The sequence below is a fragment of the Caldimonas thermodepolymerans genome (genome assembly GCF_015476235.1).
In the GTDB taxonomy this organism is placed as follows: domain Bacteria; phylum Pseudomonadota; class Gammaproteobacteria; order Burkholderiales; family Burkholderiaceae_C; genus Caldimonas; species Caldimonas thermodepolymerans.
Window position 1 is genome coordinate 2,415,427 of sequence record NZ_CP064338.1, and the last position, 55,341, is coordinate 2,470,767.

At 69.9% G+C, this 55,341-nt stretch carries 52 protein-coding genes and 1 tRNA gene (2 of these 53 cut by a window edge); 22 read left to right on the forward strand and 31 right to left on the reverse strand.

Annotation, left to right across the window (positions count from 1 at the left end):
- The 15 genes from nuoG to tsaD all read right to left on the reverse strand — a co-directional run.
- A protein-coding gene (nuoG, locus tag IS481_RS11300; protein WP_104358626.1) for an NADH-quinone oxidoreductase subunit NuoG crosses the window boundary here: on the reverse strand, positions 1-807 show its 5' portion. It extends 1,506 nt beyond the left edge of the window; 807 of the gene's 2,313 nt are visible here — the first part of the coding sequence; the start codon lies at positions 805-807; its stop codon lies beyond the left edge, outside the window.
- A gap of 20 nt (positions 808-827) precedes the next feature.
- Complete coding sequence (nuoF, locus tag IS481_RS11305; RefSeq protein ID WP_104358627.1) at positions 828-2,171, reverse strand: NADH-quinone oxidoreductase subunit NuoF; 1,344 nt, start codon at positions 2,169-2,171, stop codon at positions 828-830.
- On the reverse strand, positions 2,171-2,668 hold the full coding sequence (gene nuoE / locus IS481_RS11310; RefSeq protein WP_104358628.1) for an NADH-quinone oxidoreductase subunit NuoE: 498 nt from the start codon (positions 2,666-2,668) through the stop codon (positions 2,171-2,173). Before nuoE ends, nuoF begins: the two co-directional genes overlap by 1 nt.
- On the reverse strand, positions 2,665-3,918 hold the full coding sequence (locus IS481_RS11315; RefSeq protein WP_104358629.1) for an NADH-quinone oxidoreductase subunit D: 1,254 nt from the start codon (positions 3,916-3,918) through the stop codon (positions 2,665-2,667). The genes nuoE and IS481_RS11315 overlap by 4 nt, the downstream gene beginning before the upstream one ends.
- Positions 3,919-4,050: 132 nt before the next feature.
- Positions 4,051-4,647, reverse strand: a complete 597-nt coding sequence (locus IS481_RS11320) for an NADH-quinone oxidoreductase subunit C (protein WP_104358659.1) — start codon at positions 4,645-4,647, stop codon at positions 4,051-4,053.
- 15 nt (positions 4,648-4,662) lie between these two features.
- Positions 4,663-5,139 carry a NuoB/complex I 20 kDa subunit family protein gene (locus tag IS481_RS11325; protein WP_104358630.1) on the reverse strand — a complete coding sequence of 159 codons (477 nt, stop codon included), beginning with the start codon at positions 5,137-5,139 and terminating at the stop codon, positions 4,663-4,665.
- A gap of 16 nt (positions 5,140-5,155) precedes the next feature.
- The gene (locus tag IS481_RS11330) at positions 5,156-5,515 is read right to left on the reverse strand and encodes an NADH-quinone oxidoreductase subunit A (RefSeq protein WP_104358631.1); all 360 of its coding nucleotides are present in this window, start codon (positions 5,513-5,515) and stop codon (positions 5,156-5,158) included.
- A 196-nt stretch (positions 5,516-5,711) separates the two neighbouring features.
- Positions 5,712-5,796: transfer RNA gene (locus IS481_RS11335), tRNA-Leu, on the reverse strand.
- A 181-nt stretch (positions 5,797-5,977) separates the two neighbouring features.
- A complete protein-coding gene (gene secG / locus IS481_RS11340; RefSeq protein ID WP_104358632.1) occupies positions 5,978-6,379 on the reverse strand; it encodes a preprotein translocase subunit SecG in 402 nt (133 codons plus the stop codon).
- 32 nt (positions 6,380-6,411) lie between these two features.
- Entirely contained in the window at positions 6,412-7,152 is a 741-nt protein-coding gene (gene tpiA, locus IS481_RS11345; protein WP_104358633.1) for a triose-phosphate isomerase, read from the reverse strand.
- 57 nt (positions 7,153-7,209) lie between these two features.
- Complete coding sequence (locus tag IS481_RS11350) at positions 7,210-8,196, reverse strand: NAD(P)H-quinone oxidoreductase (RefSeq protein WP_104358634.1); 987 nt, start codon at positions 8,194-8,196, stop codon at positions 7,210-7,212.
- Between the two features lie 70 nt (positions 8,197-8,266).
- Positions 8,267-10,423 (reverse strand): polyribonucleotide nucleotidyltransferase, encoded by a 2,157-nt coding sequence (gene pnp / locus IS481_RS11355; protein WP_104358635.1) that lies wholly within the window; start codon positions 10,421-10,423, stop codon positions 8,267-8,269.
- Positions 10,424-10,750: 327 nt separating this feature from the next.
- The gene (gene rpsO / locus IS481_RS11360) at positions 10,751-11,020 is read right to left on the reverse strand and encodes a 30S ribosomal protein S15 (protein ID WP_104358636.1); all 270 of its coding nucleotides are present in this window, start codon (positions 11,018-11,020) and stop codon (positions 10,751-10,753) included.
- A gap of 192 nt (positions 11,021-11,212) precedes the next feature.
- Positions 11,213-12,478: a branched-chain amino acid ABC transporter substrate-binding protein gene (locus IS481_RS11365; protein WP_104358637.1), complete on the reverse strand. Its 1,266-nt coding sequence runs from the start codon at positions 12,476-12,478 to the stop codon at positions 11,213-11,215.
- A gap of 112 nt (positions 12,479-12,590) precedes the next feature.
- Positions 12,591-13,640: a tRNA (adenosine(37)-N6)-threonylcarbamoyltransferase complex transferase subunit TsaD gene (gene tsaD / locus IS481_RS11370; RefSeq protein ID WP_104358638.1), complete on the reverse strand. Its 1,050-nt coding sequence runs from the start codon at positions 13,638-13,640 to the stop codon at positions 12,591-12,593.
- Between the two features lie 276 nt (positions 13,641-13,916).
- Between tsaD and IS481_RS11375 the strand changes: the two genes are divergently transcribed.
- The 5 genes from IS481_RS11375 (at position 13,917) to IS481_RS11395 (ending at position 18,182) form a co-directional block, all read left to right on the forward strand.
- Positions 13,917-14,198, forward strand: a complete 282-nt coding sequence (locus IS481_RS11375) for a hypothetical protein (RefSeq protein ID WP_104358639.1) — start codon at positions 13,917-13,919, stop codon at positions 14,196-14,198.
- An 88-nt stretch (positions 14,199-14,286) separates the two neighbouring features.
- Positions 14,287-14,925: an ANTAR domain-containing response regulator gene (locus tag IS481_RS11380; protein ID WP_104358640.1), complete on the forward strand. Its 639-nt coding sequence runs from the start codon at positions 14,287-14,289 to the stop codon at positions 14,923-14,925.
- 247 nt (positions 14,926-15,172) lie between these two features.
- On the forward strand, positions 15,173-16,435 hold the full coding sequence (locus IS481_RS11385; RefSeq protein ID WP_104358641.1) for a CmpA/NrtA family ABC transporter substrate-binding protein: 1,263 nt from the start codon (positions 15,173-15,175) through the stop codon (positions 16,433-16,435).
- Between the two features lie 28 nt (positions 16,436-16,463).
- Positions 16,464-17,363, forward strand: coding sequence for a nitrate ABC transporter permease (ntrB, locus tag IS481_RS11390; RefSeq protein ID WP_104358642.1), 900 nt, complete (start codon positions 16,464-16,466; stop codon positions 17,361-17,363).
- 12 nt (positions 17,364-17,375) lie between these two features.
- On the forward strand, positions 17,376-18,182 hold the full coding sequence (locus IS481_RS11395; protein ID WP_104358643.1) for an ABC transporter ATP-binding protein: 807 nt from the start codon (positions 17,376-17,378) through the stop codon (positions 18,180-18,182).
- 134 nt (positions 18,183-18,316) lie between these two features.
- Here the strand turns inward: IS481_RS11395 and lgt are convergent, their stop codons facing one another.
- Complete coding sequence (lgt, locus tag IS481_RS11400; protein WP_104358644.1) at positions 18,317-19,129, reverse strand: prolipoprotein diacylglyceryl transferase; 813 nt, start codon at positions 19,127-19,129, stop codon at positions 18,317-18,319.
- A gap of 40 nt (positions 19,130-19,169) precedes the next feature.
- Entirely contained in the window at positions 19,170-20,102 is a 933-nt protein-coding gene (locus tag IS481_RS11405; RefSeq protein WP_104358645.1) for a LysR family transcriptional regulator, read from the reverse strand.
- Between the two features lie 112 nt (positions 20,103-20,214).
- On the opposite strand from IS481_RS11405, the gene ilvD reads away from it, so the two are divergent.
- The gene (gene ilvD, locus IS481_RS11410; protein ID WP_104358646.1) at positions 20,215-21,912 is read left to right on the forward strand and encodes a dihydroxy-acid dehydratase; all 1,698 of its coding nucleotides are present in this window, start codon (positions 20,215-20,217) and stop codon (positions 21,910-21,912) included.
- An 81-nt stretch (positions 21,913-21,993) separates the two neighbouring features.
- On the opposite strand, the gene IS481_RS11415 is transcribed toward ilvD, so the two are convergent.
- Positions 21,994-22,236, reverse strand: coding sequence for a TIGR04438 family Trp-rich protein (locus tag IS481_RS11415; RefSeq protein ID WP_104358647.1), 243 nt, complete (start codon positions 22,234-22,236; stop codon positions 21,994-21,996).
- A 114-nt stretch (positions 22,237-22,350) separates the two neighbouring features.
- Between IS481_RS11415 and IS481_RS11420 the strand changes: the two genes are divergently transcribed.
- On the forward strand, positions 22,351-22,659 hold the full coding sequence (locus tag IS481_RS11420) for a c-type cytochrome (protein ID WP_104358660.1): 309 nt from the start codon (positions 22,351-22,353) through the stop codon (positions 22,657-22,659).
- Positions 22,660-22,724: 65 nt separating this feature from the next.
- Here IS481_RS11420 and pabB read toward each other — a convergent pair whose 3' ends face one another.
- The 3 genes from pabB to acs form a co-directional block, all read right to left on the reverse strand.
- Positions 22,725-24,467 carry an aminodeoxychorismate synthase component I gene (gene pabB / locus IS481_RS11425; RefSeq protein WP_104358648.1) on the reverse strand — a complete coding sequence of 581 codons (1,743 nt, stop codon included), beginning with the start codon at positions 24,465-24,467 and terminating at the stop codon, positions 22,725-22,727.
- A 53-nt stretch (positions 24,468-24,520) separates the two neighbouring features.
- Positions 24,521-25,945, reverse strand: a complete 1,425-nt coding sequence (locus IS481_RS11430) for an MATE family efflux transporter (RefSeq protein WP_104358649.1) — start codon at positions 25,943-25,945, stop codon at positions 24,521-24,523.
- A 608-nt stretch (positions 25,946-26,553) separates the two neighbouring features.
- Complete coding sequence (gene acs, locus IS481_RS11435; RefSeq protein WP_104358650.1) at positions 26,554-28,527, reverse strand: acetate--CoA ligase; 1,974 nt, start codon at positions 28,525-28,527, stop codon at positions 26,554-26,556.
- Positions 28,528-28,714: 187 nt separating this feature from the next.
- Here acs and IS481_RS11440 point away from each other — a divergent pair, with 187 nt between their 5' ends.
- A complete protein-coding gene (locus IS481_RS11440) occupies positions 28,715-29,311 on the forward strand; it encodes a YqhA family protein (RefSeq protein ID WP_104358651.1) in 597 nt (198 codons plus the stop codon).
- Between the two features lie 95 nt (positions 29,312-29,406).
- A complete protein-coding gene (locus tag IS481_RS11445) occupies positions 29,407-30,933 on the forward strand; it encodes a fumarate hydratase (RefSeq protein ID WP_104358652.1) in 1,527 nt (508 codons plus the stop codon).
- Positions 30,934-31,003: 70 nt separating this feature from the next.
- Here IS481_RS11445 and IS481_RS11450 read toward each other — a convergent pair whose 3' ends face one another.
- Entirely contained in the window at positions 31,004-31,939 is a 936-nt protein-coding gene (locus tag IS481_RS11450) for a histone deacetylase family protein (protein ID WP_104358653.1), read from the reverse strand.
- Positions 31,940-32,010: 71 nt separating this feature from the next.
- On the opposite strand from IS481_RS11450, the gene IS481_RS11455 reads away from it, so the two are divergent.
- Genes IS481_RS11455 through mltB form a run of 4 tightly spaced genes read left to right on the forward strand, consistent with a single transcriptional unit; the run spans position 32,011 to position 37,085 of the window.
- Complete coding sequence (locus IS481_RS11455; protein WP_104358654.1) at positions 32,011-32,928, forward strand: AAA family ATPase; 918 nt, start codon at positions 32,011-32,013, stop codon at positions 32,926-32,928.
- Entirely contained in the window at positions 32,925-33,941 is a 1,017-nt protein-coding gene (locus IS481_RS11460; protein WP_104358655.1) for a DUF58 domain-containing protein, read from the forward strand. The genes IS481_RS11455 and IS481_RS11460 overlap by 4 nt, the downstream gene beginning before the upstream one ends.
- Positions 33,938-36,016 (forward strand): transglutaminase TgpA family protein, encoded by a 2,079-nt coding sequence (locus IS481_RS11465; protein ID WP_104358656.1) that lies wholly within the window; start codon positions 33,938-33,940, stop codon positions 36,014-36,016. The genes IS481_RS11460 and IS481_RS11465 overlap by 4 nt, the downstream gene beginning before the upstream one ends.
- A complete protein-coding gene (gene mltB / locus IS481_RS11470; protein ID WP_419186868.1) occupies positions 36,000-37,085 on the forward strand; it encodes a lytic murein transglycosylase B in 1,086 nt (361 codons plus the stop codon). The genes IS481_RS11465 and mltB overlap by 17 nt, the downstream gene beginning before the upstream one ends.
- Positions 37,086-37,088: 3 nt before the next feature.
- Here mltB and IS481_RS11475 read toward each other — a convergent pair whose 3' ends face one another.
- From IS481_RS11475 to IS481_RS11485, 3 genes are read right to left on the reverse strand one after another with little or no spacing between them, the layout of a single operon-like run.
- On the reverse strand, positions 37,089-38,054 hold the full coding sequence (locus IS481_RS11475) for an alpha-E domain-containing protein (RefSeq protein WP_194963296.1): 966 nt from the start codon (positions 38,052-38,054) through the stop codon (positions 37,089-37,091).
- 15 nt (positions 38,055-38,069) lie between these two features.
- On the reverse strand, positions 38,070-39,506 hold the full coding sequence (locus tag IS481_RS11480) for a circularly permuted type 2 ATP-grasp protein (protein ID WP_194963297.1): 1,437 nt from the start codon (positions 39,504-39,506) through the stop codon (positions 38,070-38,072).
- Positions 39,503-41,974 carry a DNA internalization-related competence protein ComEC/Rec2 gene (locus tag IS481_RS11485; RefSeq protein ID WP_104358523.1) on the reverse strand — a complete coding sequence of 824 codons (2,472 nt, stop codon included), beginning with the start codon at positions 41,972-41,974 and terminating at the stop codon, positions 39,503-39,505. The genes IS481_RS11480 and IS481_RS11485 overlap by 4 nt, the downstream gene beginning before the upstream one ends.
- A gap of 77 nt (positions 41,975-42,051) precedes the next feature.
- Here IS481_RS11485 and IS481_RS11490 point away from each other — a divergent pair, with 77 nt between their 5' ends.
- The 3 genes from IS481_RS11490 (at position 42,052) to IS481_RS11500 (ending at position 43,441) form a co-directional block, all read left to right on the forward strand.
- Entirely contained in the window at positions 42,052-42,507 is a 456-nt protein-coding gene (locus IS481_RS11490; RefSeq protein ID WP_104358522.1) for a RidA family protein, read from the forward strand.
- A gap of 31 nt (positions 42,508-42,538) precedes the next feature.
- A complete protein-coding gene (locus IS481_RS11495; protein ID WP_232529258.1) occupies positions 42,539-43,012 on the forward strand; it encodes a disulfide bond formation protein B in 474 nt (157 codons plus the stop codon).
- A 96-nt stretch (positions 43,013-43,108) separates the two neighbouring features.
- A complete protein-coding gene (locus IS481_RS11500; protein WP_104358521.1) occupies positions 43,109-43,441 on the forward strand; it encodes a hypothetical protein in 333 nt (110 codons plus the stop codon).
- A gap of 16 nt (positions 43,442-43,457) precedes the next feature.
- Here the strand turns inward: IS481_RS11500 and parC are convergent, their stop codons facing one another.
- From parC to IS481_RS11515, 3 genes are read right to left on the reverse strand one after another with little or no spacing between them, the layout of a single operon-like run.
- Positions 43,458-45,779 carry a DNA topoisomerase IV subunit A gene (gene parC / locus IS481_RS11505; protein WP_104358520.1) on the reverse strand — a complete coding sequence of 774 codons (2,322 nt, stop codon included), beginning with the start codon at positions 45,777-45,779 and terminating at the stop codon, positions 43,458-43,460.
- 24 nt (positions 45,780-45,803) lie between these two features.
- Positions 45,804-46,328, reverse strand: a complete 525-nt coding sequence (locus IS481_RS11510) for a GNAT family N-acetyltransferase (protein ID WP_104358519.1) — start codon at positions 46,326-46,328, stop codon at positions 45,804-45,806.
- A gap of 10 nt (positions 46,329-46,338) precedes the next feature.
- Positions 46,339-48,324 (reverse strand): DNA topoisomerase IV subunit B, encoded by a 1,986-nt coding sequence (locus tag IS481_RS11515; protein WP_104358518.1) that lies wholly within the window; start codon positions 48,322-48,324, stop codon positions 46,339-46,341.
- A gap of 85 nt (positions 48,325-48,409) precedes the next feature.
- Here IS481_RS11515 and IS481_RS11520 point away from each other — a divergent pair, with 85 nt between their 5' ends.
- From IS481_RS11520 to IS481_RS11545, 6 genes are all read left to right on the forward strand, one after another.
- The gene (locus IS481_RS11520) at positions 48,410-49,627 is read left to right on the forward strand and encodes an MFS transporter (protein ID WP_104358517.1); all 1,218 of its coding nucleotides are present in this window, start codon (positions 48,410-48,412) and stop codon (positions 49,625-49,627) included.
- 9 nt (positions 49,628-49,636) lie between these two features.
- On the forward strand, positions 49,637-49,780 hold the full coding sequence (locus tag IS481_RS11525) for a hypothetical protein (RefSeq protein ID WP_165908620.1): 144 nt from the start codon (positions 49,637-49,639) through the stop codon (positions 49,778-49,780).
- An 82-nt stretch (positions 49,781-49,862) separates the two neighbouring features.
- Positions 49,863-50,423 carry a class I SAM-dependent methyltransferase gene (locus IS481_RS11530; protein WP_104358516.1) on the forward strand — a complete coding sequence of 187 codons (561 nt, stop codon included), beginning with the start codon at positions 49,863-49,865 and terminating at the stop codon, positions 50,421-50,423.
- Positions 50,420-51,352 carry a 4-hydroxy-tetrahydrodipicolinate synthase gene (gene dapA, locus IS481_RS11535; protein ID WP_419186830.1) on the forward strand — a complete coding sequence of 311 codons (933 nt, stop codon included), beginning with the start codon at positions 50,420-50,422 and terminating at the stop codon, positions 51,350-51,352. The genes IS481_RS11530 and dapA overlap by 4 nt, the downstream gene beginning before the upstream one ends.
- Positions 51,353-51,414: 62 nt before the next feature.
- The gene (bamC, locus tag IS481_RS11540) at positions 51,415-52,584 is read left to right on the forward strand and encodes an outer membrane protein assembly factor BamC (protein ID WP_104358514.1); all 1,170 of its coding nucleotides are present in this window, start codon (positions 51,415-51,417) and stop codon (positions 52,582-52,584) included.
- Between the two features lie 22 nt (positions 52,585-52,606).
- A complete protein-coding gene (locus tag IS481_RS11545) occupies positions 52,607-53,386 on the forward strand; it encodes an MBL fold metallo-hydrolase (RefSeq protein ID WP_194963365.1) in 780 nt (259 codons plus the stop codon).
- Between the two features lie 79 nt (positions 53,387-53,465).
- Here IS481_RS11545 and IS481_RS11550 read toward each other — a convergent pair whose 3' ends face one another.
- The 3 genes from IS481_RS11550 to IS481_RS11560 form a co-directional block, all read right to left on the reverse strand.
- Positions 53,466-53,720, reverse strand: coding sequence for a hypothetical protein (locus IS481_RS11550; RefSeq protein WP_104358512.1), 255 nt, complete (start codon positions 53,718-53,720; stop codon positions 53,466-53,468).
- Positions 53,721-53,866: 146 nt separating this feature from the next.
- The gene (locus tag IS481_RS11555; protein ID WP_104358511.1) at positions 53,867-54,367 is read right to left on the reverse strand and encodes a hypothetical protein; all 501 of its coding nucleotides are present in this window, start codon (positions 54,365-54,367) and stop codon (positions 53,867-53,869) included.
- Positions 54,368-54,378: 11 nt separating this feature from the next.
- Positions 54,379-55,341, reverse strand: the 3' portion of a protein-coding gene (locus tag IS481_RS11560; protein WP_104358510.1) for a cupin domain-containing protein. Its footprint extends 168 nt past the window's final position; only the last 963 of its 1,131 coding nucleotides appear in the window; its start codon lies off the right edge, out of view — the gene reads right to left on this strand; it ends in the stop codon at positions 54,379-54,381.

The window sequence follows — 55,341 nt, forward strand, 5'->3', positions numbered from 1 at the left end:
GTTGAGCGCCTCGTACGAGAAGCGGTCACGGTCGGCCAGCCAGCACTCGTTGACCTCCTCGTTCTCGTACGGCAGCACGCGCATCACCTTGTTGCCCTTGACCTGCACGATCAGGTTGGCACCGGTGGAGTCATGCGGGCTGACCGACTTGCGGCGCGACAGCTCCCAGGTCCGGGCCGAATAGCGGAACGGCTTGCTCGTCAGGGCGCCGACCGGGCACAGGTCGATCATGTTGCCCGACAGCTCGGAGTCGATGGTCTCGTTCAGGAAGGTCGTGATCTCGGAGTGCTCGCCCCGGTTGATCATGCCCAGCTCCATCTGGCCGGCGATCTCCTGCCCGAAGCGCACGCAGCGCGTGCAGTGGATGCAGCGCGTCATCTCGGCCATCGAGACCAGCGGGCTGACCTCCTTGGGCATCACGACGCGCTTTTCCTCGGTGTAGCGCGAGGACGAGCCACCATAGCCGACGGCCAGGTCCTGCAGCTGGCATTCGCCGCCCTGGTCGCAGATCGGGCAGTCCAGCGGGTGGTTGATCAGCAGGAACTCCATCACCGCCTGCTGTGCCTTGACCGCCTTGTCGCTGCGGGTGCGCACGACCATGCCTTGCGTCACCGGCGTGGCGCAGGCGGGCATGGGCTTGGGCGCCTTCTCGACGTCGACCAGGCACATGCGGCAGTTGGCCGCGATGGAGAGCTTCTTGTGGTAGCAGAAGTGCGGGATGAAGGTGCCGGCCTTCTCGGCGGCATGCATCACCATGCTGCCTTCCGGCACTTCGACCTTCTGACCGTCCAGTTCGATTTCAACCATGGTGTCTCTTTCGCCGGCCGTCAGACGTAGGCCGGAACCATGCAGGACTTGTGTTCGACGTGGTGCTCGAACTCGTGGCGGAAATGCTTGAGCATCGCCCGCACCGGCATCGCCGCCGCGTCACCCAGCGCGCAGATGGTGCGCCCCTGGATGTTGTCGGCCACGGAGTTGAGCAGATCCAGGTCCTCGGGACGGCCACGGCCGTTCTCGATGCGCTCGACCATGCGCCACAGCCAGCCGGTGCCTTCGCGGCACGGGGTGCACTGGCCGCAGGACTCGTGCATGTAGAAGTAGGACAGTCGCAGCAGCGACTTGACCATGCAGCGGGTGTCGTCCATCACGATGACCGCGCCCGAGCCGAGCATCGAGCCCGCCTTGGCGATGGCGTCGTAGTCCATCGTCAGGTCCATCATGATGTCGGCCGGCAGCACCGGCGCCGACGAACCGCCCGGGATCACGGCCTTGAGCTGGCGCCCCTTGCGCACCCCGCCGGCCAGTTCCAGCAGCTTGGAGAACGGCGTGCCCAGCGGGATCTCGTAGTTGCCGGGACGCTCGACGTCGCCGACCACCGAGAAGATCTTGGTGCCGCCGGCGTTGGGCTTGCCGATGGCGAGATACGCCTCGCCGCCGTTGCGGATGATCCAGGGCACCGCGGCGAAGGTCTCGGTGTTGTTGATGGTGGTCGGCTTGCCGTACAGGCCGAAGCTGGCCGGGAACGGCGGCTTGAAGCGAGGCTGCCCCTTCTTGCCTTCCAGCGATTCGAGCAGCGCGGTTTCCTCGCCGCAGATGTAGGCCCCGAAGCCGTGGTGCGCGTGCAGCTGGAAGCTGAAGTCGCTGCCCAGGATGTTGTTGCCGAGGTAGCCCGCTGCGCGCGCTTCCTCGATGGCTTCCTCGAAGCGCTCGTAGACCTCGAAGATCTCGCCGTGGATGTAGTTGTAGCCCACGGTGATGCCCATCGCGTAGGCCGCGATGATCATGCCCTCGATGACGATGTGCGGGTTGTAGCGCAGGATGTCGCGGTCCTTGCAGGTTCCCGGCTCGCCCTCGTCGGAGTTGCAGACCAGGTACTTCTGCCCGGGGAACTGGCGCGGCATGAAGCTCCACTTCAGCCCGGTCGGGAAGCCTGCACCGCCACGGCCGCGCAACGCGGAGGCCTTGACCTCGACGATGACCTGGTCGGGCGTCATGCCCTGGCCGCCGTCCTTGCCGAGGATCTTGCGCAGCGCCTGGTAGCCGCCGCGGGCCTCGTAGTCCTTCAGGCGCCAGTTGCTGCCGTCGAGGCCGGCATAGATCTGCGGCTCGATGTGGCGCCCGTGGAAGCAGGTCTCGGCACCGGTGGCCTGGAATCTGGAGAGATCCAGCATCACTTCACCCCTTGCTTGGCAGCGGCACGCAGCGTCTCGACCAGTTCGTCGAGGCGCTCGTTGCTCATGAAGCTGCACATCTGGCGGTCGTTGACCAGCATCACCGGCGCGTCGGCGCAGGCGCCCAGGCATTCGCACTCGGCCACCGTGAACAGGCCGTCCGGCGTGGTGCCGCCCAGCTCGACGCCCAGCTTCTGCGCCAGGTACTCGGCCGCCTTCTTGCCGTCGCGCAGCTGGCACGGCAGGTTGGTGCAGACGTTCAGCTTGAACTTGCCGACCGGCTGCTGGTTGTACATGTTGTAGAACGTCACGACCTCGTGCACCGCGATCGGCGGCATGCCGAGGTAGTCGGCGACCTCCTTCTCGGCCTCCGGAGAGACCCAGCCCTGCTCCTGCTGCACGATGGACAGGCAGGCCATCACGGCCGACTGCTTCTGGTCGGGCGGGTACTTGGCGACCTCGCGGGCGAAGCGCTGCTTGGTGGCTTCAGAGATCATCGGTCAATCTCTCCGAACACGATATCCATGGTGCCGATCACGGCCACGGCATCGGCGATCATGTGGCCGCGCGACATCTCGTCCATCGCGGCAAGGTGGGCAAAGCCCGGGGCGCGGATCTTCAGGCGGTACGGCTTGTTCGCGCCGTCGCTGACCAGGTAGATGCCGAACTCGCCCTTCGGGTGCTCGACGGCTGCGTAGGCCTCACCTTCGGGCACGTGGAAGCCCTCGGTGAAGAGCTTGAAGTGGTGGATCAGCTCTTCCATGCTGGACTTCATCTCCAGTCGCGACGGCGGCGCCACCTTGTGGTTGTCGGTGATGACCGGACCAGGGTTCTTGCGCAGCCAGTCGACGCACTGCTTGATGATGCGGTTGGACTGGCGCATCTCCTCGACGCGCACCAGGTAACGGTCATAGCAGTCGCCGTTGGTGCCGACCGGCACGTCGAACTCGACGCGGTCGTAGACGTCGTACGGCTGCTTCTTGCGCAGGTCCCAGGCGATGCCCGAGCCGCGCAGCATCGGGCCGGTGAAGCCGAGGTTGAGGGCACGCTCGGGCGACACCACGCCGATGCCCACCGTGCGCTGCTTCCAGATGCGGTTGTCGGTCAGCAGCGTCTCGTACTCGTCGACGTGCTTGGGGAAACGGTTGGTGAAGTCCTCGATGAAGTCGAGCAGCGAGCCCTGGCGGTTCTCGTTGAGCTTGGCCACCACCTTCGGGCTGCGCACCTTCGAGGGCTTGTACTGCGGCATGCTGTCCGGCAGGTCGCGGTACACGCCGCCCGGACGGAAGTACGCCGCGTGCATGCGCGCGCCGGAGACCGCTTCGTACATGTCGAACAGGTCCTCGCGCTCGCGGAAGCAGTAGATGAGCATGTTCATCGCGCCGCAGTCCAGACCGTGCGCGCCCAGCCACAGCAGGTGGTTCAGCAGGCGGGTGATCTCGGCGAACATCACGCGGATGTACTGCGCGCGGATCGGCACCTCGATGCCCAGCAGCTTCTCGATCGCCAGGCAGTAGGCGTGCTCGTTGCACATCATGGACACGTAGTCGAGACGGTCCATGTACGGCAGCGACTGGATGAAGGTCTTGGACTCGGCCAGCTTCTCGGTGGCGCGGTGCAGCAGGCCGATGTGGGGGTCGGCACGCTGGATGACTTCGCCGTCGAGCTCGAGCACGAGGCGCAGCACGCCGTGCGCAGCCGGGTGCTGCGGGCCGAAGTTCAGGGTGTAGTTCTTGATTTCCGCCATTTCACTCTTCCATGGCACTCGGCCCGGCCGCCCGCGCCGCGCCCGCCTCGCCGACAGCGGCCCGGCCGTCACGACCGGGTGACGGATGCCGCTTCGAGGAACACGCCGCAGCGCGCAGGGACCGGTCCATCATCAGTGCAGGCCGCCGTAGTTTTCTTCGCGGATGATGCGCGGCGTGATCTCGCGCGGCTCGATCGTGACCGGCTGGTAGATCACGCGCCGTTGCTCCGCGTCGTAGCGCATTTCCACGTGGCCGCTGAGCGGGAAATCCTTGCGGAACGGGTGACCGATGAAGCCGTAGTCGGTCAGGATGCGGCGCAGGTCCAGGTGGCCTTCGAAGACGATGCCGAACAGGTCGAAGGCCTCGCGCTCGAACCAGTTGGCCGAGTTCCAGATCTCGTGGACCGACGGCACCATGGGCAGGTCGTCGTCCGGGCAGAACACCTTCAGGCGCAGGCGCCAGTTGTGGGTGATCGACAGCAGGTGCACGACGACGCAGAAACGCGGCCCTTCGTAGCGGCCGTCGCCATAGGTGGAGTAGTCCACGCCGCACAGGTCGATCAGCTGCTCGAAGCGCAGCTCGGGCGCATCGCGCAGCGTGCGGGCGACCTCGAGGTAATCGGCCGCGCCGACCGTGAGGGTCAGCTCGCCGCGGTCGGCGACAAGGCGCTTGACCTTGGCGCCCAGCACCGTCTCAAGCGCGTTCTGGAGGGTTTGGATCTTGCTCATGAGGCGGGCCATGCGTCAGCGGGCGATGGTGTTCTCGCGCCGGATCTTGCTCTGCAGCTGCAGGATGCCGTACAGCAGGGCCTCGGCGGTCGGCGGGCAGCCGGGGACGTAGACGTCGACCGGCACGATGCGGTCGCAGCCGCGCACCACCGAGTAGCTGTAGTGGTAGTAGCCGCCGCCGTTGGCGCACGAGCCCATCGACAGCACCCAGCGCGGCTCGGGCATCTGGTCGTACACCTTGCGCAGCGCCGGCGCCATCTTGTTGCACAGCGTGCCGGCCACGATCATCAGGTCGGACTGGCGCGGGCTCGGCCGGAACAGCATGCCGAAGCGGTCGATGTCGTAGCGGGCCGCGCCGGCGTGCATCATCTCCACGGCGCAGCAGGCCAGGCCGAAGGTCATCGGCCACAGCGAGCCGGTCTTCGACCAGTTGATCAGCTTGTCGGCCGTGGTGGTGATGAAGCCTTCCTTGAGGACGCCTTCGATACTCATAGCGGAACTCCTCGGATCATTCCCAGTCCAGGGCACCCTTCTTCCACTCGTAGACGAAGCCCACGACCAGGATGCCCAGGAAAATCATCATGGCCCAGAAGCCGACCGGACCGATCTCCCGCAAGGCGATCGCCCATGGGAAGAGGAAGGCGATTTCGAGATCGAACAGGATGAACAGGATGGCCACGAGGTAATAGCGCACGTCGAACTTCATGCGCGCGTCTTCAAAGGCCTCGAAGCCGCATTCGTAGGGGGAGTTCTTCTCGGGGTCGGGCTTGCGGGGGCCCAGCAGGTAGCCCAGCGCCTGGGGAGCGATGCCGACTGCGACGCCGACCAGGATGAAGAGGATGACGGGGAGGTACTGGTCGAGGCTCATCATGGCTCTTGTACGCGTGGCTCGCTGCTCGAGGTTGGCTGCGCGAAAGATTTCAGAGATCCGGCTCAACTCACCAGAGGCAAAAATAAGGCGCGCTGTGATCAGCACGCCCACTTTCCTCTGCGGTTGCCCCTACAGACCACACTCTCAGGGCGCCCGATGCGGCACCGGATGACCACCGCATCGATTGAATTCTTGGTGCCGACGGCGAGACTCGAACTCGCACAGCTTTCGCCACTACCCCCTCAAGATAGCGTGTCTACCAATTTCACCACGTCGGCCGAAGATCACTTGCGTGTCCCGGTTGGCCCAGCCAGCAGCCTCTGCTGAAGGCCTCTGCCCAGGCCCAGGGCTTTGCGCCGATTGCAAAGTGGCTGTTCAGCACCTCGTTGCAACCGACAGCCTTGTATTCTATCCCGAAAGCGTGCCCCTCTCAATGGAGGCGCAGCGTTCGAGAATGAATCACTGCGCCGGGATCTGCGCGGCGCCGGACGCCTCGGGCGCCGGGGCCGGCGCGGGCTCGAGGCCCGGGATCTGGTCGGCACCGCCGGCCGGCTGCCCGGAGGACGGGGCGGTGACCGGCGCGGCGCGCTCGAGCACGCTGCCGTCATCCGCCTCGACCGGACGGGCGTTGGACAGGTAGGCCAGCGCCAGCGTGCAGGCGAAGAAGATGGTGGCGCACACCGCGGTGGTGCGCGACAGGAAGTTGGCACTGCCGGTGGCGCCGAACAGGCTGCCGGAGGCGCCGCTGCCGAACGAGGCCCCCATGTCCGCGCCCTTGCCGTGCTGGATCAGCACGAGCCCGATCATGACCAGCGCCGCCAGCAACTGCACGACGAGGATCAAGGTGGTCATCAACTGCATAGAAGTTCTCCAGGGTATCGGTGCGGCGCGCCTTACAGGGCCGCGCGGCAGATGGCGACGAAGTCCGCCGCCTTCAGGGAGGCCCCGCCGATCAGGCCTCCGTCGATGTCGGGTTGCGCGAACAGCGCCGCCGCGTTGTCGGGCTTGACGCTGCCGCCGTACAGGATGCGCATCGCGCCGGCATGCTCGGTCGCCGCGGCCAGCTGCTTGCGCAGCACGGCGTGCACCTCCTGTGCCTGCTCGGGCGTGGCCGTCTTGCCGGTGCCAATGGCCCAGACCGGCTCGTAGGCCACCACGGCCTGCGGGATGCACTGGCCCAGGGTGTGGATCACCGCCGACAGCTGGCGCTTGACCACCGCCTCGGTCTGGCCGGCTTCACGCTCGGCCAGCGTCTCGCCGACGCAGACGATGGGCACCAGCCCCTTGCCGATCACCATCTTCGCCTTGTCGGCCACCAGCTGGTCGCTCTCGCCATGGTAGGCGCGGCGCTCGGAGTGGCCCACGATCACGTAGCGGCACCCGACGTCGGCCAGCATCGCGGCCGACACCTCGCCGGTGTAGGCGCCCTGCTCATGCGCCGAGCAGTCCTGCGCGCCCAGCCCGATGTGGCTGCCCTGCAAGGCCAGCAGGCAGGTGGAGAGATAGGGGAAAGGCACGCACACGGCGGCCTCGCAAACGAAGGGCTCCGCCGCCCGGATGCCGGCCAGCAGTTCGGCGTTGGTCGCCAGGCTGCCATGCATCTTCCAGTTGCCGACGACCAGTTTGCGACGCATCTCGTAAGTCTCCGTTCCTGCTCAAAAAGCTGCAAATTCTAAGAGCAAGCGAGCCGCTCACCACTGCAGCACGATCTTGCCGATGTGCTGGCTGGTCTCCATCAGCGCGTGCGCCTGTGCCGCCTCGCGGGCGGCGAAGGTGCGGAACAGCACCGGCCGGATCCGCCGCTCGGCCAGCAGCGGCCAGACCTTCTCCCGCAGCTGGCGCGCGATCGCCGCCTTGAAGGCGACCGGGCGCGGCCGCAGGGTCGAGCCGGTGATGGTCAACCGGCGCCGCATCAGCGCGCCGAAATCGACCTCGGCCCGGCTGCCGCCCAGCTGCGCGATGATCACCAGCCGGCCGTCCTCGGCCAGGCAGTCCAGCTCGCGCGGCACGTAGCTGCCGCACACCATGTCCAGGATCACGTCCACGCCGCGCCCGCCCGTCAGCCGCTTGGCCTCGGCGGCGAAGTCCTGGGTGCGGTAGTTGATGGCGTGGTCCGCGCCGAGCCGTACGCAGGCCGCACACTTCTCGTCGCTGCCCGCCGTGGCCAGCACGGTCGCGCCGAACGCCTTGCCCAGCTGGATCGCGGTCACGCCGATGCCGCTGCTGCCGCCCTGCACCAGCAGGGTCTCGCCGGCGGCCAGCCGCCCGCGGTCGAACACGTTCGACCAGACGGTGAAGAAGGTCTCCGGCAGGCCGGCGGCCTCGGTATCGCTCCAGCCGTCCGGCACCGGCAGGCACTGGGCCACCGGCGCGACGCACAGCTCGGCATAACCGCCGCCCTGGACCAGGGCGCAGACCCGGTCGCCCGCCTTGAAGCCGGCGTCGGCCATCGCGGCGGCATCGCCGCCGACGATCTCGCCGGCCACTTCCAGCCCGGGCAGGTCCGAGGCCCCGGGCGGCACCGGGTACAGCCCCTTGCGCTGCAGCACGTCGGGGCGGTTCACCCCCGAAGCGCGCACCCGGATCAGCACCTCTCCGGCGCCGGGCACCGGGTCGGGCCGCTCGCACGGACGCAGCACCTCGGGCGGGCCATACTGGGTGATTTCGATCGCGTGCATGGCGGATGGATGTGAGGTCGGATGCAGACGGGCCGGCCCCCGCTGCACGCGGGGCGCCGGCCCGTGCGGATCACTGCTGTTGCTGCTGTTGCTGCTGCGCCTGCTGGTCGGCCGACGCCGCCCCGCCGTTGCCGTTGCGGTCCTGCAGCGCCTTCATCGACAGCTTGACGCGGCCCTTCTCGTCGGTCTCGAGCACCTTGACGCGCACGACCTGCCCTTCCTGCAGGTAGTCGGTGACCTTGGCCACGCGCTCGTGGGCGATCTGGCTGATGTGCAGCAGGCCGTCCTTGCCGGGCAGCAGGTTCACCAGCGCACCGAACTCCAGGATCTTGGTGACCGGGCCTTCGTAGACCTTGCCCACCTCGACCTCGGCGGTGATCTCCTCGATGCGCTTCCTGGCCAGCTCGGCCCGGTCGGCATCGGTGGAGGCGATGGTGATGGTGCCGTCTTCGGCGATGTCGATCGTCGTGCCGGTTTCCTCGGTCAGCGCGCGGATCGTCGCGCCACCCTTGCCGATCACGTCGCGGATCTTCTCCGGATTGATCTTCATCGTGTACAGGCGCGGCGCGAACTGCGAGATCTCGGCCTTGGCGCCGCCCATCGCTTCCTGCATCTTGCCCAGGATGTGCATGCGCGCTTCCTTGGCCTGTGCCAGCGCGACCTGCATGATCTCCTTGGTGATGCCCTGGATCTTGATGTCCATCTGCAGGGCGGTCACGCCGGCGGTGGTGCCGGCCACCTTGAAGTCCATGTCGCCCAGGTGGTCCTCGTCACCCAGGATGTCGGTCAGCACCGCGAAGCGGTTGCCTTCCTTGATCAGGCCCATCGCGATGCCGGCCACGTGCGCCTTCAGCGGCACGCCGGCGTCCATCAGCGCCAGGCAGCCGCCGCAGACGGAGGCCATCGACGACGAACCGTTGGATTCGGTGATCTCCGACACCACGCGGATCGCGTAGGCGAACTCGTCCTTGGGCGGCAGCACCGGGATCAGCGCGCGCTTGGCCAAGCGACCGTGGCCGATCTCGCGGCGCTTCGGGCTGCCGACGCGGCCGGTTTCGCCGGTGGCGAACGGCGGCATGTTGTAGTGCAGCATGAAGCGGTCGGTGAACTCGCCCGACAGCGCGTCGATGATCTGCGCGTCACGCTCGGTGCCCAGCGTCGCGACGACCAGGGCCTGGGTCTCGCCGCGGGTGAACAGCGCCGAACCGTGGGTGCGCGGCAGCACGCCGGTGCGGATCTCGATCGGGCGCACGGTGCGGGTGTCGCGGCCGTCGATGCGCGGCTCGCCCGCCAGGATCTGGCTGCGCACGATGCGCGCCTCGATGTCGAACAGCAGGCCGTCGACCTTGACCTCGTCGAACTCCACGCCCTCGGCGGCCAGGGCTTCCTTGACCTCCGCGTAGGCCTGGCGCAGCGCCTGGGTGCGCGACTGCTTGGAGCGGATCTGGTAGGCCGCGCGCAGCTTGTCCTCGGCCAGCGCGTTGACCTTGGCGATGAAGGCCTCGTCCTTGGGCGGGGGCTGCCAGTCCCATTCCGGCTTGCCGGCCTCGCGCACCAGCTCGTTGATGGCGGCGATCGCGACCTTGCCCTGCTCGTGGCCGAACACCACGGCGCCCAGCATCACGTCCTCGGGCAGCTGGTCGGCCTCGGACTCGACCATCAGCACGGCCGCTTCGGTGCCGGCAACCACCAGGTCCAGGCGCGACTGCGCCAGCTGGCTCTTGCCCGGGTTCAGCACGTACTCGCCGTTGATGTAGCCGACGCGCGCCGCACCGATCGGGCCGTTGAACGGGATGCCCGAGACGGCCAGCGCCGCGCTCGAGGCGATCATCGCGGCGATGTCCGCTTCGACCTCGGGGTTCAGCGACAGCACGTGGACGACCACCTGCACCTCGTTGAAGAAGCCGTCCGGGAACAGCGGGCGGATCGGGCGGTCGATCAGGCGCGAGGTCAGCGTCTCGTGCTCGCTCGGGCGGCCTTCACGCTTGAAGAAGCTGCCCGGGATCTTGCCGGCCGCGTAGGTCTTCTCGATGTAGTCGACCGTCAGCGGGAAGAAGTCCTGGCCCGGCTTCGGGTTCTTGGCGGCCACCACCGTGGCCAGCACGACGGTGTCCTCGATGTTGACCAGCACCGCGCCGGTGGCCTGGCGGGCGATCTCGCCGGTTTCCATGATGACCTTGTGGGGGCCCCACTGGAAGGTCTTGGTGACTTTGTTGAACATGCTCATGGGTTGTCTCCAGTCTGGGGCGCGCACTGAGGCGGCGCACCGGTTGCCGGAGTCAAAACGCTGGAGCGGAGTGCCATTCCAGCAGGGCTCGCATGCAAGCCTTGTTGGAATGACACAGCAACCCCATTCAGTCGCCTCGACTCCAAAATGGACGAAGAGCCTGTACTGGCTGGTCCAGACAGGCTCCTCTTCTCACGACGCCGCTCCTGCCATCCCGCAAAGGACTGTGACCTGCCCCATCGGGGCCCGGCACCGCAGTGCCGCAACCCCTTGCGGGAACCCTGCCACGCCCTGGGCGAGGCTTGCGGGAGCGGTTGCCAACTTGGCTTACTTGCGCAGACCCAGCTTCTGGATCAGCGCGGTGTAGCGGTCGGCGTCCTTGTTCTTCAGGTAGGCCAGCAGGCGCTTGCGACGGTTGACCATGCGCAGCAGGCCGCGACGACCGTGGTGGTCCTTCTTGTGCTGCTGGAAGTGCGGGGTCAGCTCGTTGATGCGGGCAGTCAGCAGGGCCACCTGCACTTCGGGCGAACCGGTGTCGGCCGGGCCGCGCGCGTTCGCCTTGATGATTTCGGCGGTGTTGATATCAGCGATGGACATCTTTCGGATTTCCTGGGAAGTGAAACCGCCCCGCGGGAATCGTTCCGCATGCGGGAGACGGTCTCGTTGCCACTTGCGGTCGCAGGTGAAACCGACCCGCGCCGTGCCTTGTCTTGCCGCACGGGAAACGCCGTTCCAGCCCTTTCCGGGCGGCAAAACTGGTTGATTATACGGGAGTTCCAGCCCGCCCGTTCAGGGCCGCTCCATCCGGCAGGCGTGGGGCAGCTCGGTCTGCGCCGCCGGGACGTGGCGCACCGTGCGGAAGCCGAAGCCCGAACCCTCGTTGTCGAAGCGGGTGCCGGCCTCGCCCGCGCGCCGCATCTCGCTGACGTACAGCGGCTGGATGAACTGGTGGTCCGCCGCGCGCATCACCCCTTCGTGCAGGCCGCCGAGCGTGCCGCCGTCGAAGCGCGCGCCTTCCAGCGCCCGCGCCACCGCGACCGCGTCGGTGCTGCCGGCGCGCTCGATGGCCGCGACCAGCATCTCGATCATCGCCTGCATGCGGGCGTGGACGTAGTCGTCCTCGGGCCGTGGGAAACGCTGGCGGAACGCCGCGTAGAACGCGTCCGAGGCCGGCGTGCCGACGTTCGGGTGCCATTCGGCCACCGCCAGCACCCGCCCCACCCCGGCCTCGCCGATCGCCGCCGGCGCGCCCAGCGCGTTGCCGTAAAAGGTGTAGAACTTCGCGTCCAGCCCGGCCTCGCGCGCGGCCTTGATCATCAGCGTCAGGTCGTTGCCCCAGTTGCCCGTGACCACCGCCTGCGCGCCGGCGGCCTTGATCTTGGCCACGTACGGCAGGAAGTCCTTGATGCGGCCGATCGGGTGCAGTTCCTCGCCGACCACCTGCAGGTCCGGGCGCCGCTGCGCCAGCATCTCGCGCGCCTTGCGCACCACATGCTGGCCGAAGCTGTAGTCCTGCCCGATCAGGTAGACCTTGCTGACCGTCCGGTCGGCGGCCAGCACGTCCATCAGCGCGGCCAGGCGCATGTCGGCATGGGCGTCGAAGCGGAAGTGCCAGAAGCTGCAGCGCTCGTTGGTCAGGCTCGGCTCCACCGCCGAGTAGTTCAGGAACAGCGCGCGGCGCTGCGGCGAGCGCTGGTTGTGCTTGTTGAGCGCATCGATCAGCGCGGCAGCGACGGCCGAGCTGTTGCCCTGCAGCACGAAACCGATGCCCTGGTCCATCGCCGACTTGAACATCGCCAGCGCCTCCTCGGTCGTGCCCTTGCTGTCGAAACGCACGATCTCCAGCGGCCGGCGCCCGCCAGGCAGGTTCACGCCGCCGCGGGCGTTGACGCGCTCGGCGGCCCACACCAGGTTGCGGTGCACTGCCTCGCCGGCGTTGGCGAAGCTGCCCGACAGCCCCTCGATCAGGGCGAGGCGAATGGGTTGCTGCGCACCGGCCGCGCAGGCCAGCAGCAGACCGACGCACAGGACGAACAGGTGACGAACGAAGCTCATGGAGGGTGTCATGTTGGATGAGGCAACGCGCCAGGCCAGGACCGGGTCGCGCCTGGGGCGCGCCATGCCCCTGCGCCAGCGGCCCGGCCGGTCGATGCGCGCGATCACGGGGTCAGGCCGAGGCGGCGGCCGACACGCTGGCCAGGTCCCAGCGCGGCTTCACGTCGAAGGCGTAATCGTGCACCGCCTGGCTGCAGCCGGCCTGCAGCCGCATCGCGGCCGCCAGCGCGATCATCGCGCCGTTGTCGGTGCACAGCGCCAGTTCCGGGTAGTGCACGCGCACGCCGCGGCGTGTGCAGGCACGGTCGAGCTGCTCGCGCAGCAGCCGGTTGGCGCCGACGCCGCCGGCGACCACCAGCCGCCTGAGCCCGGTCTGCTTCAGTGCCGCCAGCGACTTCTTCACCAGCACCTCGACGATGGCCGCCTGGGTGGCTGCCGCCAGGTTGGCGCGGTCCTGCTCGCAGACGTTGGTGCCGAGCTTGCGCACCTGGGTCAGCACCGCGGTCTTCAACCCGGCGAAGGAGAAGTCGAGGTTGCCGCTGTGCAGCAGCGGCCGCGGCAGGTCGAATGCGGTCGGGTCGCCGAACTCGGCCAGGCGCGACAGCTGCGGGCCGCCCGGGTAGCCCAGGCCGAGCAGCTTGGCCGACTTGTCGAAGGCCTCGCCGGCCGCGTCGTCGACCGTCTCGCCCAGCAGCTCGTACGCGGCCACGCCGTCGACCCGCATCAGCTGGGTGTGGCCGCCCGAGACCAGCAGCGCGACGAACGGGAACTCGGGCGGATCGGCCGACAGGAAGGGCGACAGCAGGTGCCCTTCCAGGTGGTGCACGCCCAGCACCGGCTTGCCCAGCGCGGCGGCCAGCGCACAGGCCGCGCCGGCGCCGACCAGCAGCGCCCCGCCCAGCCCCGGCCCTCGGGTGTAGGCGATGACGTCGATGTCGGCCAGCGCATGGCCGGCCTGTTCCAGCACCTGGCGCGTCAGCGGCAGCACGCGGCGGATGTGGTCGCGCGAGGCGAGCTCCGGCACCACGCCGCCGTAGGCCTGGTGCATGTCGATCTGGCTGTGCAGCGCGTGTGCCAGCAGGCGCGGCACGCCGGCCTCCTGCGTCTTGACGAGCGCAACGCCGGTTTCATCGCAGGAGGATTCGATACCGAGGACGAACATCCCGGCAGTGTATCGCCCGCCCTGTGCCCGGACGGGACGCACGGTCGCCGGTGCGATCTGCGGACCCGCACCGCGTTCTCCTGCGCCAGCTCAGAGTCCGGGCGAATTTGCATCCTAATGTGACAGCAGCTAGCGTTTTGTCACATCTCGAATCCAGGGTTTGTACCAAAGTACGCCCGTTTCCCCTTTGCAGGCGATCCGCCCCCCGGTAGGCTGCGGGTCCCCATGAATGGAATAACTACACGAGGTGCACGAACACCCGGAGTCGTTGGAGCCATGAAGGAATACAAGCTCTCTGGCTGGCCCGAGCTGCCGGCAAGCTACCAGCGCACCGCCTACCAGCGGATGCTGCACCAGATGTCGCAAGGCTTTGTTCCCCTCGGCCAGCTGCTGCGTGTCAGCGGGCTGGGCCGCGACGCGGTCCGACGTTTCCTCGCCTACCTGCAGGCCAGCGGCGTGCTGGTCGAGCGCGAGCACGCCCAGACGCCGCGCACCCTGCTGGTGATGGACTGGATCCGCCGCACGCTGGGCGGCACCGGCCCGCGCCGCCAGGCCTGACCGCGCTCCTGCCCCCTGCACGACGCCGGCCCTCGAGGCCGGCGTTTTCGTTGGCCGCGCTGGCCTGGATGTTGCTGCCCCCACCGGCATGGCCCCGACTCCTGCATCATCTTTGCGCATCGTCATCGTCGCGCCCGAGACCCTCAATCCGGACCCGTCGGATGTCGAAGCCGGATGGGAGGCCGAGCGCTCGCGCAGCCTGCGCATCGGCCTGCTGCAAGGCGGCTACGACGTCGTCGCGGTGCTGCCGGCCGACGTCTTCCTGCCCGACCGCCTGGCGCAGATCCAGCCGGACATGATCATCGTCGACGCCGAAAGCCAGGCGCGCGACACGCTGGAACACGTGGTGGTGGCCACCCGCGACGCGCGGCGCCCCATCGTGCTGTTCACCGACGACGACGACACCTCGCATGTCAAGGACGCGATCGCCGCGGGCGTGACGGTCTACGTCGTGGCGGGCCTCGCGCCCGAGCGCATCAAGCCGGTGCTCGACGTCGCGCTGGCGCGTTTCCAGCACGAGGAAGCACTGCGCCGCGAACTGGCCAAGACGCGCACCCAGCTGCAGGACCGCAAGCTCGTCGAGCGCGCCAAGGGCATCCTGATGAAGCGCTACGGCTGCGACGAGCAGCAGGCCTACGAACGGCTGCGCAAGGCCGCGATGGACAAGGGCCTGCGCATCGCCGAGGTGGCCCAGCGGCTGATCGACGTCGCCGACGTGATCGGCTGAATGCCGCACCCGCATGGTGCCGCAGCGCACCGATTGCGGGCCGAAAACGGCACCGGCGCCCCGTTGGCGCTGGCACAGGGGTTGCAAGAGTCAGCGCGGGTATCAATGGCGATTCCCGCAGGAACTGCAGGTGCCGCACCGATCGCTGCATCTGCGCCGGGACGAAGGCGTCCTCACCGTACCGCCCTTGCGAGCGGTCCGCGTGTGGACGCCTTTTCTGTTTTTTGCGATGAACACAAGGGTCGAGATGAACGACAACTCCTCGCTGAAAGCCGCGCTGAGCCGGCGCACCGTGCTGAAAGCCACCGCTGCCGCGGCCGCCGGCGCCGGCGGCATGGTCCCGGGCCTGCAAAGCGCCGTCTGGGCCCAGGGCTCGGACAAGCCCGAGAAGGAAGAAGTGCGCATCGGCTTCATCCCGCTGACCGACTGCGCCTCGGTGGTGATGGCCTCGGTGCTGGGCTTTGACAGGAAGTACGGCGTGAAGATCGTGCCGACCAAGGAGACCTCCTGGGCCGGCGTGCGCGACAAGCTGGTCAACGGCGAGCTGGACATGGCGCACGTGCTGTACGGCCTGATCTACGGCGTGCACCTCGGCGTCAGCGGGCCGAAGAAGGACATGGCGGTGCTGATGAGCCTGAACAACAACGGCCAGGCCATCACGCTGTCGAAGAAGCTGGCCGACAAGGGTGCGGTCGACGGTGCCTCGCTGGCCAAGGTGATGGCCGCCGACCGGCGCGACTACACCTTCGCGCAGACCTTCCCCACCGGCACGCACGCGATGTGGCTGTACTACTGGTTGGCCTCGGCAGGGATCAACCCGTTCAAGGACGCCAAGGTCATCACCGTGCCGCCGCCGCAGATGGTCGCCAACATGCGCGTGGGCAACATGGACGGCTTCTGCGTGGGCGAGCCGTGGAACCACCGCGCCATCATGGACGGCATCGGCATCACCGCCGTGACGTCGCAGGAAGTGTGGAAGGACCATCCCGAGAAGACGCTCGGCACGACGGCGGACTTCGTCAGGAAGTACCCCAACACCTGCCGCGCCGTCATCGCCGCGGTGCTCGAGGCGAGCAAGTGGATCGACGCCGGCCTGCAGAACAAGCTGAAGATGGCCGAGACGGTGGCGGCCAAGTCCTACATCAACACCAGCGTCGATGCGATCAACCAGCGCATCCTGGGCCGCTACCAGAACGGCCTGGGCAAGACCTGGGACGATCCCAACCACATGAAGTTCTTCAACGACGGGGCGGTCAACTTCCCTTACCTGAGCGACGGCATGTGGTTCCTCACGCAGCACAAGCGCTGGGGCCTGATCAAGGAGCACCCGGACTACCTGGCCGTGGCCAGGCAGGTCAACCAGATCGACCTCTACAAGGAGGCCGCCGCAGCCGCCAAGGTCAGCGTCCCGACGCAGGTGATGCGCAGCAGCAAGCTGATCGACGGCGTGGTCTGGGACGGCAAGGACCCCGCGAAGTACGCCGACGGCTTCAAGGTCAAGGTCGGCTGATCCCGTTGCCCCACTGAAAGGACCCACCATGGTGAGCGCCGTCTTCCATCCGTCGGTCGCGGAGCACCGCGCCCAGGCCCCTGCCGCCACCCCGGCCGCGGCGACCGCCGCCCCTGCGGCGGCCGTCGCTGCCCCGCCCCGTCCGGCCGCGATGCCGGACTGGCGCGGGCTGGCGCTGAAGGTGCTGCCGCCGCTGTTCGGCATCGCGCTGCTGGTCGCGATCTGGGCCGTGGCCACCGCCGGCAGCAGCAGCTTTCCGACGCCGGCCGCGACCTTCGATTCCGCCGTCGAGGTGTTCAGCGATCCGTTCTATCGCAACGGCCCGAACGACCAGGGCATCGGCTGGAACGTACTGAACTCCCTGCAGCGCGTGGCGCTGGGCTTCGGCCTCGCGGCGCTGGCGGGGATTCCGCTGGGCTTCATGATCGGGCGCTTCGCGGTGCTCAACCGCATGCTCACGCCTCTGATCAGCCTGCTGCGGCCGGTCTCGCCGCTGGCCTGGCTGCCGATCGGCCTGCTGGTGTTCCAGTCCGCCAACCCGGCGGCCATCTGGACCATCTTCATCTGCTCGATCTGGCCGATGATCATCAACACCGCGGTGGGCGTGCAGCGCGTGCCGCAGGACTACCTCAACGTCGCCAGGGTGCTGAACCTCAGCGAATGGAAGGTCATCACGCGCATCCTGTTCCCCGCGGTGCTGCCCTACATGCTGACCGGGGTGCGCCTGTCGGTGGGCACGGCCTGGCTCGTGATCGTCGCCGCCGAGATGCTGACCGGCGGCATCGGCATCGGCTTCTGGGTGTGGGACGAGTGGAACAACCTCAACGTGCACCACATCCTGATCGCGATCTTCGTGATCGGCATCGTCGGCCTGCTGCTCGAACAGGCCCTGGTGCTGGTGGCGCGACGCTTCAGCTTCGAGGACTGAGGGAGCAACGACATGAGCCGGCATTTCATCGACGTGCAGGACGCCGGGATGGTGTTCCACACGCGCAAGGGACGCTTCCACGCGCTGCGCGACATCCACCTCGGCATCGAGCAGGGCGAGTTCGTCGCGCTGATCGGCCACTCGGGCTGCGGCAAGTCCACGCTGCTCAACCTGATCGCCGGGCTGCTGAAGCCCACCTCGGGCGTGCTGCTGTGCGACAACCGCGAGATCGACGCCCCCGGGCCGGAACGCGCGGTGGTGTTCCAGAACCACTCGCTGCTGCCGTGGCTGACCTGCTACGAGAACGTTTACCTCGCGGTCGAGCGCGTGTTCGGGCGTCGCGAGACCCGCGCCCAGCTGCGCGCGCGCACCGAGGCGGCGCTGCAGCTGGTCGGCATGGGGCACGCGATGGCCAAGCGGCCGCACGAGGTCTCGGGGGGCATGAAGCAGCGCGTGGGCATTGCCCGCGCGCTTGCGATGGAACCCAAGGTGCTGCTGATGGACGAACCCTTCGGCGCGCTCGATGCGCTGACGCGCGCCCACCTGCAGGACGAGCTGCTGAAGATCGTCGCCGCGACGCGCAGCACCGTGGTGATGGTCACGCACGACGTGGACGAGGCGGTGCTGCTGTCGGACCGCATCGTGATGATGACCAACGGCCCGGCGGCCACGATCGGCGAGATCCTGCGCGTGGACCTGCCGCGCCCGCGCGACCGCGTCGCGCTGGCCGAGGACCCGCGCTACATCGCCTGCCGCAAGCAGGTGCTGGATTTCCTCTACACCCGCCACGGCCAGGCCGCCGCGGCCCTGGCCGCATGAGAACCCCCGGGGCTGGCACGCCGCTTGCGTAAGGTACAGCGCACGCCACCCGGCGGTTTGCTCCTTGTCTCCTCAGGGCGTCTGCCCCTTCGCGGGCCTTTGCGCTTCACGGCGCAAAGGCCGCTTTTTTTGCCTCAGGCCCGGGCGCGCCGGGTGGCCAGGCTCCAGATCAGTGCACCAGCGACGATCATGGGCACGCACAACCATTGCCCCATGCTCATGTTCAGTGCAAGCAGGCCGAGGAAGCTGTCGGGCTCGCGGAAGTACTCGGCGATGAAGCGGAACACGCCGTAGCCGACCAGAAAGGCCCCCGAGACCTGGCCCGTGGCGCGCGGCCTGCGTGCGTACAGCCACAGCAGCACGAACAGCAGCAGCCCCTCGAGCAGGAACTGGTAGAGCTGCGACGGATGGCGCGGCTGCATCGAGCCGCTGTGCGGGAACACCATCGCCCAGGGCAGTTCGGGACTGGCGAAGCGCCCCCACAGCTCGCCGTTGATGAAGTTGCCGATGCGCCCGGCCGCCAGCCCCGTCGGCACGCAGGGCGCGACGAAGTCCATCACCTGCCAGAACGGCTTGCCGCGCGAGCGCGCGAACCATGCCATCGCGGCGATCACGCCGAGCAGCCCGCCATGGAAGCTCATGCCGCCGCGCCAGACCATGAAGATCTCCAGCGGGTGGCCCAGGTAGTAGCCCGGCTTGTAGAACAGGCAGTAGCCGAGGCGCCCGCCCACGATCACGCCCATGATGCCGATGAACAGCATGTCCTCGACGTCCTTGCGCGACCAGGCTGCCGCCCCGGTGAGCGAGCGGTACGGCTCGTGCCGGAGCCGGCGCGTGGCGAGGAAGTAGAACAGCCCGAAGGCGACGAGGTAGGTCAGGCCGTACCAGTGGATGGCCACCGGGCCCAGCTGCAGGGCCACGGGATCGATCTGGGGGTAGGTCAGCATAGGCGCCCATTGTGCCCGCGGCAGGGCAGGCGCTGAGCCCTCAGCCGCCCACCAGCTCGCGCACGAAGCCGACGAAGCGCGCCAGCGCCGGCGAGGTGGGTCCGGCCGGCCAGACCAGGCTGGTCTCGCACACCGGCAGCACCGTGCCGTGGCGGCCGGCGCCGCGCAGCTCCCGGCCCGAGCGGTACACCACCCCGGCGCGGCGGAACTGGGTCACGCTCTCGGGCACCCAGGCCACGCCGATGCCGCCGGCCACCAGGTTGACGATGGTCTGCATCTGGATCGCCTCCTGCGCGACCTGCGCCGCGCAGCCGGCCTGCGCGTACAGCGCCATCACCGCGTCGTACAGCGAGGGCACGATGCGGCGCGGGAAGATCACCAGCGGCTCGGCGAGCACCTGCGCGAGCGCCGGCCGCGGCGCCTGCGCGAGCGGATGCCGCGCCGGCAGTGCCAGCACCATCGGCTCGGTCGCCACCGGCAGGCGCGCCAGCCCGGCCGGCGCCGAGCCGGGCGTGTGCAGCATCAGGCCGGCGTCGATCTCGCTGCGCGCGAAGGCGCCCAGCTGCACGTCGCCGGTGGCTTCCACCAGCTCCAGCGCCACGCCCGGGCTGTGCGCGCGGAACGCCCGCACCCAGGCAGGCACCTGCTCGAAGCCGGCAGTCGAGACGAACGCCAGCCGCACCCGCCCCACCTCGCCGGCCGCGGCCGCGCGGGCGCGCGCCGGCAGCGCCTGGGCCTGGGCCAGCAGCGCGCGCACCTCCGGCACCAGCGCCTCGCCGGCCGGCGTGAGCGCGACGCGGCGGCGCGTGCGGTCGAACAGCCGCACCCCCAGCGTGCGTTCCAGCCGGGCGATGGCCTGCGTCAGCGGCGGCTGGGTCATCGCCAGGCGCTGCGCGGCGCGGCCGAAGTGCAGCTCCTCGGCCACGGCCAGGAACTGGCGCCAGACGCGCAGGTCGATGCTGTCCTCACTCATTCGTCCAGCATATCAACAAGCGCTCGAAATAACATTGGAAGGAATGAGAGAGCGGCGCGACAATCGCCCATTCCCACGATCTTCCACCTCCCGAAGAGCAAGCGAGCAGACGATGGACACCAAGACGATCCGGATCAACCGCCGCAGCGCCAACATCACCGAAGGGAAGTCGCGCGCTTCCAACCGTTCGATGTTCTACGCGCTGGGCTACAAGGAAGACGACTTCAGCAAGCCGATGGTCGGCGTGGCCAACGGTCACAGCACCATCACGCCCTGCAACGCCGGCCTGCAGAAGCTGGTCGACGCGGCGGTGGCCGGCATCCAGGAAGCGGGCGGCAACGCCCAGGTGTTCGGCACCCCCACCATCTCCGACGGCATGGCGATGGGCACCGAGGGCATGAAGTACTCGCTGGTCAGCCGCGAGGTGATCGCCGACTGCATCGAGACCTGCGTGCAGGGCCAGTGGATGGACGGCGTGCTGGTGGTCGGCGGCTGCGACAAGAACATGCCGGGCGGCATGATGGGCATCCTGCGCGCCAACGTGCCGGCCATCTACGTCTACGGCGGCACCATCCTGCCGGGCAAGTGGCGCGGCCAGGACCTGAACATCGTCAGCGTCTTCGAGGCGGTGGGCCAGAACGCCGCCGGCAAGATCAGCGACGAGGAACTCAAGGAGATCGAGCAGCACGCCATCCCCGGCACCGGCTCGTGCGGCGGCATGTACACCGCCAACACCATGTCCAGCGCCTTCGAGGCCCTGGGCATGAGCCTGCCCTATTCCTCGACGATGGCCAATCCGCACGACGAGAAGCAGAACTCGGCCCGCGAATCGGCCAAGGTGCTGCTGGAGGCGATCAAGAAGGACCTCAAGCCGCGCGACATCGTCACCAAGAAGGCGATCGAGAACGCCGTCTCCGTCATCATGGCCACCGGCGGCTCGACCAACGCGGTGCTGCACTTCCTGGCCATCGCGCACGCGGCGGGCGTGGACTGGACCATCGACGACTTCGAGCGCATCCGCAAGCGCGTGCCGGTGATCTGCGACCTCAAGCCCAGCGGCAAGTACCTGGCCGTGGACCTGCACCGCGCCGGCGGCATCCCGCAGGTCATGAAGATCCTGCTCAACGCCGGCCTGCTGCACGGTGACTGCATCACGATCACCGGCAAGACCATCGCCGAGACGCTGGCCGACGTGCCCGACCAGCCGCCGGTGGACCAGGACGTGATCCGCCCGATCGACAAGCCGCTGTACAAGGAAGGCCACCTGGCGATCCTGAAGGGCAACCTGTCGCCCGAGGGCGCGGTCGCGAAGATCACCGGCCTGAAGAACCCGGTCATCACCGGCCCGGCGCGCGTGTTCAACGACGAGCAGTCGGCGCTGCAGGCCATCCTGGACGGCAAGATCAAGCCGGGCGACGTGATGGTGCTGCGCTACCTGGGCCCGAAGGGCGGCCCGGGCATGCCGGAGATGCTGGCGCCCACCGGCGCGCTGATCGGCGCGGGCCTGGGCGAGAGCGTGGGCCTGATCACCGACGGGCGCTTCTCGGGCGGCACCTGGGGCATGGTGGTCGGCCACGTCGCACCGGAAGCGGCCGAGGGTGGCACGATCGCGCTGGTGGAAGAAGGCGACTCGATCACCATCGACGCCCACCAGCTGCTGCTGCAGCTCAACGTCAGCGACGAGGAGATCGCCCGCCGCCGTGCGGCCTGGACGCCGCCTGCGCCGCGCTACACCCGCGGCGTGCTGGCCAAGTTCGCGAAGAACGCCTCCAGCGCGAGCTGCGGTGCGGTGCTCGACAAGTTCGAGTGAACGTGCACGGGGTGGCGCGCCCCGGCATGCAAAAGGCGGCCCGCGCGGCCGCCTTTTTTCATGGTCGGAGCCTGCGCGGCCTCAGCGGCGCTTGCGCTCCTGCAGGCCCAGCGCGACGATGTTCTTGCGGCGGCGCTCCTGCTTGCGCTCTTCCATCTTCTCCATCTGCTTGCGTTTGGTGTAGCCGGTCTTGTCCGCCCACCACCACCAGACCATCGCGCACGGGAACGGCCAGAGCACCCCGAGCCAAGACCATTCCCCGACCGGCCCGAGCTCGGCGAGCTTGAGCAGGATCAGGAACACCCCGATCACGACGAACCACATGCTGCGTTTCTCCTGCAACTTTGCTGCACCCTCTGCACGGCTGCGGCCACGCCCCGGCGCGTAGAATGCACGCGCAGAATGTAGCTGATTCCCCACGTTCACCGAAAGGACATGATGAAACACGCCCTCGCTCTCGCTGCCGCCCTCGGTGCGCTCGCCGCGGGCCCCGCGCTGGCGAACCAGCAGCTCGCCCAGCAGAAGAACTGCCTGATCTGCCACAACGTCGACAAGCGCGTGGTCGGCCCCTCCTTCAAGGAAATTGCCGCCAAGTACGCGGGCCAGAAGGATGCCGTGGACAAGCTGGCCCAGAAGGTGATCAAGGGCGGCTCGGGCGTGTGGGGCCAGGCCCCGATGCCGGCCAACCCGCAGGTCAGCGAAGCCGAAGCCAAGACCCTGGTGCAGTGGATCCTCACGCAGAAGTGAGCTGAGCGCCTCGTGCGCCTGCTTGCCAGCCCGCAACGGCCCCGGCCCTTGCGGGCTTCGTCTTTTCAGTGCCGGCGCAGCATCGCGGGAATCCAGCCGCGCAGGCTGCTCAGGAAGGCCAACCCCTCGGCCCGCGCCAGGTCCTCGACGCGCACCACCGCCTCGGCCAGGCGCCCGTCGCGCAGCGCCTCGGCGCGCGCCACGCCACCCAGCAGGCCGCAACGCAGCGGCGGCGTGACCCATCGGCCGTCCAGCCGCACCGCGACGTTGCCGCGCGTGAATTCCGTCACTTCGCCCTCGGCATTCCACAGCAGCGTGTCGAACACCGCCGGGTCGTCCGGTGCATGCACCTCGTAGTGCTCGCGCCGCGTGGTCTTGTAGCGCAGGAAGTCCGGCAGCGCCGCCCGCACCGGCTCGCGCGCCAGCTGCACCGTCACCCGCCCGGGGACAGCGGCCGCCATCGGATGTGCCTCGGCCTGCGCCGCTCCGGCCGCATCGAGCAGCAGGCGCACGCGCCACGGCCCCTGCGGATGCGCGGCCGCCAGCGCCTGCAGGGCGCCGCGCACGCGCGCCTCGTCCCAGGGGTAACCGAAATGCACCGCGGCAGCGGCCATGCGCTGCAGGTGCAGCGCCTCGGCGCGGAAGCGGCCGTCCTCCAGCCGCAGCGTCTCGACCAGCCGGAACGGCTGGCGCGCCAGTTCGAGGAAGCGGCGCTTGCCGCCCCACTCGGCCCACTCGCCGTCCGTGCCCGCGTCGGCCGTGATGCCGCTGCCGATGCCGCACTGCGCCTGGCCGTCCTGCAGCACCACGGTGCGGATCGGCACGTTGAAGGTGGCCGAGCCGTCCGGGCGCAGCACGCCGACCGCGCCGCAGTAGACGCCGCGCGGCGCGCGCTCCAGTGCGCGGATCCAGTGCATCGCCCGCACCTTGGGCGCACCGGTCACCGACCCGCAGGGAAACAGCGCCGCGAAGACGTCGCGCAGCGTCGTGCCCGGGCGGGTCTCGGCCATCACGTCGGAGGTCATCTGCCACACCGTCGGCAGCGCCTGCGTGTGGAACAGCCGCGGCACCCGCACCGAGAACGGCCGCGCGATGCGCGAGAGGTCGTTGCGGATCAGGTCCACGATCATCAGGTTCTCGGCGCGCTCCTTCTCGGTCGTGCGCAGTGCCTCGGCGCGCGCCCGGTCTTCCTCGGGCGTGGCGCCGCGCAGCGCCGTGCCCTTCATCGGGCGGCACAGCAGGCGGCCGTCGCGCCAGTCGAAGAACAGTTCCGGCGAGACCGACAGCACCTGCAGCTCGCCCGTGTCGAGGAACGCCGCATAGCCCTCGGGCTGGGTGCGGTGCAGCGCGCGGAACAGCTCCAGCGCTGCCCCGGCATGGGGACTGCGCACCGCTGCGGTGTAGTTGACCTGGTAGACCTCGCCGTCGGCGATGGCCTGGTGGATGCGGGCCAGCGCGGCATCGAACCCGGCCCGACCGATCGACGCCTCCCACTGCAGTGGCGGGTACGCGGGCGCCAGGCCGTCCGGCCAGGGCGCGGCGTCGTCGAACGCGGCGAACCAGGCCAGCGGGCCGCAGGACGGATGCACCTCGAACGCCGCATCGAACGCAGGCGCCGCCTCGTAGGCCACGAAGCCCACGCACCAGCGGCCCGCCGCCGCGGCCTGCTGCGCCGCCTCCAGCACCGCGGGCACCTCGGCGGCGGTGCGTGCCGTCCAGGCCTGCTCCGGCGTGCCGAACGCCAGGCGCGTGCGCGTCCCCGATCCGTGCGGATCGATGAAGTCGATCAGGGCGCTCGGGGCAGGCATCGCGGCATCGTGGTGGCTGGGCCAGGCCGGCAGTCTATATGCGCCGCGGCCGGCTACGCCCCGCTCGCGCCGGGATGCACGCGGGCGCTCCCCTGCGGCACGGCGCTGCCGCGCCCCTCCTCGATCGCGGTGCGCGAGACCACGCGCAGCGTCAGGCTGAACGCGACGGACACCAGCACCAGCCCGACCACCAGGCCGATCCAGAACCCGTAGACCTGCAGCGGCTCGCCGCCCGGCAGGCCGACGTAGCCCAGCCAGGCGCCCAGCGGGATCCCGACGCCCCAGAACGCCACCAGCATCATCAGCATCGGCACGAAGGTGACCTTGTAGCCGCGCAGCGCGCCGATCGCGCAGACCTGGGTGGCGTCGAAGAACTGCCACAGGGCCGCGAACAGCAGCAGCGTGGCGGCCAGCTGGCGCACCGCCGTGTCGTTGCTGTACAGCTCGGTGATCAGGTGACGACCGGCGACGATGGGGCCGATCGCGGTGGCCGCGATCAGCAGGCCCAGGCCGATGCCGGTCCATGCGACGAAGCGGGCCCCGCGCGGATCGCCCGCCCCGAGCCGGTGGCCGACGCGGATCGACAGCGCCGAGGACAGCCCCATCGGCAGCATGAAGATCAGCGCCGAAAAGTTCAGCGCCACCTGGTGCGCGGCGATCTGCACCGCCCCGAACCGGCCCACCAGCACCGCGATGCCGGAGAACGCCGCCACCTCGGCGAGCCCGGCGCCGCCCATCGGCAGCCCGATGCGCAGCAGCTGCTTCTGGCCGCGCCAGGTCGGCCAGGACCAGCCGTCCCACAGGTAGTACGGCTTGTAGATGCGCCCGCGCGCGGTCCAGATCACGAGGCCGACCAGCCCCACCCACATGCTGATGCCGGTGGCCCAGCCACAGCCCGCGCCCCCCATCGCCGGCATGCCGAGGTGGCCGTAGATCAGCACCCAGTTGAGGAAGGTGTTGACCACCAGCCCGACGAAGGCCAGCACCATCAGCGGCCGGGGGTGGTTGATGCTGGCCGAATAGAACCCGATCGCGCGGAACACCAGCGCCGCCGGCATCCCCAGCGCCACGCCCCAGAGGTACCACGCCGTCCCCGCCGCGATCGGCGGCTCGATGCCGGCCGCCAGCAGCAGCGGCTGCACCAGCGGCAGCAACGCGAACGGCAGCAGGCTGCCGAAGGCGGCCAGCCACACGCCTTCGCGCGTGTCGGCCACGATGCCGGCCCGGTCGCCCGCGCCGTAGTGATGCGCGACCACCGGGCTGACCGCCTGCACCACGCTCATCAGGCCGATGAACACCGGCATCCACAGCGCCACGCCCAGCCCGACGATGGCCTGCTCCGCCGCGCCGGCGTGTCCCGACATGACCGTGTCGGTCAGGCCCATGAGCACGTAGGCGACCTGCGACAGCACGATCGGGGTGGCCAGCCGCACGAGGGCGCGGCTTTCGGCCAGGAAGGCGGAGAAGGAACGGGACATGGCGGGGCCGGCGGGAAAACCGGTGAGGGTACCGCGGATTGGCGGCAATGGGCGAATGGCCCCGGGATGGCGGGCGTCGTCGGGGGGCCGCGGGAGCCGCGGGCAGCGGAGGGAGGTTCGCAGGCGTCCGAACGCTCGAAATCCGGGGCGGCCTGCGCTCGAAGCGATGCGCAACGCCCCACCGCCGCCGGATGTGCCGACGGCCCTTGCGGGCCGACTGGATCAGCGGGACTGGGTGATGACGCCCCCGGGGCCGGGTTCTGGTGTTCGCTCACATCGCTGAAGCGACATGAGCGAACCCCGTCCCCGCGACCGGGGCCGCGCCCCGGGGCCTCGGGGGTCGCGTGGATCGGTCGGACCACGCACAGCGCTGCCCCGCGGGCCGGGTTCTGGTGTTCGCTCACATCGCTGGCGCGACGTGAGCGAACCCCGTCCCCCGCGATCGGGGCTGCGCCCCGGGGCCTCGCGGGCCGCGTGGATCGGTTGGACCAGGCACAGCGCTGCCCCGCGGGCCGGGTTCTGGTGTTCGCTCACATCGCTGGCGCGACGTGAGCGAACCCCGTCCCCCGCGATCGGGGCTGCGCCCCGGGGCCTCGCGGCTCCCTTGATCAGTTGGACTGGGCCAACTGCTCGAGGATCGCGGGGTTCTCCAGCGTGGAGGTGTCCTGGGTGATCTGCTCGCCGCGGGCGATCGAGCGCAGCAGGCGACGCATGATCTTGCCCGAGCGGGTCTTGGGCAGGTTGTCGCCGAAGCGGATGTCCTTGGGCTTGGCGATCGGGCCGATCTCCTTCGCGACCCAGGCGCGCAGTTCATCGGCGATCTTCTTCGCCTCCTCGCCGGTCGGGCGCGGACGCTTGAGCACCACGAAGGCGCAGATCGCCTCGCCGGTGGTTTCGTCCGGACGGCCCACCACCGCGGCTTCGGCGACCAGCTCGGTGCAGGACACCAGCGCGGACTCGATCTCCATCGTGCCCATGCGGTGCCCCGAGACGTTCAGCACGTCGTCGATGCGGCCGGTGATCGTGAAGTAGCCGGTGTTGGCGTCGCGCACCGCGCCGTCGCCGGCGAGGTAGTAGCGGCCCTGGAAGTCGGCCGGGTAGTAGCTCTTCTTGAAGCGCTCCGGGTCGCCCCAGATCGTGCGGATCATGCTGGGCCACGGCTTCTTGATCACCAGCACGCCACCCTGCCCGTTCGGCACGTCGGCACCGGTCTCGTCAACCACCGCGGCCATGATGCCCGGGAATGGCAGCGTGCAGGAGCCGGGCACCAGCGGGGTGGCGCCGGGCAGCGGGGTGATCATGTGCGCACCGGTCTCGGTCTGCCACCAGGTGTCCACGATCGGGCAGCGGCTGCCGCCGACGTTCCGGTAGTACCACTCCCAGGCCGCCGGGTTGATCGGCTCGCCCACCGAGCCGAGGATGCGCAGCGACGACAGGTCGTAGTTGCGCGGATGGGTCGCCGGGTTGGCCTCGGCCGCCTTGATCAGCGAGCGGATCGCGGTCGGCGCGGTGTAGAAGATCGTGACCTTGTGCTGCTGGATCATCTTCCAGAAGCGGCCGGCATCCGGCCAGGTCGGCACGCCCTCGAAGACGATCTGCGTCGCGCCGTTGGCCAGCGGTCCGTAGGCGATGTAGGTGTGGCCGGTGACCCAGCCGATGTCGGCCGTGCACCAGAACACATCCTCGGGCTTGAGGTCGAAGGTCCACTTGGTGCTCAGCGCCGCCTGCAGCAGGTAGCCGCCGCTGGAGTGCTGCACGCCCTTGGGCTTGCCGGTCGAGCCGGAGGTGTAGAGCAGGAACAGCGGGTGCTCGGCATCGACCCACTCGGGCTCGCAGGTGGTCGCCTGCTTGGCAAGCACCTCGTGCAGCCAGACGTCACGCGCGTTCCAGGCGATGTTGCCGCCGGTGCGGCGGTACACCAGCACGTTGCGCACGGTGTCGCAGCCGCCCATGCCCAGGGCCTCGTCAACGATGGCCTTCAGCGGCAGCTGCTTGCCGCCACGCATCTGCTCGTCGGCCGTGATGACCAGCACCGCGCCGGCGTCCTGGATGCGGTCGCGCAGCGACTGCGCCGAGAACCCGCCGAACACCACCGAGTGCGTCGCGCCGATGCGCGCGCAGGCCTGCATCGCGACCACGCCCTCGACCGACATCGGCATGTAGATGACGACGCGGTCGCCCTTCTTGACGCCCAGCTCGCGCAGCCCGTTGGCCATGCGGCAGGTCTTCTCGAGCAGCTCGCGGTAGGTGACGCGGGTCACCTGGCCGTCGTCGCTTTCGAAGATGATCGCGACCTTGTCGCCGCGGCCCTGCTCGACGTTGCGGTCCAGGCAGTTGTACGAGACGTTGAGGAGGCCGTCCTCGAACCACTTGAAGAACGGTGCGTTGCTGTCGTTGAGGACCTTGGTGAAGGGCTGCTTCCAGGTCACGAATTCCTTGGCCAGTCGGGCCCAGTAGCCTTCGTAATCGGCCTCGGCCTCCTCGCAGAGCTTGCGATAGGCCTCCATGCCGGATACATGAGCTGCCTTCACCGTCGCGTCGGACGGCACGTAGAGCTGGTTTGCCTGCTCACTGGTCGACATGAGCGTCTCCTTTTATATGTGGATAGTTCGACGAAACTGGCCCGGAAATCGCGCCGCACCATAAGGCGATGCTCTTACAAACGCCTTACTCTGCCTCAAATGACCGGCCTCCGGGGAGAGCGATATTCTGACAATAAAATCCGCAGCATCCGGACTATCCCTGAGTCCGTTTCGCAGTCCCCTCCCGATGACCCCGATTCCCGATCCGCGTACTGCCCGGTTGCGTCCGTTGCCGAACCTGATTTTTGCCAGCCGTTGGCTGCAGTTGCCGCTGTATCTCGGCCTGATCGTGGCGCAATGCGTCTACGTCTTCCATTTCTGGGTGGAACTGGTGCACCTGATCGAGGCCGCGTTCGGCAACCAGCATGCGCTGGACCAGCTGGTGCGCGGCATCGGCTACCGCAGCGACGCGCCGGTGACCCAGCTCAACGAGACCATCATCATGCTGGTCGTGCTGGCGCTGATCGACGTGGTGATGATCTCCAACCTGTTGATCATGGTGATCGTCGGCGGCTACGAGACCTTCGTCTCGCGCATGCGGCTGGAAGGCCACCCCGACCAGCCGGAATGGCTCAGCCACGTCAACGCCTCGGTGCTGAAGGTCAAGCTGGCCACCGCGATCATCGGCATCTCGTCGATCCACCTGCTCAAGACCTTCATCAACGCCGGCAACTACGAGCTGAAGGTGCTGCAGTGGCAGACCCTGATCCACGTCGTGTTCCTGCTCTCGGCGCTGGCGATCGCGCTGACCGACCGGCTGCTGGCCCCGCCGGCGCACGACTGAGGCGCCAGGCCCGCGCAGCGCCCCCGCTGCCATGCGGCGGGCGCTGCGGCTGAGATAATCGCAGCCGCCCCCGCAACCCACCGCACTTCAAGACCATGACCACCACGATCAAGTACGACGACCTCGTCGAAAGCGTCGCTGCGGCCCTGCAGTACATCAGCTACTACCACCCGGCCGACTACATCCAGCACCTGGCGCGCGCCTACGAGCGCGAGGAATCGCCGGCGGCCAAGGATGCCATCGCGCAGATCCTGACGAACTCGAAGATGTGCGCCGAAGGCAAGCGCCCGATCTGCCAGGACACCGGCATCGTCAACGTGTTCCTGAAGATCGGCATGGACGTGCGCTGGGAAGGCTTCTCCGGCTCGATCGCCGACGCGATCAACGAAGGCGTGCGCCGCGGCTACCTGAACCCGGACAACAAGCTGCGCGCCTCGGTCCTGGCCGACCCGCAGTTCGAGCGCAAGAACACCAGGGACAACACGCCCGCGGTGATCCACATGGAGGTGGTGCCGGGCGACAAGGTCGACGTGATCGTCGCGGCCAAGGGCGGCGGCTCGGAGAACAAGTCCAAGTTCGTGATGATGAACCCGAGCGACAACCTGGTCGACTGGGTGCTCAAGACCGTGCCGACCATGGGCGCGGGCTGGTGCCCGCCCGGGATGCTGGGCATCGGCATCGGCGGCACGGCCGAGAAGGCCATGCTGCTGGCCAAGGAAGCGCTGATGGAAGACATCGACATGTACGAGCTCCAGCAGCGCGGCCCGCAGAACAAGCTGGAAGAACTGCGCCTGGAGCTGTACGAGAAGGTCAACGCGCTGGGCATCGGCGCGCAGGGCCTGGGCGGCCTGACCACGGTGCTGGACGTCAAGATCAAGATGTACCCGACGCACGCCGCGTCCAAGCCGGTGGCCATGATCCCGAACTGCGCGGCCACCCGCCACGCGCACTTCGTGCTCGACGGCTCCGGCCCGGCGTATCTGGAGCCGCCGAGCCTGGACCTGTGGCCCGACGTCAGCTGGGCGCCGGACTACAACAAGAGCCGCCGCGTCAACCTCGACACGCTGACGAAGGAGGAAGTCGCCAGCTGGAAGCCGGGCGAGACGCTGCTGCTGTCGGGCAAGATGCTGACCGGCCGCGACGCCGCCCACAAGCGCATCCAGGACATGCTGGCCAAGGGCGAGAAGCTGCCGGTGGACTTCACCAACCGCGTGATCTACTACGTCGGCCCGGTCGATCCGGTACGCGACGAGGTGGTCGGCCCGGCCGGCCCGACGACCGCCACCCGCATGGACAAGTTCACCGAGATGATGCTGAGCCAGACCGGCCTGATCGCGATGATCGGCAAGGCCGAGCGCGGCCCGGTGGCGATCGAGGCGATCAAGAAGCACAAGAGCGCCTACCTGATGGCCGTCGGCGGCGCCGCCTACCTGGTCTCCAAGGCGATCAAGTCGGCCCGCGTGGTCGGCTTCGAGGACCTGGGCATGGAGGCGATCTACGAGTTCGAGGTCAAGGACATGCCGGTCACCGTCGCGGTGGACGCGGGCGGCACCTCCGCCCACGTCACCGGCCCGCGCGAATGGCAGGCCCGCATCGGCAAGATTCCGGTCGCGACCGCCTGAGCGCCCCTGGCCTGGCCATGAAGCAAGCCGCCCCTCGGGGCGGCTTTTTCGTGGCGCGAGAGCACGCGCCCTAGACGTCGGCCAGCACGCGCACGTGCGCGGCCACGCTGCGCGCCAGCGCGTCGAGGTGGTAGCCGCCCTCCAGGCAGGAGACGATGCGCCCCTTGGCGTGGCGCTCGGCCACGTCCTTCACCCGGCGCGTGATCCACTCGTAGTCGGCCTCGACCAGCCCGAGCTGGCCCAGGTCGTCCTCTCGGTGCGCGTCGAAGCCCGCAGAGATGAAGATCATCTCGGGCTTGAAACGCTCCAGCCGCGGGATCCACAGCGCCTCGACCAGCTCGCGGATTTCCATGCCGCGGGTGTAGGCCGGCACCGGCAGGTTGACCATGTTGTCGGCCGGCGCCTCGGTGCCGCTGAACGGGTACAGCGGGTGCTGGAAGAAGCTGACCATCAGCACCCGCTCGTCGCCGGCGAAGATGTCCTCGGTGCCGTTGCCGTGGTGCACGTCGAAGTCGACGATGGCCACGCGCTTGAGCCGGCGCACGTTGAGCGCGTGGCGCGCAGCCACCGCGACGTTGTTGAAGAAGCAGAAGCCCATCGCCTGCGAGCGCGTCGCATGGTGCCCGGGTGGGCGCACGGCGCAGAAGGCATTCTCGATCTCGCGGTCGATCACCGCGTCGGTGGCTGCCACCGCGGCCCCGGCGGCGCGCAGCGCCGCCTGCCAGGTGTGCGGGCACACCACCGTGTCCATGTCGATGGTGCGGCGCTCGCCGCTTTGCGCCACCTGCTCCATCAGGTCCTTCATCGTGGCCACGTAGGCGGCGCTGTGGGCCAGCTCCAGGTCGCGCAGCCCGGCCAGCGGTGCCTCGCGTTTTTCCAGCCCGAGCTCGATGCCGGTGGCCAGCAGGTAGTCCTCGATGACGTCCAGGCGCTCAGGGCATTCAGGATGACCGGCGCCCATGTCGTGGCGGCGGCAATCAGGATGGCTGTAGTAGCCGGTGGCCATGTGATTTTGTCCCCGTGTCGTGGCGCGGAATTCGGGTAATGTGCTCGGCCATGAGCCACCCGGATACCCACATGCTTCATGCACAGCTGCAACGGCTGCTGGATCAGATTAACACGATCATCGTCGGCAAGCGCACCCAGGTCGAGGACTGCGTGGCCTGCCTGCTGGCCGGCGGCCACCTGCTGATCGAGGACGTGCCGGGCGTGGGCAAGACCACCCTGGCCCATGCACTGGCAGTGTCGCTGGGCCTGCGCTTCTCGCGCGTGCAGTTCACCGCCGACCTGATGCCCTCGGACCTGGTCGGGGTGAGCGTCTACGAGCGCGGCCAGGAATCCTTCGTGTTCCACCCGGGGCCGATCTTCTCGCAGGTGCTGCTGGCCGACGAGATCAACCGCGCCGGCCCCAAGACGCAGAGCGCGCTGCTGGAGGCGATGGAGGAACACCAGGTCAGCGTCGAGGGCGAGACCCGGCCGCTGCCGCAGCCGTTCTTCGTGATCGCCACCCAGAACCCGGCCGACCAGCTCGGCACCTACGCCCTGCCCGAGTCGCAGCTGGACCGCTTCCTGATGTGCATCACGCTCGGCTACCCGGACCGGGCCTCCGAGCGCGAGCTGCTGGCCGGCCAGGACCGCCGCGCCGCGGTGCACCAGCTGCCGGCCGTGATGTCGCCGGCCGAGCTGATGACCATGCAGCAGGCGGTGCGCCAGGTGCATGCCGCCGACCCGCTGCTCGACTACCTGCAGGACCTGATCGCCGCGACCCGCTCCGGCCAGTGGTTCGTCGAGGGGCTCAGCCCGCGCGCCGGCATCGCGGTGCTGCGCGCGGCCAAGGCGCGCGCCTTCATCGCGCGGCGCGACTACGTGGCGCCCGACGACATCCAGGCCGTGCTGCCGCAGACCATCGCGCACCGCCTGGTGCCGGTGGCCGGCAGCGGGCGCGGCCGGGTCGAGCAGGTGCGGGCGATGGTCGAGGCGGTGCCGCTGCCGTGAGCACCGCCGCAGCCGCCGCACGCCCCGGCGCGCGCCGCCGCCCGGCCGGCCGGTTGCACCAGCGCCTGCGCGCCTGGTGGCACCAGCGCCTGCCGGCCAGCGACACGCTGGTGCTGACGCAGCACAACGTCTACATCCTGCCGACCCGGCCGGGCCTGCTGTTCGCAGCCACGCTGGTGGTGCTGCTGGTCGCCTCGATCAACTACCAGCTCAACCTGGGCTACCTGCTGACCTTCCTGCTGGCCGGCGCCGGGGTGGCCGGCATGTACGTCACCCACAGCACGCTGCGCGGGCTGACGCTGCACCTGAAGCCGCCGGCGGCGGTGTTCGCCGACCAGGCTGCGCTGCTGGAGGTCGCGCTGACCAACGAGGCACGCCGCGAGCGCTACGGCATCGGCCTGCGTGTCCTGCCCGAGCCGGGCGAGGCCCCCCCGCCGGGCTGGGCCTGGACCGACGTGCCGGCGCAGGCGCAGGCGGTCGCGCACGTGAGCTTCCAGCCGCAACGGCGCGGCTGGCATGCAGTGCCGATGCTGACCGCCGAGACGCGCTTCCCGCTCGGGATCTTCCGCGTCTGGACGCTGTGGCGCCCGGCCTCGCGGCTGCTGGTCTACCCGGCCCCCGAGAGCTTCCCCCCGCCGCTGCCGGCACCGCTGCCGCACCCGGGCCAGGGGCAGCCGCTGCGCCAGGGCGAAGGCGGCGAGACCGACGGCGTGCGCGCGTACCGGCGCGGCGACCCGCTCAAGCACGTGGTGTGGAAGAAGGTGGCCAAGACCGGCGAGCTGGTCAGCCGCGAGACCGGTGGCGCGGCGCTCCGCGAGCTGTGGCTGGACTATCTTCACACCGGCGCCCAGGGTGCCGAGCAGCGCCTGTCGCGCCTGGCCGCCTGGGTGCTGGCGGCCGAGCAGGCAGGCCTGCGCTACGGCCTGCGCCTGCCCGGCGTGCCGGAGCTGCTGCCCGACCACGGCGAGGCGCACAAGCGCCGTTGCCTGGAACAACTGGCCCTGTACCGATGACGACCGCCCTTGCCTCCCGTACCGGCACGACGCCGCGCCTGGCGGCCTGGCGACACCTGCCGCGCGAGACGCGCGACACGCTGTTCCTGCTCGGCGTGATCGCCTGGGTCATCGCGCCGCACGCCGCTCACCTGCCCTGGTGGTGCACCGCACTCGCCGCAGTGGTGCTGCTCTGGCGCGCCCGGCTGGCCCTGACCGGCGCGCCGCTGCCCGGGCGCTGGGTGCTGGGGGCGCTGCTGCTGGCCGCGGTGGCCGCCACCTTGGTCACGCACCGCACGCTGTTCGGCAAGGAAGCCGGCGTGACGCTGGTGGTGGTGCTGATGGCGCTCAAGACGCTGGAGCTGCGCGCGCGGCGCGATGCCTTCGTGGTGTTCTTCCTCGGCTTCTTCCTGGTGCTGACCAACTTCCTCTATTCCCAGTCACTGCCGCTGGCGCTGGCGATGGTGCTGGCCGTGTGGGGCCTGCTGACCGCGCTGGTGGTCTCGCAGATGCCGGTCGGGCAACCCTCGCTGGCCAAGGCCGCCGCGCTGTCTGCACGCCTGTGCCTGTTCGGTGCGCCGGTGATGGTCGCGCTGTTCGTGCTGTTCCCGCGCTTCGCGCCGCTGTGGGGCTTGCCGACCGACGCGCACGCCGGGCGCACCGGGCTGTCGAACATGATGGAGATGGGCTCGGTGGCCGAGCTGGCGCTGGACGACAGCATCGCGATGCGGGTCAAGTTCGACGGCCCCGCCCCGCCGCCGCAGGCGCTGTACTTCCGCGGGCCGGTGCTCGCCGAGTTCGACGGGCGGCACTGGCGCCCCCTGCCCTACCGCGGCTGGCCGCGCAGCCAGCGCGCCGACGGCAACCTGCAGCTCGGCACGCAGGCCTTCCGCTACTCGCTGACCATCGAGCCGACCCGCATCGCCTCGCTGCCGCTGCTCGAGGTCACGCCGGAGGTCCCCAGGCTCGGCGAGATCCTCCCGCGCATGCGCGAGGACCTGGAATGGGTCACCGGCCAGCCGCTGCGCGAACGGCAGCGCCTCGAGGCCACGGCCTACACCGGCTTCCGCCACGGGCCGGTGGCCTGGACGGCCGGGCTGCGCGACTACCTGCAGCTGCCCGAGGGCTACAACCCGCGCACGCTGGCCTGGGCGCAGGCCCTGCGGCAACAGCTCCCCGATGCCGATGCCCGCCGGCTGGCGCAGGCGGTGTTCGCCCACATCCGCACCCAGGGCTACGCCTACACGCTGGCGCCCGGCCGCTACGGCGACGAGCAGGGCCGCCATGCCATCGACGAGTTCTGGCTGGACCGCAAGCAGGGCTTCTGCGAGCACTTCGCCGCCGCCTTCGTCGTCGTGATGCGCGCGATGGGGGTGCCGGCGCGCATCGTCACCGGCTACCAGGGCGCCGAGTACAACCCGGTCGACGGCTACCACCTGGTGCGCCACGCCTATGCCCACGCCTGGGCCGAGTACTGGCAGCCCGGCGCCGGCTGGGTGCGCGCCGACCCGACCGGCGCCGTCGCGCCCGAGCGCATCCGCATGGCGCTCGACCTGGGGCCGGCCACGGGGGTGGTCGCCGCGACGCTGAGCACGGTCAATCCCGAACTGTGGCGGCGGCTGCGCAACCACTGGGACGCGGTCAACAACGCCTGGAACCAGTGGGTGCTGAACTACTCGCGCGGCACGCAGTTCGAGCTGCTGCGCCACCTCGGCTTCGACGCGCCCGGCTGGCAGGACCTGGTGGTGCTGCTGCTCGGCCTGGTCGCCGCGGCGGCGTCCGCGGGCGCCGCCTGGGCCTGGTGGGAACGCCACCGGCAGGACCCGTGGGTGCAGGCCTACCGGCGCATGCAGGCGCAGCTGGCCGCCGCCGGCCTGCCCAGCGGACCGCACGTGCCGCCGCGCACGCTGGCCGCGCAGGCACGCGCGCGCTGGGGCGAGCAGGCCGCCCGCGTCGCCGAGCTGCTGTCGCGCATGGAAGCGCTGCGTTACGCACCGGCCGCGGGGGCAACGCCCCGCTCCTCTACACTGGCGCGCTCACTGGCGCGCGAGCTGCGCCGCGCCGTCCTCGAGCTTCGACATGCCCCACACCCTTGATTCCTTCCGCCGGCGCCTGTGCATCCTGGGCGCCGGCCTGCTGGTCGGGACGGCCATGCCCGGCACCGTCCTGGCCCAGGCGACCGAACCACCCGACAGCTTCGTCTACGGCGAACGCGACGACGTGATGGCCTTCGCGCTGGAGGTCGCGCAACGCCAGAACCTCGATCCCGGCTGGGTGCGCCGCACGCTGGCGCAGGCGCGCTACCTGCCGTCGGTGGCGCGGCTGATCATGCCGCCGCCGGCCGGCACCGCGAAGAACTGGGCCGCCTACCGTGCCCGCTTCGTCGAACCGCGCCGCCTGCGCGCCGGCCTCGAGTTCCGCAAGGCCCACGCGAAGTGGCTGGCGCAGGCCGAGGAGATGTACGGGGTGCCGCCGGAGATCGTGGTCGGCATCGTCGGGGTCGAGACGCTGTACGGCCGGCACATGGGCAGCTTCCGCGTGCTCGACGCGCTGGCCACGCTGGGCTTCGACTTCCCCAGCGGGCGCAGCGACCGCAGCGCCTTCTTCCGCGCCGAGCTGGAGCAGTTCCTGCTGCTGTGCCACAGCGAGGGGCACGACCCCCTGGAGCTGCGCGGCTCGTACGCCGGCGCGATGGGCATGCCGCAGTTCATGCCCAGCAGCTGGAACCGGTACGCGGTGGACTTCGACGGCGACGGCCGCGTCGACCTGCACCGCAGCCCGGCCGACGTGATCGGCAGCGTGGCCCATTACCTTGCCGAACACGGCTGGCAGCGCGGCGAGCCGACCCACTTCGAGGTCGCCGCCCCGGTCGACACCGCCGACCGCGCCTACCTGCTGCAGCCGGACATCGTGCCGAGCTTCACCGCCGAGGAGTTCGCCGCGCGCGGTGCGAGCCTGTCGGAAGAGGGGCGAGGCTACGGCGGCCTGCTGGCGCTGGTCGAGCTGCAGAACGGCGGTGCCGCGCCGAGCTACGCCGCCGGCACCGGCAACTTCTACGCGATCACGCGCTACAACTGGTCCAGCTACTATGCGATGGCGGTCATCGACCTGGGCCGCGCGGTCGAGGCACTGTACGGCTCGCGCGCGGTCTCGAGCGCACGCTGAGGTTCAGGCGGCCACCGGGACCAGGAAGTCGCGGCTGATGCCCGTGCCCAGGTCGTTGACGCGGTCGAGGAACTGCGTCAGGAACGCGTGCAGGCCGGTGGCGAGGATCTCGTCGATGCGGCCGTACTTGAGGTCCGCCTGCAGGCGCCCGGCGCGCCGCTGGGTCTCGCCGGACTGCTCGTTGGCCACCGCCGCGAGGTTGTGCACCACCTCGTTGACGCAGGCCATCAGCGAGCGCGGCATGTCCGGGCGCAGGATCAGCAGCTCGGCCACCTTCTCCGGCTGCAGCACGGTGCGGTAGACCTTGCGGTAGACCTCGAAGCCCGAGACCGAGCGCAGCACCGCGGACCAGTAGTAGAAGTCGAACTCCACGTCCTTCTCGCGCGGGCCGGTGCTGCCGAAGAACTCGTCGCTGACGCCGTGGAACTTCACGTCCAGCAGGCGGGCGGTGTTGTCGGCGCGCTCGAGGAAGGTGCCGATGCGCAGGAAGTGGAAGGCCTCGTCCTGCAGCATGGTGCCCAGCGTCACGCCGCGCGACAGGTGCGAGCGGAACTTCACCCATTCGAAGCACTCGCCCGGGTCGCGCAGGAAACGGTTGCCGTCGAACTGCCGGTGGAACTCCAGCCAGGTCTGGTTCTGTGTCTCCCACACCTCGGTGGTCAGGGCGCCGCGCACCGCCCGGGCGTTCTCGCGCGCCGCGCGCAGGCAGCTCGCGATGCTCGACGGGTTGCTCTCGTCGCGCACCATGTAGTCCATCACCTCGCGCGCCGAGAAGCCCCGGTAGCGGCGCGCGAAGTCCTCGGTCAGGTCACTGATGCCCAGCAGGCTGCGCCAGCCCTGCTCGGCCATCTCGGCCGAATGGGGCAGCAGGCTCATCTGGTAGTTCACGTCGAGCATGCGCGCGGTGTTCTCCGCACGCTCCATGTACCGGGCCATCCAGAACAGGTGATCCGCGGTGCGTGACAACATGGCCGGCCTCCTTCTTCACTCCTCGAGCACCCACGTGTCCTTCGTCCCGCCGCCCTGGCTGCTGTTGACCACCAGCGACCCATCCTTGAGCGCCACCCGCGTCAGCCCCCCGGGCACCATCTGCACCGTGCGCCCGCTCAGCACGAAGGGCCGCAGGTCTATGTGCCGCGGCGCGATGCCGGACTCCACGAAGGTCGGGCAGGTCGACAGCGACAGCGTCGGCTGCGCAATGTAGTTGCCCGGCTGCGCGACAAGCCGCTCGCGGAAGGCCTCGATCTCTTCCTTCGTCGCCGCCGGGCCCACCAGCATCCCGTAGCCGCCCGCCCCGTGCACCTCCTTGACCACCAGCTCCGGCAGGTGCGCCAGCACGTACTTCAGGTCCTCCTCGCGCCGGCACACCCAGGTGGGCACGTTGTCGAGCAGCGGCCTCTCCCCCAGGTAGAACTCGATCATCTGCGGCACGTACGGGTAGATGGACTTGTCGTCCGCGATGCCCGTGCCGATGGCATTGGCCAGCGTCACGTTGCCCGCCCGGTACACCGACAGCAGCCCCGCGCAGCCCAGCACCGAGTCGGCCCGGAACGCCAGCGGGTCGAGGAAGTCGTCGTCCACGCGCCGGTAGATGACGTCCACCCGCTTCGGCCCCTGGGTGGTGCGCATGTAGATGAACTGGTCCTTGACGAACAGGTCCTGCCCCTCCACCAGCTCCACGCCCATCTGCTGCGCCAGGAACGCGTGCTCGAAGTACGCGGAGTTGTACATGCCCGGCGTGAGCACGACCACGACGGGATCGTTGACGCTGGGCGGGGCCACCGCCCGCAGCGACTCCAGCAGCAGGTCGGGGTAATGCGCCACCGGCGCGACGCGGTATTCGCTGAACAGCTCCGGAAACAGCCGCATGGTCATCCTGCGGTTCTCCAGCATGTAGCTCACCCCGCTGGGCACCCGCAGGTTGTCCTCGAGCACGTAGTAGGTGCCGCTGCCGTCCGCGTTGGCCGCGCGCACGATGTCGATGCCGGCAACGTGCGCGTACACGCCCCCGGGCACCTCCAGCCCCAGCATCTCGGCGCGGAACTGCCCGTTGCCGCACACCTGCTCGGCCGGCACCACCCCGGCCTTGATGATCTCCTGCTCGTGGTAGACGTCGTGGATGAAGCGGTTGAGCGCCGTCACGCGCTGCGCCAGCCCGCGCTCGAGCACCTGCCACTCGTGCGCCGGGATGATGCGCGGGATCAGGTCGAACGGGATCAGCCGCTCGGTGCCCGCCCCGTCCTCGTCCTGCGCCCCGTACACCGCAAACGTGATGCCCACCCGCCGGAAGATCACCTCGGCTTCCTCTCGCCGCGAGCGCATCACGTCCCGCGGTTGCCTGGCCAGCCACCGGTCGTACACCCGGTAGTGCTCCCGCACCACCGCGCTGCTGGCGTGCATCTCGTCGTAGGTCGGGGTCATGGGGCCTCCACCGGCTGGCTGCCTCCTTGCAAGGCGGGGTTCACGCCCCCATGGTGCCAGTATCGGCGCCGCAGGTCACGCTCGCAGACCCCATCCCCCTCAAACCAGCGGTAGGCACCGCAGGCCGGGCTTGCGACGACCTCGATGCCGCGCTCGGCATAGCGCGCCAGCACCGGCGCGGCCGGATGCCCGAAGCGGTTGCGGTAGCCGGCCTGGATCACCGCCACGCGCGGCGCGACCGCGTCGAGGAAACCCGCCGAGCTGGAGGTCTTGCTGCCGTGGTGCGGCACGAGCAGCAGGTCGGCACGCAGCCGCCCGGCCTGTTCGACCACCAGGCGCGCTTCCTCGCGCCGCTCGATGTCGCCGGTCAGCAGCGCCGCGTGGCCGCCGCCGCTGACCTTCAGCACGCAGGAGACCTGGTTGGGCTTGAGCGGCGGCGAGTGCTCGTCAGGGCCGGGATGCAGCATCTCGAAGTGCACGCCGTCCCATGTCCACGACGGCGACGCCGCACAGTGCACCGCATCCGCACGGCCCTGCAGCAGCGGATGCCCCGCCTCCAGCGAGCTGGTCACCTGGGCCTCGGGGTAGGCCTGCAGCACCGCGCGGGCGCCGCCGACATGGTCGACGTCGCGGTGCGACAGCACCAGCCGGTCGATGCGCCGCTCCCCGAGCGCGCGCAGCAAGGGCAGCAGCACCCGCTGGCCGGCATCGCTGTCGGGCGAGTACTGCGGGCCGGCGTCGTACAGCAGGGTGTGGCGGGCGGTGCGCACCAGCACCGCGGTGCCCTGCCCGACGTCCACCGCCAGCAGCTCGAAGCTCCCCGCCGGCGGCCGCGGCGGCGCGGGCCAGGCCAGCGGCAGCAGCAGCGGCAGGGCCAGCAGGCGCACGCGCCACGGCAGGGGCAGCACCACCAGCACCCCGCCGGCCACGGCCGCCGCCACCGCCCAGCCGGGACCGGCTGCGGTCAGCCACAGCGCGGCCGGCCAGCCGGCCATGGCCTGCAGCAGCGCGCCCAATCCCTCGACGCAGGCGGCGCCCAGGGTCCACAGCGGCGGCGCCAACACGCCGAGCAGGCCCAGCGGCGTGATCGCCAGCGTCACCAGCGGGATCGCGACCAGGTTGGCGAGCAGCCCCACCAGCGAGACCTGGTGGAAGAAGGCCATGGTCAGCGGGGCCAGTCCCACGGTGGCCACCAGCTGGGTGCGCAGCATGCCGCGCACGCTGGCCCACGCCTGCCCGCGCAGGCGCCGCCACAGGCTGGCGCCGGCATCGACGCGCCAGGTCGCGGCGACCACCTGGTCGGCATCGGTGGCCATCAGCAGCGCCACCGCCACGAAGGACAGCCAGAAGCCCGGCTGCAGCAGCGCCCAGGGATCGCACAGCGTGACCACCGCGGCGGTCGCGCACAGCACCGCCGGCCAGGGCCACTGGCGGCCCGCCTGCGCCAGCAGCGTGACCGCGCCCAGCATCAGCACCGTGCGCTGCGCCGGTACACCCCAGCCGGCAAACACGGCATAGGCCGCTGCCAGCGCCAGTCCGCCCCAGCGCGCGGCCACCGGCGCCGGCAGCGCGAGCATCAGGCGGGCGCTGCACCGCCACAGCCGCCGCAGCACGGCCGCGGCCAGCCAGGCGAACATCGTGACGTGCAGGCCGCTGATCGCCATCAGGTGCGCGACGCCGGTGATGCGGAACACCTCCCAGTCATCGCGGTCGATCGCTGCCTGGTCGCCGGTGACCAGCGCCGCCAGCACGCCCGCGGCGCGCTCGTCGTCGACCTGCGCGTGGATCGCGTCGCGCACCGCCTGGCGCCACCGCTCGACCGGATGGCCCACCGCGGCATCGAGCAAGCGCGGTGGGGCCGCACCGGTGTCGCGCACGTAGCCGGTCGCGCCGATGCCCTGCTCGAACAGCCACAGCTCGTAGTCGAAGCCGTGCGGGTTGAGGTTGCCGTGTGGCTGCCGCAGGCGCACGCGCAGCTGCCAGCGTTGCCCGGCCTTCAGCTCGACCGGCGGTCGCCCCTGCGCCGGGCCGCCTTCGCGCCAGCCGGTGTACCAGCCGAGCAGCACCTCGCGCGGCACCGGGACCGGGCCGTGCGTGTCATGCGCCGACTCGATTGCGAAGCGGAAGCGGATGCCCGAAGGCTGCACGCGCGGCATGGCCGCGACCACGCCGACCACGTCGAGGTCGACGCCTTCCAGCGCGGGAGCAAGCCGCTCGGCCAGCCGCTGCTGCGCCTGCCAGCCGGCCCCGCCCCAGCCGAGCGCCAGCGCGGCCAGCAGGGCCGCCGGCACATGCCGCCGCGGCCGCCACCAGGCGAGCACGGCCAGCAGCGCGACGGCCGCCAGCGCCGCCAGCGCATAGCCCACCCCCGCCCACAGCGCGCGCTCCTGCAGCTGCAGGGCTGCGCCGAGCACGATGCCCAGCGACACGACCCAGGCCGCCGGGCCCGATCCGGCCTCCTCCCTCACCCTGGTCTCTCCCTGATCGGACGCCAAGTGTAGGATTGCCGGTCAACCGTCCATACCCCTCAGAGGAGCGATACACGATGTCCGTCTACGACCAACTCAAGGCCCTGAACATCGAGCTGCCGCCGGTCGCCACGCCCGCGGCCGCCTATGTCCCGTTCGTGCGCACCGGCAACCTGGTGTTCCTGTCGGGACACATCGCGCGCAAGGACGGCAGGCCCTGGGTCGGTCAGCTGGGCAAGGACCTGGGCACGGCCGACGGCCAGGCCGCCGCGCGCGCGATCGCGATCGACCTGCTGGGCACGCTGCAGGCCGCCGTCGGCGACCTGAACAAGGTGCGCCGCATCGTCAAGGTGATGAGCCTGGTCAACAGCACGCCGGACTACACCGAGCAGCACCTGGTGACGAACGGCGCCTCGGAGCTGTTCGTGCAGGTGTTCGGCGACAAGGGCGCGCACGCCCGCAGCGCCTTCGGCGTCGCGCAGATCCCGCTCGGCGCCTGCGTCGAGATCGAGCTGATCGCCGAGGTCGAGTGACCCGGCCGCAACGATCCAGCGTGGAGTGACCTTGCGCCTGACCCGCAACGCCCTGCTCGGCTTCACCTGCCTCGCGAGCTTCGCCGCGGTCGCCGCGGCCCTGCTCTCGCAGTACCAGTTCGGGATGCTGCCCTGCCCGTGGTGCATCCTGCAGCGCTTCCTGTTCGTCATGCTCGGCGTCGTCGCCGGCCTGGCCTGGCTGCTGCCGTGGCGCGGCCTCAAGGCGGCGCTGGCCGGGCTGGCGGTGCTGCTGACCGGCGCCGGCCTGGCCGCCGCGCTGTGGCAGCACTTCGTCGCGGCGCGCTCGGAATCGTGCGCGCTCACCTTTGCCGACCGCGTCGTGGCCGCGCTGCACCTGGAAAGCCTGGCGCCGAAGCTGTTCGCGATCCAGGCCTCCTGCGCGGATGCCGCGGTGTCGCTGCTCGGCCTGCCCTACGAGGCGTGGAGCGGCGCGCTGTTCGCCGTGCTGGGCCTGGCCTGCCTGGCCGCCGCGCTGCGGCGCTGACCGCCGGCCGCGTCGCCCCTGGGCGGCCAGGGTTGTTACGGCCCGGGCCGCACGCAGCGCTAGGCTGGGGTGCCCCACCTGCGCGAAAGGCCCGAGATGCCCCCCTGGTTCACGTTCTGGACGCACGTCGCGGACATCGCGTTCGGCACGCCCGAAGTGATGCACCGGCGGCTGTCGATGATGGGGCAGCCCGGCCCCTGGCCGCTGGCCACCGTGCTCGAATCGCAGCGCATGGTGTGGGAGAAGGCGCTGGCGGCTTGGCAGACCGGCGTGGTGCTGTGCACTGCCGCCTGGCCCGCGCTGTGGCTCGGGGCCGCCCGGCCGCAGGCGACGCTCGAGGCGGTGCGCCTGGCCAACCGGGCCATGCTGCCCTACAGCCGCGCCGTCAACGCCAACGTCAGGCGCCTGCGCAAGGCGCGCCGGCGCTGACCGGCTTCGGGTCCCCTCAGGCCGGCAGTACGCGCTGCGCCTGCTTCATGCCCAGCTCGGTGGCCTTGCCCTTGCGGGCGCGTTTGCCGGCGTGGGCGGCCAGCGCCGCACCGCGCAGCGTCTCGGACTTGGGCTTGCCGCCGCGGCCGACGCCCTCCACGACCAGCGCCTCGGCGAACACCGCCACCGACACCAGCGGGTCCTTGGCGTCCACGTCCATCAGCGTCAGGCCGCGTCCGCCGTTGGACTGCAGCTTGAGCTCCTCCAGCCCGAACACCAGCAGCCGGCCGCTGTACGACAGGCAGGCCACCTTGGACCCGGCGCCGACGCGCGCCGGCGCGAGCAGCCGGGCGCCCTCGTCCAGCGTCAGGAAGCCCTTGCCGCCCTTCTGGCGCGAGACCATGTCGCCGATGCGCGCCAGCAGGCCGTAGCCCGCGGTGTTGGCCAGCAGCAGGGTCGTGTCTGCCGGGCCGGCGTGGTAGTGCACCAGCTGCGTGCCGGACTCCAGCTCGATCATCGTCGTGACCGGCTGGCCGTCGCCGCGCGCCCCCGGCAGCGCCGAGACGGGCACGCTGTAGACGCGCCCGTTGCTGCCGAACACCAGCAGCGTGTCGACGGTGCGGCACTCGAAGGTGCCGTACAACCCATCGCCCGCCTTGAACGCGAAGCTGGCCGCGTCGTGGCCATGGCCCTGGCGCGCCCGCACCCAGCCCTTCTGGCTGACCACCACGGTGACCGGCTCGTCGATCACCTTGACCTCGGCCACCGCGCGCTTTTCCTCCTGGATGAGGGTGCGACGCTCGTCACCGAACTGCCTGGCGTCCGCCTCGATCTCCTTGATGACGGTGCGGCGCAGGCTGGCCGGGCTGTTGAGGATGTCCTCGAGCTTCTCCTGCTCGGCGCGCAGCTCCTTCAGTTCCTGCTCGATCTTGATCGCCTCCAGCCGCGCCAGTTGCCGCAGGCGGATTTCCAGGATGTCCTCGGCCTGCCGGTCGGTGAGCCGGAAGCGCTCGATCAGCGCCGGCTTGGGCTCGTCCGCGTTGCGGATGATGCGGATCACCTCGTCGATGTTGAGCAGCACCAGCTGCCGGCCCTCGAGCACGTGGATGCGGTCCAGCACCTTGTCGAGGCGATATCGCGTGCGGCGCTGCACCGTGGCCAGGCGGAACTGGATCCATTCGGTGAGGATCTGGCGCAGCGACTTCTGCGTCGGCCTGCCGTCGCCGCCGACCACGGTCAGGTTGATCGGCACCGAGCTTTCCAGGCTGGTGTGGGCCAGCAGCGTGTTGACCAGCTCCTGCTGGTCGACGCGGCTGGTCTTGGGCTCGAACACCAGGCGCACGGGCGACTCCTTGCTCGACTCGTCGCGCACGGTGTCGAGCACGCTGAGCACGGTGGCCTTGAGCTGCTGCTGCTCGGCGGTCAGCGTCTTCTTGCCGGCCTTGACCTTGGGGTTGGTCAGTTCCTCGATTTCCTCGAGCACCTTCTGCGCGCTGGTGCCGGGCGGCAGCTCGGTGACCACCAGCTGCCACTGGCCGCGCGCCAGGTCCTCGATCTTCCAGCGCGCGCGCACCTTCACGCTGCCGCGCCCGCTGGCGTAGGCCTCGCGGATGTCGGCCGCGCTGCTGATGATCTGGCCACCGCCCGGGAAGTCGGGTCCCGGCAGCAACGCATGCAGCTCGTCGTCGGAGAGCTTCTCGTTGCGGATCAGCGCCACCGTGGCGGCCGCGACCTCGCGCAGGTTGTGGCTCGGCACCTCGGTCGCCAGGCCCACCGCGATGCCGCTCGCGCCATTGAGCAGCACGAAGGGCAGGCGCGCGGGCAGCTGGCGCGGCTCCTGGAACGAGCCGTCGTAGTTCGGCACGAAGTCCACCGTGCCCTCGTCGATCTCGTCGAGCAGCAGCCGCGCGATCGGGGCCAGGCGCGCCTCGGTGTAGCGCATCGCGGCCGCCCCGTCGCCGTCGCGCGAGCCGAAGTTGCCCTGCCCGTCGATCAGCGGATAGCGCTGCGAGAAATCCTGCGCCATGCGCACCAGCGCGTCGTAGGCCGCCTGGTCCCCGTGCGGGTGGTATTTGCCGAGCACGTCGCCGACCACGCGGGCGCTCTTGACCGGCTTGGCGCCGTTGGGCCCGGTGTAGGCCAGCCCCATGCGCTCCATCGTGAACAGGATGCGCCGCTGCACCGGCTTCTGGCCGTCGGTCACGTCGGGCAGCGCGCGGCCCTTGACCACCGACAGCGCGTACTCCAGGTAGGCGCGCTCGGCGTAGTGGGCGAGCGTGATGTCGTCGCCCTCGCCGCCGATGGTGCCTTCGAACAGGTCGATCGTCTCTTGCGTCATGTTTCAGTCCGGTGTTGCTCGCCTTCAGGCGTCCTCCAGGCTCGCACGGCGGCGCTCGGCGTATTCGCGGTCGAGCAGCGACATCACCACCAGCGATTCGTAGCCGCCCTCGGTGCGCACGCATTCGCGCAGCCGCCCTTCCTCGACGAAGCCTTCCTTGTCGTACAGGGCCTTGGCGCGCACGTTGTGCACCTTCACGTCCAGCCAGAAGCGGTGCGCGCCGAGGTCCTCGAAGGCGATCTTCTTGAGCAGCCGCAGGCAGGCGCGTCCCAGGCCCTCGCCCTTGCGCTGGATCACCATGCGCTTGAGCTCGATGGAGCGGTGCGGGCTGCGGCAGCCCACCAGGATCACGAAGCCGGCCGGCTCGGCGCTGTCGCCCGCCTCGACGATGAAGTGCCGGAAATCCGGGAAGCGCACCGCGGCCTCGTGCTGGGTGCGCTCCCACGGGGTGATGGCGGGCCGGTTGACGGGATCGTTCTCGACCGTGAGCACGTAGTCCAGGTCGTCGACCAGCGTCGGCCGCAGCCGGATGCGGGCGTTGCCGATCATGCCGGCGCCGTCAGATGTCGACCTCCACGGCATCGCCGTGGAGTTCCATCAGTTCGCGGCGCGCGGCCGCCTCGCCCTTGCCCATCAGCTTGGCCAGCTGCTGCTCGGTGCGCGCGAAGTCCAGCTTGCCGTAGCCGACCTGCAGCAGCCGGCGCGTGTCCGGGTTCAGCGTGGTCTCCCACAGCTGCTCGGCGCTCATCTCGCCCAGGCCCTTGAAGCGGCTGATGGTCCAGGAGCCTTCGCGGCAGCCCTCCTTGCGCAGCTTGTCCAGCGTGGCGGTGAGCTCGCCCTCGTCGAGCGCATAGATCTTGGCCGCCGGCTTCTTGCCGCGCGCCGGCGCGTCGATGCGGAACAGCGGCGGCTTGGCGATGTAGACGTGGCCGCGCTCGATCAGCTTGGGGAAGTGCCGGAAGAAGAGCGTCAGCAGCAGCACCTGGATGTGCGAGCCGTCGACGTCGGCGTCCGAGAGGATGCAGATCTTGCCGTAGCGCAGCCCGGAGAGGTCCGGCTCGTCGTTCGGCCCGTGCGGGTCGACGCCGATCGCCACCGCGATGTCATGGATCTCGTTGTTGGCGAACAGCCGGTCGCGCTCGACCTCCCAGGCGTTGAGCACCTTGCCGCGCAGCGGCAGGACGGCCTGGGTCTCCTTGTCGCGGCCCATCTTGGCACTGCCGCCGGCCGAGTCGCCTTCGACCAGGAACACCTCGTTGACCGAGATGTCGCGGCTCTCGCAGTCGGTCAGCTTGCCGGGCAGCACCGCCACGCCCGAGCCCTTCTTCTTCTCGACCTTCTGGCCGGCGCGCTGGCGCGCCTGGGCCTGCTTGATGACCAGCTCGGCGAGCCGCTTGCCGACCTCGACATGCTGGTTCAGCCACAGCTCCATCGCCGGCCTCACGTAGGTCGACACCAGGCGCAGCGCGTCGCGGCTGTTCAGGCGCTCCTTGGTCTGGCCCTGGAACTGCGGGTCCAGCACCTTGGCCGAGAGCACGAAGCTGGCGCGCGAGAACACGTCCTCGGGCATCAGCTTGACGCCCTTGGGCAGCAGCGAGTGCAGCTCGATGAACCCCTTGACCGCACCGAACATGCCGTCCTTCAGGCCCGCCTCGTGCGTGCCGCCGGCCACCGTCGGGATCAGGTTGACGTAGCTCTCGCGCACCGGCGAACCGTCCTCGGTGAAGGCCACGCACCAGGCCGCGCCCTCGCCTTCGGCGAAGTTCTCGGTCTCGCCCTCCTCGGCGTAGTGCTCGCCCTCGAACAGCGGGATCACCGGGTCGGCCGACAGGGTCTGCATCAGGTAGTCGCGCAGGCCGCCCTTGTAGAGCCAGGTCTGGGTCTCGCCGCTCCTCTCCCAGGTCAGCGTCACCTCGACGCCGGGCATCAGCACCGCCTTGCTGCGCAGCAGGTGCACCAGCTCGTGCCTGGGCAGGTCGGCGCTCTCGAAATACTTCGCATCCGGCCACACCCGCACCGTGGTGCCGGACCTGCGGTCGCCCGGGTCGGCCTTGCGCTTCTTCAGCGGCTCGACCACGTCGCCGCCGCTGAACACCATGCTGGCGACCTGGCCATCGCGCCAGACCGACACTTCCAGGCGCTTGGACAGTGCGTTGGTCACGCTCACGCCCACGCCGTGCAGGCCGCCGGAGAAGCTGTAGGCGCCGCCTGCGCCCTTGTCGAACTTGCCGCCGGCGTGCAGCCGGGTGAACACGATCTCGACCACCGGCACCTTTTCCTCGGGGTGCAGGCCCACCGGGATGCCGCGGCCGTCGTCCTCGACGCTGACGGAGCCGTCGGTGTGCACCGTCACCGCGATGCGCCGCCCGTAGCCGGCCAGCGCCTCGTCGGCGGCGTTGTCGATCACCTCCTGCACGATGTGCAGCGGGTTGTCGGTACGGGTGTACATGCCCGGGCGCTGCTTGACCGGTTCCAGGCCCTTCAGCACGCGGATCGACGCCTCGCCGTAGCCGGCGTCGCGTTTCGAACTCGGTTTGGTCGCCATGGCGGCGGATTCTAGGCGCCTCGTCGGCCGCTCCGTCGCCCCCGTTCCGGCAAAACAGTGCAGGTTTCGCTACAGTCACCGCATCATGCAGTCCTCCCCCCCTCCCAAGCTCTCGATGGTCCAGGTGCTGGTGTGCAGCGCCCTGATCGTCACCCTGTCGATGGGCATCCGTCACGGTTTCGGCCTGTGGCTGCAGCCGATCACGATGGACCGCGGCTGGAACCGCGAAACCTTCGCCTTCGCGATGGCGGTGCAGAACCTGATGTGGGGCGTGGCCGGTCCGTTCGCCGGCATGCTGGCCGACCGTTTCGGGGCATTCCGGGTGCTGATCGTCGGCACGCTGCTGTACGCCGGCGGCCTGGTGCTGATGGCGCTGGCGACTTCCGGACTGGCATTCACCGGCAGCGCCGGGGTGCTGATCGGCATGGCGCAGGCCGGCACCACCTACGCGATCATCTACGGCGTCATCGGGCGCAACGTCGCGCCGGAGAAGCGCTCCTGGGCCATGGGGGTGGCGGCAGCCGCCGGCTCGTTCGGGCAGTTCCTGATGGTGCCGGTGGAGAACTGGCTGATCGGCGGCTTCGGCTGGCAGAACGCGCTGTTCATCCTGGGCTGCCTGGCGCTGGCGATCATCCCGCTGTCCTGGGGGCTGAAGGAGCCCAAGGTCGCGGCCGCGGCCGGGGGAGTGCAACAGAGCATCGGCCAGGCGCTGCGCGAGGCCTTCACCTACCCGAGCTTCCAGCTGCTGACGGCCGGCTACTTCGTCTGCGGCTTCCAGGTGGTGTTCATCGGCGTGCACATGCCCAGCTACCTGAAGGACCAGGGCCTGGCACCGGAGGTCGCCACCTACGCGCTGGCCCTGATCGGCCTGTTCAACGTGTTCGGCACCTACATCGCCGGCGTGCTCGGACAGCGGCTGCAGAAGCGCCACATCCTCGCGAGCATCTATTTCCTGCGCTCGGTGGCGATCGTGATCTTCCTGTTCGTCCCGCTGTCGCCGGCCAGCGTCTACGTCTTCTCGTCCGTCATCGGCCTGCTGTGGCTGTCCACCGTGCCGCCGACCAACGCGGTGGTCGCGCAGATCTTCGGGGTGCGCTACCTCTCGATGCTGGGCGGCTTCGTGTTCCTGTCGCACCAGATCGGCTCGTTCCTGGGCGTGTGGCTGGGCGGCAAGCTGTACGACAGCACCGGCAGCTACGACGTGGTCTGGTGGCTGGCCGTGGCGCTGGGCGTGTTCGCCGCGCTGGTGAATCTCCCCGTGCGGGAAAGCGCCATTTCGCGTCCGGCGCAGGCCGCGGCATGATGGCAGGCCATGGACACGCCCCGCTCCACCCCGTTGTGGCTGCGCGCCCTGCTGTGGGCGCTGGCGCTGGCGGCGCTGGCTGCCGTCTTCATGTGGTACCAGCAGCCCGACCTGATGGTCGAGATCGCCAACCAGATCTGGAGTTGCTTCTGAGCCTGCCCGCCCGTTCCGTCGCGGCACGCCCGTGCCGCCCTGCCGCCTGCCCCGGGGCAAGCGCCCTGCGCGGAGGCCGGCGATGAGCGCCCCGATCCCCCACGCCAGCCAGGCGCCCTCGCCCTGGGTGCAGCGCTACGGCCACCTGGTCCCGGCCGGCGCCACCGTGCTGGACGTGGCGTGCGGCGCGGGCCGGCACGTGCGCTGGTTCGCCGCGCGCGGTTGCCGCGTCACCGCGCTGGACCGCGACGCCGCCGCCGTCGCGCCGCTCGCGGACTGCGCCGAGGTCGTCGTGGCCGACATCGAGCAGGGCCCCTGGCCGCTCGGCGAGCGCCGTTTCGACGCGGTGGTCGTCACCAACTACCTGTGGCGGCGGCTGCTGCCCCTGCTGGTCGAGCGGGTCGCCCCGGGCGGCGTGCTGATCTACGAGACCTTCGCGGTCGGCAACGAAACGGTCGGCCGGCCGTCGCGGCCGGATTTCCTGCTGCGTCCGGGCGAGCTGCTGCAGGCGGTCCAGGGCCGGCTGCGCCCGGTGGCCTACGAGGACGGATTCCTCGACGCGCCGCCGCGCTACGTGCAGCGCCTGGTCGCGGTCCACGAGCGGGCGGACGTCGCCGCGCCCCGTTACCGGCTGCCCGGATGAGCCTCCGGGCACGAGTAAAATCCCCAGATTCCAAGGAACCAGGACCCATGACTCCGATTGTTGGCAGCATCGTCGCGCTCGTGACGCCGATGCACGAAGACGGCAGTGTCGACTACGACACCCTGCGCGCACTGATCGACTGGCACATCGCCGAAGGCACCAACTGCATCGGCGTGGTCGGCACGACCGGCGAGTCGCCGACGGTCACCGTCGAGGAGCAGGCGGAGATCATCCGCGCCGCGGTGGAACACGCCAAGGGCCGCGTGCCGATCATGGCCGGCGCCGGCGCCAACTCCACCGCCGAGGCCATCGAGCTGTCGCGCTACGCCAAGCAGGTCGGCGCGGACTGCACGCTGCAGGTGGTGCCCTACTACAACAAGCCCACCCAGGAAGGCCAGTACCAGCACTTCCGCACCATCGCCGAGAAGGTCGACATCCCGATGGTGCTGTACAACGTGCCGGGCCGCACCTCGGCCGACCTGCAGCACGACACCGTGCTGCGCCTGGCGCAGGTGCCGGGCATCGTCGGCATCAAGGAAGCCACCGGCAACATCGAGCGTGCGGCCTGGCTGATCAAGCAGGCCCCCAAGGGCTTCTCGATCTATTCCGGTGACGACGCGACCGCGGTCGCCCTCATGCTGCTCGGCGGCCATGGCAACGTCAGCGTCACCGCCAACGTGGCCCCGCGCGCGATGAGCGAGCTGTGCCGCGCCGCCCTGGCCGGCGACGCCAAGCGCGCCGCCGAGCTGCACCTGCAGCTGCTGCCGCTGCACAAGCTGCTGTTCGTCGAACCGAACCCGATTCCCGTGAAATGGGCGCTGGCCCGCATGGGCAGGATCGGCGGCGCACTGCGCCTGCCGCTGGTGCCGCTGTCCGCCCCCCACCACGCCGCGCTGGAACAAGCCCTGCGCGAAGCGAATCTGATCTGAGCGCCGCGCGCGGCGGCCTGGCAGGCACGGCCGCGCCGGCATCCCCTCAGCTCGAAACGGAGATGTCTTCTGTGAATGCGCCCCTGTACCGGCTGGCAGCACCCGCGACCCGGCTGACTGCGCTGGCCCTTGCCGCCGCGCTGGCCGGCTGCTCGTCCCTCGGTTCCATGCTCGAGGGCGACAAGGTCGATTACCGCTCCGGCGGCGCCAAGACGGCGCGTCTGGAAGTGCCGCCCGACCTCACCCAGCTGGCCCGTGACCCGCGCTACCAGGTGCCCGGCAGCGGCTCGGTCAGCGCGACCGTTTACCAGCAGCAGGTCGCCGCCGCGCCGGCGGCCGCCGCGGCCACCCCGGTGGCGCCGGACGCGGTCGGCGACGTGCGCATCGAACGCGCCGGCAACCAGCGCTGGCTGGTCACCTCGCAGACGCCCGAGCAGCTCTGGCCGCAGCTGAAGGAGTTCTGGGAGGAACTCGGCTTCAACCTGACGACCGACTCGCAGGACACCGGCGTCATGGAGACCGACTGGGCCGAGAACCGCGCCAAGCTGCCGATGGACATCATCCGCCGCACGGTCGGCCGGGTGCTGGACTCGCTCTACTCCACCGGCGAGATGGACCGCTTCCGCACGCGCGTCGAGCGCACCGCGGGCGGCACCGAGATCTTCATCAGCCACCGGCGGATGGAAGAGGTCTACACCAACCAGCTGCAGGACCAGACCCGCTGGCAACCCGCGCCGGCCGATCCGGAACTGGAAGCGCAGATCCTGGCCCGCCTGATGGTCAAGCTGGGCGCGGCCAAGGAAACCAAGGACGCCGAAGCCGCCGTGGCGGCGGCCCCGGCCGCACCCGAGCGAGCCCGCGTCGTCTCGGCCGATGGCCAGCCTGCGGTGCAGGTGGACGACGGCTTCGACCGCGCCTGGCGGCGCGTCGGCCTGTCGCTGGACCGCGCCGGCTTCACGGTCGAGGACCGCGACCGCGCCCAAGGCCTGTACTTCGTCCGCTACGTCCAGCCCTCGCCCGAGGACGGCCGCCGTGAACCAGGCCTGCTGACGCGCTGGTTCGGCATCGGCGGCAAGGCCGAGGACATCGCCCCGGCGCGCTACCGCATCGCCGTGCGCGGCGACGGCGAGCAGCGCACCCTCGTGTCGGTGCAGAACGCCCAGGGCGCGCCCGAGACCGGAGCCGTGGCGCAGCGCATCGTCCAGCTGCTGGCCGAAGACCTCAAGCGCTGACCTCCCCCGCTGCCGGCCGATGATCCGCTTCTGCAGCCTGGGCAGCGGCAGCACCGGCAACGCCACGCTGATCGAGGCCAGCAGCGGCACCGGCCCGGCCACCCGGCTGCTGGTGGACTGCGGCTTCTCGCTGCGCGAGCTCGAAGCCCGGCTGGCCCGCGCCGGCGTGGCCGCCACCGAGCTGTCCGGCGTGTTCATCACCCACGAGCACGGCGACCACGTCGGCTGCGCGCTGACCCTGACGCGCCGCCACCGCGTGCCGCTCTACACCAGCCGCGGCACCTGGCAGGCGATCGGCGCGCCCGAGGAGGCCGGCCTTCCGGTGCATTTCGTGCACGACGGCCTGCCCGTCGATCTGGGCGAGCTGGCCATCACGCCCTACACCGTGCCGCATGACGCGCGCGAGCCGCTGCAGCTGACCTGCACCGACGGCGACGCCAAGCTCGGGCTGCTCACCGATGCCGGCTGTGCCACCGCGCACCTGCTGGCGCAGCTGCAGGCCTGCACTGCGCTGCTGCTGGAATGCAACCACGACCTGCAGATGCTGCAGGCCTCGCGCTACCCGGCCTCGCTGAAGGCGCGCATCGCCGGGCGCCTGGGGCACCTGTCCAACGACACGGCCGCGCAGATCCTGGCCGCCTGCGGCCATGACGGCCTGCGCCACGTCGTGGCCGCGCACCTGAGCGAGCAGAACAACACCCCGGCGCAGGCAGCCCGGGCGCTGGCGACGGCGCTGGATTGCGCGGCGGACGAGATCGTGGTCGCCGGGCCGCTCGACGGTTTTTCCTGGCTGCGCGCCTGATAATCCGCTTAACGTTCGTAACAAAAAGGCAACAAAAAAGCCGCCCGCAGGCGGCTTTTCACGAGTGGCCTCGAACCGATCAGTTGGAGGCGGGCTCTTCGGCGGCCGGAGCAGCGTCGGAAGCGGCTTCCTCGGCGGGCTGTGCGGCTTCGGCCGGCTGCTCGCCAGCGGGCTGCTCGGCCGGTTGCTCGGCCGGCTGCTCGGCAGGTTGTTCCGCGGGAGCCGGAGCCGGGGCCTCGACGGCCGGAGCAGGAGCCGGTTCTTCCTTCTTGCCGCAGGCGGCCAGGGCCATGGCGGCAGCGATCACGGACGTCAACAGAAGCGACTTGTTCATTCCTTATTCCTCAGTAAGTTTTTTCGACCAATCACCGGTGTTCGGCAGAACCCTGATGAACTGAGTCCCAGCCGAGCGCAAAATGTTCAGTTTCACGTGACCATTTCCACGCTAATCGAAAATTATATCCCCGGGAAAACCAGAATTCACAGCCCAAGTGTGTAGACAGGAAACGCATCGGTGCCTTGGTGCCACAGCTCGTCCAGCGCCTCGGCGGCCCTGAGCATCGACGCGGCCCGGTTCTCCGCCACCCCGCGGTACAGCCGGTCATCCAGCAACCGCACCCCGTGCAACCCCGGTGCGAGCCACGCACGCGGCACCTGCTCGGGGCGCAGGTTCTCGATCGACCGGCACTCGACGATGTGCGCCCAGTCACGGCGCCAGTTCACCCAGCGCGCATGCCGCCGCACGATCTCGTCGAAGTGGAGCGCCAGCACCCGCAGCCGCCGGTGGCTGTGCGCCCAGCGCGCGAGGCTGTCCACCACCGCCCGCTCGCCCAGCGGCCAGTCGGCGTAGTCGACGTCGCACAACCAGATCTCGCGGGCCCCCTGCGTGGCCGCCAGCTCGAAGGCGGCACGCAGCTCGTCCTGGAACTGTGAACGCGACTCGAACCGACGGTAGACGTCGGTGCCGGAAGTGGGGTCCATGGTCAGCTCCTTCAGGAGGGGTCCAGGGCGTGCAGCCAGCCGTCATCGGCCCACTGCTCGAGCAGCTGGCGCGCGCCGTCGCTCAGGCGGGCCACCTCGGCCGCGCCGAGCTCGCGGCGGTCCGCCAGCCGGCGCATCAGCACCGCGTCGCGCCCGCCGGCACGATACGACTCGCCGTTGATGAACACGTGACGCGCGTCATACATCATGCGGGTGCGCCGGTCCAGGCGCACGCCGCCGGAGAGGTCCGCCGCCTCCCGCGCTGCGGCACCGTCGAACCAGACATGCGGCTTGGGCTCGGTCAGGTACTCGCCCAGCGCGCAGTCCAGCGCCGTGCGGTCGCCCAGCAGCCGTGCAATGGCCCGCTCGGCATGGTCGCGCAGCGGCGGCGGGATCAGCCCGGGCGTCCCGGTGGCCGGCTGGCCGGGATCCCGGTACAGCACCTCGTCCTCCTCCTGCGCTTCCAGCATGCGCACGAGCACCTCGCGCGCCAGCTCGCTGCGGCGCGGCGAGCGGAAGCCCACCGAGTAGGTCATGCACTCGCCCTCGGCGATGCCGTCGTGCGCCCAGCGCGGCGGCAGGTACAGCATGTCGCCCGGCTCGAGCACCCATTCCTCCTCGGGCTCGAAGTTGGCGAGGATCTTCAGTGGCACGCCGGGCACCAGCTGCGGGTCGTCCAGCCGGCCGATGCGCCAGCGCCGCCGGCCGTGCACCTGCAGCAGGAACACATCGTAGGTATCGAAGTGCGGGCCGACGCCGCCGCCGTCGGTGGCGTAGGAGATCATCAGGTCGTCCAGCCTCGCGTCCGGCACGAAGCGGAACTGCTGCATCAGCGCGTGCACCGCGTCCACCTGCAGGTCCACGCCCTGCACCAGCACCGTCCAGCCCGGACGCGACAGCGGTGGCAGCGCGCGGCGCGGCAACGGCCCGTGGCGCAGCGTCCAGCCGCGCTCGCCGTGCACGATCAGGCGGGA

Bases quoted from the DNA above. Each gene is read 5' to 3' on its own strand.
- IS481_RS11315 (WP_104358629.1), bottom strand. From the start codon at position 3,918: ATGGCGGAAATCAAGAACTACACCCTGAACTTCGGCCCGCAGCACCCG.
- IS481_RS11350 (WP_104358634.1), bottom strand. From the start codon at position 8,196: ATGCACGCGATCGAAATCACCCAGTATGGCCCGCCCGAGGTGCTGCGT.
- nuoF (WP_104358627.1), bottom strand. From the start codon at position 2,171: ATGCTGGATCTCTCCAGATTCCAGGCCACCGGTGCCGAGACCTGCTTC.
- IS481_RS11490 (WP_104358522.1), top strand. From the start codon at position 42,052: ATGTCCGTCTACGACCAACTCAAGGCCCTGAACATCGAGCTGCCGCCG.
- pnp (WP_104358635.1), bottom strand. From the start codon at position 10,423: ATGAGCATGTTCAACAAAGTCACCAAGACCTTCCAGTGGGGCCCCCAC.
- IS481_RS11330 (WP_104358631.1), bottom strand. From the start codon at position 5,515: ATGAGCCTCGACCAGTACCTCCCCGTCATCCTCTTCATCCTGGTCGGC.
- secG (WP_104358632.1), bottom strand. From the start codon at position 6,379: ATGCAGTTGATGACCACCTTGATCCTCGTCGTGCAGTTGCTGGCGGCG.
- ntrB (WP_104358642.1), top strand. From the start codon at position 16,464: ATGGTGAGCGCCGTCTTCCATCCGTCGGTCGCGGAGCACCGCGCCCAG.
- tpiA (WP_104358633.1), bottom strand. From the start codon at position 7,152: ATGCGTCGCAAACTGGTCGTCGGCAACTGGAAGATGCATGGCAGCCTG.
- nuoE (WP_104358628.1), bottom strand. From the start codon at position 2,668: ATGATCTCTGAAGCCACCAAGCAGCGCTTCGCCCGCGAGGTCGCCAAG.
- lgt (WP_104358644.1), bottom strand. From the start codon at position 19,129: ATGCTGACCTACCCCCAGATCGATCCCGTGGCCCTGCAGCTGGGCCCG.
- tsaD (WP_104358638.1), bottom strand. From the start codon at position 13,640: ATGTTCGTCCTCGGTATCGAATCCTCCTGCGATGAAACCGGCGTTGCG.
- IS481_RS11415 (WP_104358647.1), bottom strand. From the start codon at position 22,236: ATGTGGTTCGTCGTGATCGGGGTGTTCCTGATCCTGCTCAAGCTCGCC.
- IS481_RS11365 (WP_104358637.1), bottom strand. From the start codon at position 12,478: ATGAGCTTCGTTCGTCACCTGTTCGTCCTGTGCGTCGGTCTGCTGCTG.
- IS481_RS11385 (WP_104358641.1), top strand. From the start codon at position 15,173: ATGAACGACAACTCCTCGCTGAAAGCCGCGCTGAGCCGGCGCACCGTG.
- IS481_RS11450 (WP_104358653.1), bottom strand. From the start codon at position 31,939: ATGGCCACCGGCTACTACAGCCATCCTGATTGCCGCCGCCACGACATG.
- IS481_RS11475 (WP_194963296.1), bottom strand. From the start codon at position 38,054: ATGTTGTCACGCACCGCGGATCACCTGTTCTGGATGGCCCGGTACATG.
- parC (WP_104358520.1), bottom strand. From the start codon at position 45,779: ATGACGCAAGAGACGATCGACCTGTTCGAAGGCACCATCGGCGGCGAG.
- IS481_RS11465 (WP_104358656.1), top strand. From the start codon at position 33,938: ATGACGACCGCCCTTGCCTCCCGTACCGGCACGACGCCGCGCCTGGCG.
- IS481_RS11525 (WP_165908620.1), top strand. From the start codon at position 49,637: ATGGACACGCCCCGCTCCACCCCGTTGTGGCTGCGCGCCCTGCTGTGG.
- IS481_RS11420 (WP_104358660.1), top strand. From the start codon at position 22,351: ATGAAACACGCCCTCGCTCTCGCTGCCGCCCTCGGTGCGCTCGCCGCG.
- bamC (WP_104358514.1), top strand. From the start codon at position 51,415: ATGTCTTCTGTGAATGCGCCCCTGTACCGGCTGGCAGCACCCGCGACC.
- IS481_RS11375 (WP_104358639.1), top strand. From the start codon at position 13,917: ATGAAGGAATACAAGCTCTCTGGCTGGCCCGAGCTGCCGGCAAGCTAC.
- IS481_RS11405 (WP_104358645.1), bottom strand. From the start codon at position 20,102: ATGAGTGAGGACAGCATCGACCTGCGCGTCTGGCGCCAGTTCCTGGCC.
- IS481_RS11445 (WP_104358652.1), top strand. From the start codon at position 29,407: ATGACCACCACGATCAAGTACGACGACCTCGTCGAAAGCGTCGCTGCG.
- IS481_RS11430 (WP_104358649.1), bottom strand. From the start codon at position 25,945: ATGTCCCGTTCCTTCTCCGCCTTCCTGGCCGAAAGCCGCGCCCTCGTG.
- IS481_RS11320 (WP_104358659.1), bottom strand. From the start codon at position 4,647: ATGAGCAAGATCCAAACCCTCCAGAACGCGCTTGAGACGGTGCTGGGC.
- IS481_RS11480 (WP_194963297.1), bottom strand. From the start codon at position 39,506: ATGACCCCGACCTACGACGAGATGCACGCCAGCAGCGCGGTGGTGCGG.
- IS481_RS11455 (WP_104358654.1), top strand. From the start codon at position 32,011: ATGCTTCATGCACAGCTGCAACGGCTGCTGGATCAGATTAACACGATC.
- IS481_RS11550 (WP_104358512.1), bottom strand. From the start codon at position 53,720: ATGAACAAGTCGCTTCTGTTGACGTCCGTGATCGCTGCCGCCATGGCC.
- IS481_RS11440 (WP_104358651.1), top strand. From the start codon at position 28,715: ATGACCCCGATTCCCGATCCGCGTACTGCCCGGTTGCGTCCGTTGCCG.
- ilvD (WP_104358646.1), top strand. From the start codon at position 20,215: ATGGACACCAAGACGATCCGGATCAACCGCCGCAGCGCCAACATCACC.
- rpsO (WP_104358636.1), bottom strand. From the start codon at position 11,020: ATGTCCATCGCTGATATCAACACCGCCGAAATCATCAAGGCGAACGCG.
- IS481_RS11395 (WP_104358643.1), top strand. From the start codon at position 17,376: ATGAGCCGGCATTTCATCGACGTGCAGGACGCCGGGATGGTGTTCCAC.
- IS481_RS11515 (WP_104358518.1), bottom strand. From the start codon at position 48,324: ATGGCGACCAAACCGAGTTCGAAACGCGACGCCGGCTACGGCGAGGCG.
- IS481_RS11325 (WP_104358630.1), bottom strand. From the start codon at position 5,139: ATGAGTATCGAAGGCGTCCTCAAGGAAGGCTTCATCACCACCACGGCC.
- IS481_RS11530 (WP_104358516.1), top strand. From the start codon at position 49,863: ATGAGCGCCCCGATCCCCCACGCCAGCCAGGCGCCCTCGCCCTGGGTG.
- IS481_RS11520 (WP_104358517.1), top strand. From the start codon at position 48,410: ATGCAGTCCTCCCCCCCTCCCAAGCTCTCGATGGTCCAGGTGCTGGTG.
- IS481_RS11500 (WP_104358521.1), top strand. From the start codon at position 43,109: ATGCCCCCCTGGTTCACGTTCTGGACGCACGTCGCGGACATCGCGTTC.
- IS481_RS11510 (WP_104358519.1), bottom strand. From the start codon at position 46,328: ATGATCGGCAACGCCCGCATCCGGCTGCGGCCGACGCTGGTCGACGAC.
- acs (WP_104358650.1), bottom strand. From the start codon at position 28,527: ATGTCGACCAGTGAGCAGGCAAACCAGCTCTACGTGCCGTCCGACGCG.
- IS481_RS11380 (WP_104358640.1), top strand. From the start codon at position 14,287: ATGGCCCCGACTCCTGCATCATCTTTGCGCATCGTCATCGTCGCGCCC.
- pabB (WP_104358648.1), bottom strand. From the start codon at position 24,467: ATGCCTGCCCCGAGCGCCCTGATCGACTTCATCGATCCGCACGGATCG.
- dapA (WP_419186830.1), top strand. From the start codon at position 50,420: ATGAGCCTCCGGGCACGAGTAAAATCCCCAGATTCCAAGGAACCAGGA.
- mltB (WP_419186868.1), top strand. From the start codon at position 36,000: ATGCCCCACACCCTTGATTCCTTCCGCCGGCGCCTGTGCATCCTGGGC.
- IS481_RS11555 (WP_104358511.1), bottom strand. From the start codon at position 54,367: ATGGACCCCACTTCCGGCACCGACGTCTACCGTCGGTTCGAGTCGCGT.